At 74.0% G+C, this 46,407-nt stretch carries 42 protein-coding genes and 1 pseudogene (1 of these 43 cut by a window edge); 24 read left to right on the plus strand and 19 right to left on the minus strand.

All coding sequences use genetic code 11. The features are described from left to right. From ACFZCF_RS26330 to ACFZCF_RS26345, 4 genes are all read left to right on the plus strand, one after another. Positions 1 to 166: the end of a LytR/AlgR family response regulator transcription factor gene (locus ACFZCF_RS26330; RefSeq protein WP_388448469.1), read on the plus strand. 587 nt of this gene lie to the left of the window's left edge; the window shows 166 of its 753 coding nt (coding positions 588-753); the start codon falls outside the window, past its left edge; it ends in the stop codon at positions 164 to 166. Positions 167 to 242: 76 nt separating this feature from the next. Next, positions 243 to 626: a hypothetical protein gene (locus ACFZCF_RS26335; RefSeq protein ID WP_189951691.1), complete on the plus strand. Its 384-nt coding sequence runs from the start codon at positions 243 to 245 to the stop codon at positions 624 to 626. Between the two features lie 20 nt (positions 627 to 646). After that, the gene (locus ACFZCF_RS26340) at positions 647 to 2,380 is read left to right on the plus strand and encodes a cation acetate symporter (RefSeq protein WP_388448472.1); all 1,734 of its coding nucleotides are present in this window, start codon (positions 647 to 649) and stop codon (positions 2,378 to 2,380) included. Further along, positions 2,377 to 3,588 carry a histidine kinase gene (locus tag ACFZCF_RS26345; RefSeq protein ID WP_391289225.1) on the plus strand — a complete coding sequence of 404 codons (1,212 nt, stop codon included), beginning with the start codon at positions 2,377 to 2,379 and terminating at the stop codon, positions 3,586 to 3,588. The genes ACFZCF_RS26340 and ACFZCF_RS26345 overlap by 4 nt, the downstream gene beginning before the upstream one ends. A gap of 5 nt (positions 3,589 to 3,593) precedes the next feature. On the opposite strand, the gene ACFZCF_RS26350 is transcribed toward ACFZCF_RS26345, so the two are convergent. The 3 genes from ACFZCF_RS26350 to ACFZCF_RS26360 all read right to left on the minus strand — a co-directional run bounded on the left by ACFZCF_RS26350 (position 3,594) and on the right by ACFZCF_RS26360 (position 5,304). After that, complete coding sequence (locus tag ACFZCF_RS26350) at positions 3,594 to 4,067, minus strand: hypothetical protein (protein WP_391289226.1); 474 nt, start codon at positions 4,065 to 4,067, stop codon at positions 3,594 to 3,596. A 183-nt stretch (positions 4,068 to 4,250) separates the two neighbouring features. Further along, positions 4,251 to 4,700, minus strand: coding sequence for a PaaI family thioesterase (locus ACFZCF_RS26355; RefSeq protein ID WP_388448478.1), 450 nt, complete (start codon positions 4,698 to 4,700; stop codon positions 4,251 to 4,253). 4 nt (positions 4,701 to 4,704) lie between these two features. Next, the gene (locus ACFZCF_RS26360; protein ID WP_388448702.1) at positions 4,705 to 5,304 is read right to left on the minus strand and encodes a sigma-70 family RNA polymerase sigma factor; all 600 of its coding nucleotides are present in this window, start codon (positions 5,302 to 5,304) and stop codon (positions 4,705 to 4,707) included. 283 nt (positions 5,305 to 5,587) lie between these two features. Between ACFZCF_RS26360 and ACFZCF_RS26365 the strand changes: the two genes are divergently transcribed. Together ACFZCF_RS26365 and ACFZCF_RS26370 are read left to right on the plus strand one after the other, a co-directional pair. After that, positions 5,588 to 6,820 carry a CapA family protein gene (locus tag ACFZCF_RS26365; protein ID WP_391289229.1) on the plus strand — a complete coding sequence of 411 codons (1,233 nt, stop codon included), beginning with the start codon at positions 5,588 to 5,590 and terminating at the stop codon, positions 6,818 to 6,820. Positions 6,821 to 6,921: 101 nt separating this feature from the next. Beyond that, positions 6,922 to 7,785, plus strand: coding sequence for a polysaccharide deacetylase family protein (locus ACFZCF_RS26370; RefSeq protein WP_388448482.1), 864 nt, complete (start codon positions 6,922 to 6,924; stop codon positions 7,783 to 7,785). 61 nt (positions 7,786 to 7,846) lie between these two features. Here ACFZCF_RS26370 and ACFZCF_RS26375 read toward each other — a convergent pair whose 3' ends face one another. Next, a complete protein-coding gene (locus tag ACFZCF_RS26375) occupies positions 7,847 to 8,509 on the minus strand; it encodes a class F sortase (RefSeq protein ID WP_388448484.1) in 663 nt (220 codons plus the stop codon). A gap of 441 nt (positions 8,510 to 8,950) precedes the next feature. Here ACFZCF_RS26375 and ACFZCF_RS26380 point away from each other — a divergent pair, with 441 nt between their 5' ends. After that, a complete protein-coding gene (locus ACFZCF_RS26380) occupies positions 8,951 to 9,436 on the plus strand; it encodes a hypothetical protein (protein ID WP_362172571.1) in 486 nt (161 codons plus the stop codon). 146 nt (positions 9,437 to 9,582) lie between these two features. Here the strand turns inward: ACFZCF_RS26380 and ACFZCF_RS26385 are convergent, their stop codons facing one another. From ACFZCF_RS26385 to ACFZCF_RS26395, 3 genes are all read right to left on the minus strand, one after another. Further along, positions 9,583 to 10,143, minus strand: a complete 561-nt coding sequence (locus ACFZCF_RS26385; RefSeq protein WP_388448487.1) for a hypothetical protein — start codon at positions 10,141 to 10,143, stop codon at positions 9,583 to 9,585. 164 nt (positions 10,144 to 10,307) lie between these two features. Next, entirely contained in the window at positions 10,308 to 11,072 is a 765-nt protein-coding gene (locus tag ACFZCF_RS26390; RefSeq protein WP_391289232.1) for a hypothetical protein, read from the minus strand. 69 nt (positions 11,073 to 11,141) lie between these two features. After that, on the minus strand, positions 11,142 to 11,789 hold the full coding sequence (locus tag ACFZCF_RS26395) for a hypothetical protein (protein ID WP_391289234.1): 648 nt from the start codon (positions 11,787 to 11,789) through the stop codon (positions 11,142 to 11,144). A 556-nt stretch (positions 11,790 to 12,345) separates the two neighbouring features. On the opposite strand from ACFZCF_RS26395, the gene ACFZCF_RS26400 reads away from it, so the two are divergent. Together ACFZCF_RS26400 and ACFZCF_RS26405 are read left to right on the plus strand one after the other, a co-directional pair. Then, the gene (locus ACFZCF_RS26400; RefSeq protein WP_391289235.1) at positions 12,346 to 13,158 is read left to right on the plus strand and encodes an SAM-dependent methyltransferase; all 813 of its coding nucleotides are present in this window, start codon (positions 12,346 to 12,348) and stop codon (positions 13,156 to 13,158) included. Continuing rightward, the gene (locus tag ACFZCF_RS26405) at positions 13,155 to 15,332 is read left to right on the plus strand and encodes a putative bifunctional diguanylate cyclase/phosphodiesterase (RefSeq protein WP_388448495.1); all 2,178 of its coding nucleotides are present in this window, start codon (positions 13,155 to 13,157) and stop codon (positions 15,330 to 15,332) included. The genes ACFZCF_RS26400 and ACFZCF_RS26405 overlap by 4 nt, the downstream gene beginning before the upstream one ends. Positions 15,333 to 15,482: 150 nt before the next feature. On the opposite strand, the gene ACFZCF_RS26410 is transcribed toward ACFZCF_RS26405, so the two are convergent. From ACFZCF_RS26410 to ACFZCF_RS26420, 3 genes are all read right to left on the minus strand, one after another. Further along, positions 15,483 to 17,657, minus strand: a complete 2,175-nt coding sequence (locus tag ACFZCF_RS26410) for a hypothetical protein (RefSeq protein ID WP_391289238.1) — start codon at positions 17,655 to 17,657, stop codon at positions 15,483 to 15,485. Positions 17,658 to 17,828: 171 nt separating this feature from the next. Then, on the minus strand, positions 17,829 to 19,064 hold the full coding sequence (locus ACFZCF_RS26415; RefSeq protein WP_388448499.1) for a cation:proton antiporter: 1,236 nt from the start codon (positions 19,062 to 19,064) through the stop codon (positions 17,829 to 17,831). Between the two features lie 3 nt (positions 19,065 to 19,067). Beyond that, on the minus strand, positions 19,068 to 19,538 hold the full coding sequence (locus ACFZCF_RS26420; RefSeq protein ID WP_189951758.1) for a cation:proton antiporter regulatory subunit: 471 nt from the start codon (positions 19,536 to 19,538) through the stop codon (positions 19,068 to 19,070). Between the two features lie 285 nt (positions 19,539 to 19,823). Between ACFZCF_RS26420 and ACFZCF_RS26425 the strand changes: the two are divergent. After that, positions 19,824 to 20,753: pseudogene (locus ACFZCF_RS26425) on the plus strand (HAMP domain-containing sensor histidine kinase); the annotation flags it as partial. A 299-nt stretch (positions 20,754 to 21,052) separates the two neighbouring features. Next, positions 21,053 to 21,721, plus strand: a complete 669-nt coding sequence (locus ACFZCF_RS26430; protein ID WP_391289240.1) for a response regulator — start codon at positions 21,053 to 21,055, stop codon at positions 21,719 to 21,721. A gap of 4 nt (positions 21,722 to 21,725) precedes the next feature. Here the strand turns inward: ACFZCF_RS26430 and ACFZCF_RS26435 are convergent, their stop codons facing one another. Further along, positions 21,726 to 22,634 (minus strand): LysR substrate-binding domain-containing protein, encoded by a 909-nt coding sequence (locus ACFZCF_RS26435; protein WP_391289243.1) that lies wholly within the window; start codon positions 22,632 to 22,634, stop codon positions 21,726 to 21,728. A gap of 95 nt (positions 22,635 to 22,729) precedes the next feature. On the opposite strand from ACFZCF_RS26435, the gene ACFZCF_RS26440 reads away from it, so the two are divergent. The 4 genes from ACFZCF_RS26440 (at position 22,730) to ACFZCF_RS26455 (ending at position 26,950) form a co-directional block, all read left to right on the plus strand. Then, the gene (locus ACFZCF_RS26440; RefSeq protein WP_388448505.1) at positions 22,730 to 23,506 is read left to right on the plus strand and encodes a succinate dehydrogenase; all 777 of its coding nucleotides are present in this window, start codon (positions 22,730 to 22,732) and stop codon (positions 23,504 to 23,506) included. 2 nt (positions 23,507 to 23,508) lie between these two features. Then, the gene (locus tag ACFZCF_RS26445) at positions 23,509 to 25,449 is read left to right on the plus strand and encodes a fumarate reductase/succinate dehydrogenase flavoprotein subunit (protein ID WP_391289245.1); all 1,941 of its coding nucleotides are present in this window, start codon (positions 23,509 to 23,511) and stop codon (positions 25,447 to 25,449) included. Then, positions 25,446 to 26,189, plus strand: a complete 744-nt coding sequence (locus tag ACFZCF_RS26450) for a succinate dehydrogenase/fumarate reductase iron-sulfur subunit (RefSeq protein ID WP_388448509.1) — start codon at positions 25,446 to 25,448, stop codon at positions 26,187 to 26,189. The genes ACFZCF_RS26445 and ACFZCF_RS26450 overlap by 4 nt, the downstream gene beginning before the upstream one ends. A gap of 80 nt (positions 26,190 to 26,269) precedes the next feature. Next, entirely contained in the window at positions 26,270 to 26,950 is a 681-nt protein-coding gene (locus ACFZCF_RS26455) for a DUF5701 family protein (RefSeq protein WP_391289247.1), read from the plus strand. Positions 26,951 to 27,028: 78 nt separating this feature from the next. Here ACFZCF_RS26455 and ACFZCF_RS26460 read toward each other — a convergent pair whose 3' ends face one another. Next, a complete protein-coding gene (locus ACFZCF_RS26460) occupies positions 27,029 to 28,111 on the minus strand; it encodes an FUSC family protein (protein WP_391289249.1) in 1,083 nt (360 codons plus the stop codon). A 179-nt stretch (positions 28,112 to 28,290) separates the two neighbouring features. Between ACFZCF_RS26460 and ACFZCF_RS26465 the strand changes: the two genes are divergently transcribed. Genes ACFZCF_RS26465 through zwf form a run of 3 tightly spaced genes read left to right on the plus strand, consistent with a single transcriptional unit; the run spans position 28,291 to position 32,169 of the window. Beyond that, positions 28,291 to 29,202 carry an aldose 1-epimerase family protein gene (locus ACFZCF_RS26465; RefSeq protein WP_391289251.1) on the plus strand — a complete coding sequence of 304 codons (912 nt, stop codon included), beginning with the start codon at positions 28,291 to 28,293 and terminating at the stop codon, positions 29,200 to 29,202. 49 nt (positions 29,203 to 29,251) lie between these two features. Beyond that, entirely contained in the window at positions 29,252 to 30,688 is a 1,437-nt protein-coding gene (locus tag ACFZCF_RS26470; protein ID WP_388448517.1) for a sugar porter family MFS transporter, read from the plus strand. Between the two features lie 41 nt (positions 30,689 to 30,729). Then, entirely contained in the window at positions 30,730 to 32,169 is a 1,440-nt protein-coding gene (zwf, locus tag ACFZCF_RS26475) for a glucose-6-phosphate dehydrogenase (protein ID WP_391289253.1), read from the plus strand. A gap of 88 nt (positions 32,170 to 32,257) precedes the next feature. Here zwf and ACFZCF_RS26480 read toward each other — a convergent pair whose 3' ends face one another. Both ACFZCF_RS26480 and ACFZCF_RS26485 read right to left on the minus strand, forming a co-directional pair. Next, positions 32,258 to 34,678, minus strand: coding sequence for an ATP-binding cassette domain-containing protein (locus tag ACFZCF_RS26480; RefSeq protein WP_391289255.1), 2,421 nt, complete (start codon positions 34,676 to 34,678; stop codon positions 32,258 to 32,260). A gap of 9 nt (positions 34,679 to 34,687) precedes the next feature. Next, positions 34,688 to 35,743 (minus strand): MsnO8 family LLM class oxidoreductase, encoded by a 1,056-nt coding sequence (locus ACFZCF_RS26485; protein ID WP_391289257.1) that lies wholly within the window; start codon positions 35,741 to 35,743, stop codon positions 34,688 to 34,690. A gap of 89 nt (positions 35,744 to 35,832) precedes the next feature. Here ACFZCF_RS26485 and ACFZCF_RS26490 point away from each other — a divergent pair, with 89 nt between their 5' ends. Continuing rightward, on the plus strand, positions 35,833 to 36,321 hold the full coding sequence (locus ACFZCF_RS26490; RefSeq protein WP_391289259.1) for a hypothetical protein: 489 nt from the start codon (positions 35,833 to 35,835) through the stop codon (positions 36,319 to 36,321). Positions 36,322 to 36,414: 93 nt separating this feature from the next. Here the strand turns inward: ACFZCF_RS26490 and ACFZCF_RS26495 are convergent, their stop codons facing one another. Then, positions 36,415 to 36,630 carry a dodecin gene (locus ACFZCF_RS26495; protein ID WP_388448527.1) on the minus strand — a complete coding sequence of 72 codons (216 nt, stop codon included), beginning with the start codon at positions 36,628 to 36,630 and terminating at the stop codon, positions 36,415 to 36,417. 292 nt (positions 36,631 to 36,922) lie between these two features. Between ACFZCF_RS26495 and ACFZCF_RS26500 the strand changes: the two genes are divergently transcribed. The 3 genes from ACFZCF_RS26500 (at position 36,923) to ACFZCF_RS26510 (ending at position 40,375) form a co-directional block, all read left to right on the plus strand. After that, positions 36,923 to 38,173 carry an extracellular solute-binding protein gene (locus ACFZCF_RS26500; RefSeq protein ID WP_391289261.1) on the plus strand — a complete coding sequence of 417 codons (1,251 nt, stop codon included), beginning with the start codon at positions 36,923 to 36,925 and terminating at the stop codon, positions 38,171 to 38,173. Between the two features lie 421 nt (positions 38,174 to 38,594). Then, positions 38,595 to 39,446, plus strand: coding sequence for a GNAT family N-acyltransferase (locus ACFZCF_RS26505; protein WP_391289263.1), 852 nt, complete (start codon positions 38,595 to 38,597; stop codon positions 39,444 to 39,446). Then, a complete protein-coding gene (locus ACFZCF_RS26510; RefSeq protein ID WP_391289265.1) occupies positions 39,443 to 40,375 on the plus strand; it encodes a 1-acyl-sn-glycerol-3-phosphate acyltransferase in 933 nt (310 codons plus the stop codon). The genes ACFZCF_RS26505 and ACFZCF_RS26510 overlap by 4 nt, the downstream gene beginning before the upstream one ends. Here the strand turns inward: ACFZCF_RS26510 and egtD are convergent. From egtD to egtA, 4 genes are read right to left on the minus strand one after another with little or no spacing between them, the layout of a single operon-like run. Next, positions 40,270 to 41,235: an L-histidine N(alpha)-methyltransferase gene (egtD, locus tag ACFZCF_RS26515; RefSeq protein WP_388448535.1), complete on the minus strand. Its 966-nt coding sequence runs from the start codon at positions 41,233 to 41,235 to the stop codon at positions 40,270 to 40,272. The two genes, ACFZCF_RS26510 and egtD, sit on opposite strands and share 106 nt — an antisense overlap. Further along, the gene (egtC, locus tag ACFZCF_RS26520) at positions 41,232 to 41,984 is read right to left on the minus strand and encodes an ergothioneine biosynthesis protein EgtC (protein WP_391289267.1); all 753 of its coding nucleotides are present in this window, start codon (positions 41,982 to 41,984) and stop codon (positions 41,232 to 41,234) included. The genes egtD and egtC overlap by 4 nt, the downstream gene beginning before the upstream one ends. Beyond that, positions 41,984 to 43,375, minus strand: coding sequence for an ergothioneine biosynthesis protein EgtB (egtB, locus tag ACFZCF_RS26525; protein ID WP_391289269.1), 1,392 nt, complete (start codon positions 43,373 to 43,375; stop codon positions 41,984 to 41,986). Before egtB ends, egtC begins: the two co-directional genes overlap by 1 nt. Further along, positions 43,372 to 44,634, minus strand: coding sequence for an ergothioneine biosynthesis glutamate--cysteine ligase EgtA (gene egtA, locus ACFZCF_RS26530; protein ID WP_391289271.1), 1,263 nt, complete (start codon positions 44,632 to 44,634; stop codon positions 43,372 to 43,374). The genes egtB and egtA overlap by 4 nt, the downstream gene beginning before the upstream one ends. Positions 44,635 to 45,103: 469 nt before the next feature. Here egtA and ACFZCF_RS26535 point away from each other — a divergent pair, with 469 nt between their 5' ends. Together ACFZCF_RS26535 and ACFZCF_RS26540 are read left to right on the plus strand one after the other, a co-directional pair. Then, on the plus strand, positions 45,104 to 45,946 hold the full coding sequence (locus ACFZCF_RS26535; protein WP_391289273.1) for a TIGR02452 family protein: 843 nt from the start codon (positions 45,104 to 45,106) through the stop codon (positions 45,944 to 45,946). Positions 45,947 to 46,049: 103 nt separating this feature from the next. Next, complete coding sequence (locus ACFZCF_RS26540) at positions 46,050 to 46,220, plus strand: hypothetical protein (protein ID WP_388448545.1); 171 nt, start codon at positions 46,050 to 46,052, stop codon at positions 46,218 to 46,220. Positions 46,221 to 46,407 lie beyond the last annotated feature (187 nt).

The following is a 46,407-nucleotide window of genomic DNA, read 5'->3' on the forward strand; positions in this document are numbered from 1 at the left end:
CTTCGTCCGCATCCACCGCAGCCACCTCGTCGCCCTCGGCCGCGTCGACGAGCTCCGCCTCGACGGCGGCGCCACCTCCGTCCGGGTCGGCTCCACCGACCTCGCCGTCAGCCGCCGGCACGCCCGCCACCTCCGTGACCTGCTGATGCGCCGGGCCGGCGGCTGACCGGAAACCCCTACCGGCGCCCGGCTCCGTCTGCCTACACTCCACGGGCCCACCCGCCCGTCAGAGAGCGATGCCGATGCCGGAGCACTCCCCGCCGCGCCGGCCCCGGCGCGAGACCGTCACCCACGCCTCCGCCCTCGGCGACCGGCCCGCGCCCCGGCTGCGGCCCCGCGCGCCGCACCCGCCCGCCCGCTCCGAGATCGACGAGCAGACCACGCTCGGTCACACCTACGTGCGCTCCCTGATGCGCAGCCAGCTCCGCGCCGCGCTCACCGCGCTCGGCGCGCTCGCCCTCCTCGTCGGCACCCTCCCGCTGGTGCTCGCGCTGCCCGCCCCCGAGGCGCTGGTGTGGGCTGCGCTCGGTGTCGGCGTCTACCCGGTGGTGTGGGCGGTCGCCCACTGGTACGTCCGCAGGGCCGAGCGCAACGAGCGCGACTTCACCGGCCTCGTCGAGCGCTGAGGACCGGTGGACCGCCCCGCATGAACCAGACCTACGCGGTCGCCGCCGTCACCGCCGTCGTCCTCGCCACCGTCCTCATCGGCGCCCTCGGCCTGCGCGTCTCCCGCACCACCTCCGACTTCTACGTCGCCTCCCGGACCGCCGGGCCCCGGCTCAACGCCGCCGCCATCAGCGGCGAGTACCTCTCCGCCGCCTCCTTCCTCGGCATCGCCGGACTCGTCCTCGTGCAGGGCCCGGCGATGCTCTGGTACCCCGTCGGCTACACCGCGGGCTACCTGGTGCTCCTCGTCCTCGTCGCCGCCCCGCTGCGCCGTTCCGGGGCGTACACCCTCTCCGACTTCGCCGAGGCCCGCCTGGAGTCGCCGCAGGTCAGACGCCTTGCCAGCCTCTTCGTCGTGGGCATCGGCTGGCTGTACCTGCTGCCGCAGCTCCAGGGCGCCGGACTCACCCTGGAGATCCTCACCGGCGCCCCCGACTGGTTCGGCGGCCTGCTCGTCGCCCTCGTCGTCACCTGCACGGTCGCCGCCGGCGGCATGCGCAGCATCACCTTCGTCCAGGCCTTCCAGTACTGGCTGAAACTGACCGCCCTGCTCGTCCCGGCCTTCTTCCTGGCCGCCGCCTGGTTCGGGGACGGGGCGCCCCGGGCCCGCTTCGACGCGCCCGCCGTGCTCCGCGAGCACACCGTCGTCCGGGTCGCCGACACCGTACGCATCGGGCTCGACGCCCCGCTGACCCTCACCGTCACCGGCACGGTCGACGCCGTCCGGTACGAGGAGCGGGCCGTCACCCTCGCGCCCGGCACCCACCAGGTGGGCGGCGGCACGGTCCTGGCCCTCGTGCCCGGCAGCGGCCTCCCCGAACGCCGCGCCGAGGGCGCCGACCCCCTCGGCTGGTCCCAGCCGCTGGCCGGCGGCCGCGACGGGCACCAGCTGTACGCCACGTACGGACTGATCCTCGCCACCTTCCTCGGCACCATGGGCCTGCCGCACGTCGCCGTCCGCTTCTACACCAGCCCCAACGGGCGGGCCGCCCGACGCACCACCCTCGTCGTCCTCGTCCTCGTCGGCGGCTTCTACCTGCTGCCCGCGCTCTACGGGGCGCTCGGCCGCGTCTACGCCCCCGAGCTGGCGCTCACCGGCTCCGCCGACGCCGCCGTGCTCGTCCTGCCCGACCGCATCCTCGGCGGCGTGCTCGGCGACGTCCTCGGGGCCTTCCTCGCCGGCGGCGCCTTCGCCGCCTTCCTGTCCACCGCTTCGGGGCTCACCATGTCCGTCGCGGGAGTCCTCGCCCAGGACGTCCTGCCCTCCCGCGCGGTCCGGCACTTCCGGCTCGCGACGCCGCTGGCCACCGCCGTCCCGCTCGCCGTCGGCGTCGCCGCCTCCAAGGTGCCCGTCGCCGACGCCGTCGGGCTCGCCTTCGCCGTCTCCGCCTCCTCCTTCTGCCCGCTCCTCGTCCTCGGCATCTGGTGGCGGCGGCTCACCCCGCCCGGCGCCGCCGCGGGACTGCTCCTCGGCGGCGGCTCCGCGCTTGCCGCCGTGATGGCGACCCGCGCCGGACTCGCCCCGGACGGCTGGCCGCACACCCTGATGGCCTGGCCCGCCGTCTGGTCCGTCCCCCTCGGCTTCCTCACGATGGTGCTCGTCTCGCTCGCGACGCCCCGCAGCGTCCCGCCCGGCACCGCCGCCACCCTCGCCCGGCTCCATCTGCCGGAGCGCTTCACCGCCCCCGTACCCGCCCAGGAGGCACGCCGGTGAGCGGCATCGCGTGGGCCGCGGCGAGCGCCGCCGGAGCCGTCCTGCTCGCCGCCGGCGTCGTCCTCGGCCGGGTCACCGCCCGGCGCGGCGCCCGCGCCGCCGACCTCGACCTCGGCACCCCCGTCGAACGGGCCACCTTCCACACCCTGCACACCGCCTCGCTCGCCGCGCCGCCGCTGCGCGCCGGACTCACCGAGGAGACCGCGCACCGGGCGGCCCGCCCGCTGCGCTCGCTCCTCGGCACCGAGGCCCTCTGCCTCACCGACGGCACGGCCGTCCTCGCCTGGGACGGGCCCGGCGAGGAACACCACCACACGCTTGTGCCCGAGCTGGCCGCCGCGACCCTGGAGACCGGCCGCAGCCGCTCCGCGCCCACCGGGTGCGCCGAGCCCGGCTGCGAGCTGCGGTGGGCGGTGGCCGCCCCGCTCACCGGCGAGGAGGGCGTCCTCGGCGCGCTCGTCGCCTACGGCTCCCGGGAGTCGGCGGTGCTCGTCCGGGCCGCGACGGAGGTGGCCCGCTGGGTCTCGGTCCAGCTGGAGCTCGCCGAACTGGACCGCTCCCGGACCCGGATGGTGGAGGCGGAGATCCGCGCGCTGCGCGCCCAGATCTCCCCGCACTTCATCTTCAACTCCCTCGCCGCGATAGCGTCGTTCGTCCGCACCGACCCCGAGCGGGCCCGCGACCTCCTCCTGGAGTTCGCGGACTTCACCCGCTACTCCTTCCGCCGGCACGGCGACTTCGCCCAGCTCGCCGACGAACTGCGGGCGATCGAGCAGTACTTGGCGCTCGCCGGGGCGCGCTTCGGCGACCGGCTCAAGGTGACCCTCCAGATCGCCCCCGAGGTGCTGCCGGTGGCGCTGCCCTTCCTGTGCCTCCAGCCGCTGGTGGAGAACGCGGTGAAGCACGGGCTCACGGACCGGGAGCGGGGCTGCCGGGTCACCATCGCCGCGCGGGACGCCGGCGCGGAGGCGGTGGTGACCGTCGAGGACGACGGGGTCGGCATGGACCCCGAGCGGCTGCGGGCGGTGCTGCGCGGCGAGCACCCGAGCGGCTCCGGCATCGGCCTGTGCAACGTCGACGAGCGGCTGCGCCAGGTGTACGGGGCGGAGTACGGCCTCGTCATCGAGACCGGTGTCGGCGCCGGCATGAAGGTGACGGCCCGTTTCCCCAAGTACCGCCCCGGCGTGCACCCTTCACCGACGGGCTGACCGGATCAGGCGAGCCAGAGGGCGAGATGGGCCAGCGGAAGTCCCAACTGCCAGGCGGGCAGCCAGGTCCGGGCGGTCTCGTCGACCAGGAGTGCAGTGCCGGTACCGGGCGGGCTCTCCAGGTCGGCGGCGTGCACCCAGGTCTCCCGCAGCGCCGTCCAGGCGCCGCGGGCGAGAACCAGATCCGCGCCGTCGGGGTCCTCGGCCGCCTCGGCGGCGAGCCGTTCCGCCACCCATGCGGGCCAGTCGGCCTCGTGGGCGGTATGCCGCAGCCACGTGTCGGGCGCGGGTTCCCCGGACAGGTGGACGGTGAGGGCCAGGGCCCGCAGCGCGGCGCGGTGCTCCAGCGAGGCCGGCTCGGCGAGGCCGGCCGCGGTCAGGTACTGGTCGGCCAGGTACTCGGCGCACAGCCAGGCCATGGGAACGGCGAGGCCCCCGCCGTTCCTGCGGCCGGCGCCGTTCGTGCTCTCGGGCGGCAACGCTCCCACCTTCTCCCGGACGTCGGGACCCGCGGTTTCCGGGACCCCGACCAGAGCTTCCTCCGACCGGGGCGTCCGCGTGGACCGCTTTGCTCAACTCGCCGGTGTGGTTTCGGATACGTTCCCCGGCCGGATCGGTGCCCCCGGGGCCGGTGGTGCGGGAGGGGCGACGGGGGCGCGGTCTCAGCCGAGGAGGGCGTAGACCGCGGTCGCGTGGGCGGCGGGTTCGTCGGTGCCCTCGGCGGTCATCGTGATGTCCGCGAAGGCCATCCGCTTCCCCAGCTTGGTGAGGCGGGCGCGGACCAGGACGTCGGCGCCGACGACCGCCCGCTGGAAGCTGGTGGACTGCTGGACCGTCGTCATCGGGACGAAGCCGCCGCGCGCCGCGGAGACGGCGATCACGGTGGCCGTGTCGGCCGCCGCCATCAGGGCCTGGCCGGAGATCCCGCCGCCCTCGCGCGCCAGCCGGTCGGACCACGGGAGCCGCAGGACGGCCGCGTGGCCGTCCAGGGAATCGACCTTGAGCCCCAGGTCCAGGACCCAGGGGGCGAAGTTGTCGGCGAGGATCTTCTCGGCCCCGGCGGGCGTCAGCGGCGGGGTGCCGGGCAGCGTCACGGCGTCGGTGTGCGTCACGGCGTCATTGTGCGGCCGCGGCCCGCGGCCGGGCAACGGAGCCGTGCCGGGGCCGGTACCCGGGCAGGGAGCGCCCGAGCTGGCGCAGGGCGTAGTGCGAGCGGGACTTGACCGTGCCGGCCGGGATCCCGAGGGCGGCGGCGGCCTCGTTGACGGTGAGTCCGTCGAAGTAGAGCCGGACCAGCACCGCCCGGTGTTCCGGGCTCAGGCCCCGTACCGCCGCGCGGACGTCGAGCGCCGCGTCGGCGGACTCGGTGGCGTCCGCGGGGTCGGGGGTCACCGCGAGCACCCCGTCGCCGATCTCGGCGGGGCGAGCGAGCCGGGAGCGGCGGGCGTCGATGGCGAGGCGGCGGGCCACGGTGAAGAGCCAGGGCCGCATCGAGGTGTAGGCGCCGCTGAACGCCTCGGGGTGGAGCCAGGCCCGGACCAGGGTCTCCTGGACGAGGTCCTCGGCGCGCTGGCGGTCCCCGTAGGTGAGCCCCAGGAGGAAGGAGAGCAGGGCGGTCCCGTGCTCCCGCTGGAGTTCCTGGAGCGTGCCCTCGTCGGTCGTCGCCCCGGCCGTCGCGGCCTTCGCCGTTCGCGCCCGCGCGGCCGTCGTCGTCATCGTCGCCGTCGTCATCGGTGTCACCCTTCCCCGCCCGCTCAGCGGTTCGTCGTCCGCGCCGTATACGAACGCATCCGGGCGGACGTGGACAGGGAAAGGACAACGGTCTGCGGCGAACGGTCGGAACGAGCGGCGAATGGCACGGCGAGCGGTCGAGTGACGGTCGTACGTCCGATTCGGTGGGGTTCGCGTCGCGCCCCGGCCGCGTACCTTGACCGAGGGCCACCCGAAAGGTCAATTCGGCAGAACACATGTTCTTCCTATGATCGGGGTGGCAGTCGTCATGACCGCAGGTACCAGACCCGCAGGCGCCCGACCCGTACGCGCCCGACTCGTCCGGGCCGGCTCCACCGTCCTCGCCGGCTCCCTGCTCGCCGTCGTCGCCGCGTGCGGCCAGAACGGCACCGGCGGCGGTGCCCCGCCCCCGGGCGGCGCGCCCGGCGGCTCCACCGCCCCCCGCCCGGCCGCCCCGGCCCCGAAGCCGGCCGGCTTCACCCTGGTGGCCTCCGGCGACGTCCTCCCGCACGACTCGATCATCCGCCGGGCCGCCGCGGACGCGGGCGGCGACGGCTACGACTTCCGCCCCATGCTCGCCGGGGCGAAGCCCGTCGTCTCCGGCGCCGACCTGGCCATCTGCCACATGGAGACCGTCTACGGGAAGGACGGCGGGCCCTACACCGGCTACCCCGCCTTCAAGTCCCCGCCCGAGATCGCCGCCGCCCTCAAGGCCACCGGCTACGACTCCTGCTCGACGGCCTCCAACCACACCCTCGACGACGGCGCCGCCGGTCTCGGCCGCACCCTCGACGCCCTCGACGCGGCCGGAGTGAAGCACGCCGGCTCGGCCCGCACCGCCGCCGAGGCGGCCCGCCCCACCCTCCTCGAGGCCGGCGGCGCCACCGTCGCCCAACTCGCCTACACCTACGACACCAACGGCTACCCGCTCCCCGAGGGGAAGCCCTGGGCGGTGAACCTGCTCGACGAGTCCAAGGTGATCGCCGACGCGCGCGCGGCCCGCGCCGCCGGCGCCGACGTCGTCGTGGTCAGCGTCCACTGGGGCACCGAGTGGCAGACCGAGCCCGACCAGCGCCAGCTCTCCCTCGCCCGCGCACTCACCGCCTCCGCCACCGGCGGCCGCCCCGACGTGGATCTGGTGGTCGGCACACATGCCCACGTGCCTCAGGCCTACGAGAAGGTCAACGGCACCTGGGTGATCTACGGCATGGGCGACCAGATCGCCGGCGACATGATCAACCACCAGGGCGCCTTCGACCCGCGCGGGAACCAGAGCAGCATCGGCCGTTTCACCTTCGCCCCGCCGAAGCGGCCCGGTGCCCGCTGGGAGGTCACCAAGGCCGAGTTCCTGCCCCAGTGGTTCGACACCGGCCGCGGCCGGATCGTGAACCTCGGCGCCGCCGACGGCTCCGACCCCCGCCACCCCGGCATCCGGGAGACGATCCGCCAGGTCGTGCTCGGCCGGGGCGCCGCCGAGGACGGCCTGACCCTGGGCAGGTGACCCCGCCGGCCCCCTCGACGACATCGGCCCAACGGGTGCATTCGACGGGCCGCCCGGTGTCGGTGAGGGGGCCGGGGCCCTCCCCGTACGAACCATTGGTCATGAAAAACGATCAGCTGCCCACCGGTCGGAGGTCGGTGCTGCGCCTGGCCGCCGCCCTCGGCGTCACCGTCACCGCCGGGGCGCTCGCCGTCGACCGGCTCGGAGCCCCCGGCGACACCGCGGGCCCACCGCCGGGCGGGCCCCGCGCCGCCGGACCGCCCGCCGCCGGACCCCCGGCCGCCGCGCCCCGGCTGCGCCCCTCCGCCTACCGGCTCCAGCCCATGACCGCGTACGCCCCCGCCGTCCGGCCCCGCGCGCTGCCGCCGGTCCGGCGGCGGCCCTTCCTCTCGCTGAGCGACGTGGGCCGCTCGATGGTCCTCACCTTCGACGACGGCCCCGACCCCCGCTACACCCCGGCCGTCCTGGAGACCCTGCGCCGCCACGACTGCCGGGCGATGTTCTTCGTCTGCGGCGAGATGGCCGTGCGGAACCAGGACCTGCTGCGGGAGATGGCCGACGACGGGCACGTGGTCGGCAACCACTCCTGGTCGCACCCCCTGGTGCCCAAGCTCCGGCCCTCCCGCATCCGCGACGAACTCGGCTCCACCAGCGAGGTGGTGGAGCGCGCCGTCGGCACCGCGCCGGTCTGGTACCGGGCCCCCTACGGCGCCTGGAACCGGCACTCCTTCGAGATCGGCGCCGCCCTGGGGATGGAACCGCTCGCCTGGACCCTGGACACCCTCGACTGGAAGGAGCCCGGCGGCGACGCCATCGTCCGGCGGGTCGTGGACGGCGCGGGACCCGGCGTCATCGTCCTCTCGCACGACGCGGGCGGGGACCGCACGGGCACCGTCACGGCGCTGCGCCGCTATCTGCCCGCGCTCCTCGACGCCGGGTACACGATCACCGTGCCCCGCCGCTGAGCGGGCGTCACGCGCCGCGGGGCCCCGGGGAGAACCCCGGGGCCCCGCACGCACGCGTGCGTCAGCGGGAGCCGACCATCCGCGCGTAGACGACCACGTTCCCGTCGTAGCCGTGGGCACGGGTGTATCCGCCGCCGCAGGTGATCACCCGGAGCTCCGGGTGGCCGGTGTCGCCGTAGACCTGGGGCCCGGGGAAGTCCTGCTTGGAGTAGACCTCGACGCCGTAGATCTCGAAGACCGCCACCCGTCCGTCGTACCGCTCGACCTCGACGTGCTGGCCCTTCTCCAGGGAGCCGAGACCGTAGAAGACCGCGGGGCCGCTGTTGTTGTCGACGTGTCCGACGATCACCGCGGTGCCGCGCTGGCCGGGCGCGATGCCGTTCTGGTACCAGCCGGCGAGGTTGGCGTCCTGCGGGGGAGGGGCCGCCACCCAGCCCTCCGCGTCGAGCCCGACGTCCATCACCGGGGCCGCGACGTCGATCGCCGGGATGCGGACCCGCGAGGCGGGGGCGAAGGGCAGCGCCTGCACGCCGGCCGAGGCCTCGGCGGGCGGGGCTTCGACCGGACGCGCCACCGGACGGGCCGCGGCGGCCGGCTGCGGGGGGCCGCCGGCGACGTCCACGCCGTTGCGCATCATCGCGATCCCGGACAGCATGGCGAGGGCCAGGACGCCCCAGGGTTGTCGTCTCCTGCGCTCAGGGACGCGGAAGTCCTTCGGGGGCATGGTTCTCCCTTCGTGGCGACGTGTGAACGGTAAGGGCGACCGGCCACCTCCGCGCGCCGGGGCGGCCCGAACGGGTAGCCCCCGCCGCCGTACGGGTGGCGACGCGCCGGAGGAAGGCGCCCGCGTCGCCCGACGACACGTCGGACGAGTGGGCCGACGAGACGTCAGAAACCTTACGGAGGACGGCCCTCGGGCCCCGCTGGTCGGCCCGGGTGACAGTCCGCTGACCCATCCGAGTATTCGTCGGACAATCGTTTCGCGCGCCCCTGACCTGCGGTTGTGTCCTCCCGCGCAACTCGATCGGCGGCATCGGAGCTCACCGGACCGGCCCAGCGCCGAGGTGCAAGAAGGTGCCCGAGTTGTGATGGTTCGTCATGGAAGGCGTACTCGTCGAATCTCCCGGAGCACCGCTTCGGGGCGTCTTCCACTGGAGGTTCAACCATGCGTGCTGCACGCACTCTGGCGGTGACCGCCACCGCGTTCGCGGCGGTCGGCCTGGCCGCGCCCCTGGCCGCCGCCACCAACGGTCCCAGCAACGTCCAAGTCAGCCCCTACGACGTCCACGCGGGGTCGACGATCACGATCACCGCCAAGGGTTGCGGCCACGGTGGCACCGTCACGTCCAACGCCTTCCCGGAGACCAACCTCTCGGTCAACTCCAACGGCCTGTCCAGCGCCATCGCCCGCGTCTACAACAACGCGACGCCCGGCAACTACAACCTCGCCGTCAAGTGCAGCGACAACTCGCGCGTCGTCACGCACCCGTTCCGCGTCCTCGCGGGCCGCGGCGCGCAGGGCGGTCTCGGCGGTTCGCTGGCGCCCAGCTCCACCGAGATGGCCATCGGCGGCAGCCTGGTCGCCGCGGCCGCGCTCGGCGGCGGTGTCTTCGTCCTCCGCCGTCGCCGCATGACCGGCACGAGCGCCTGACCGGCCGAACCTCCCGGTCCGCCGACCGTGCCCGCCGCCCCCGTGTCCCGGAAGGGACCCGGGGGCGGCGGGCTGTGGCGCCGCAGCCCCCTCGTGGATCCGGTCGCCCTCCCGTGGAGCCGGGGCTCCGGGCCGGTGTCGGCGGGTCAGTGCCGGCGGTGGCTCGTACGGCGCCGGATCGCGTAGGCCGAACCGGCCGCCGCCGCCAGCACCAGGGCCGTACCGGCCGCGATCGTGCCGGGTCCGACGGAGCTCTGCGAGCCGCCGAGGCCGCCCTGCACCCCGCGCGGGGTGAGCAGCACCGTCGAGCGGGCGGTCGGCGACAGCGTGGCGAGGCCGCTGATGGTCAGGTCCACGCTGTCCTGCACGCCGCCCGAGCAGTTGAACGCCACCGTGTACACGGCGCCGCGCTTGGCGTCCGCGTCCACGGTGGCGGTGACCGAGGCGCCGGGGGCGATCTGAACGGTGTCGAAGACGCCGGCCGTCGCCGTCGCCGTGCTGGAGCAGCCGGGGGCGCTGAGCGTCACCCGCCCGCCGGGGGAGACGAGCGAGGGGGAGACGACGAAGTCGCCCGGGGCCTTGGCGCCCCGCACCCGCGGGTTCGGCGCGGGCGCACCGTCGGCCGCGAAGGCGACGGTGACGGGGGCGGCCAGGGCGAGGGCGGCCGCCCCCAGCAGGGCGGTGGACGCGGCACGTATCGCGCGCATGGTGATTCCTCCGGGTACCGAGGGCCGGCCGCGGCGGAATGGCCGCATGGAGCCTGCGTGCACCTCGTTGCCCGAAACGCTAGGAGCGCACTACCACAGCCGCGATCCCAGGCGCGCGAATGGGGCACGCGGGTCCCCCGGACGGTCCAGTACCGCCCCCTCGCTCAATCGGTGACCTGCGGGAACAGACCGGTGAACGGCGCGGCGGAATCGCCCAGACCGCGACCGTACGGCGCGTCGAAGTCCCAGATGAGGAAGAGCAGGAAGGCGATCAGGGCGCTGTAGAGGCCGGCGAGCAGCAGTTCGCGCCCGGTGCGCCGGATCTGGAGGGTGAAGATCAGCCCCACCGACACCAGGGCGCCGATGACGAGGCCGAACCAGACGACCCCGGGCATGGTCTCCCCGGCGCTCTGGCCGCGGGCGCTGCGGGCGTCGTCGACGACCATCACCTGGTCGACCAGCGGCTGGTAGGCCTGCCCCTCGAAGTCGTTCGCCGGTTCGTAGTCGGTGACGCTCCGGCGGACCTTCTGGAGGAGGGCGTCGCCCTCCGGCGTCGTGCCGCCCTGCTCGGCCCGCTGCGTGAACTCCTCGTTCACCACGTAGGTGACGTAGGCGTCGACGTCGGCGCGGATCCGGTCGCGGACGGGCGCCGGATAGACCTCGACGCGCTCGGAGATCTCGTGCAGGGCCTGGGCCTCCTGCCGCGCCACCTCCTGGGCGGCACCGCGGGCCTCCCACACGCCGGCGATGGCGAGGCCGAGGACGATCGCGTAGATCACGCCGATCATCATCGTCATGTACTCGATGACGTCGGGGGTCTCGCTGGGGTCGTCGTCCGCGGGGATCCGCCGGTGGTTGATGACGACGATGGCCAGGACGACGGCGCAGGCCGCTGCCATCGCCAGGGTCAGGACGAGCCATTCGGACATGGAGTCGGGTCTTCCTCACGGGAGTCGGGGTGGGGAGGTGCTGCGGGGCGGGCCGAGGCCCGGGCCGCGTCAGCGGGAGGAGCGCGGGCGCAGGATCGCGGTGGCGAGGACGGCGGGCGCGGTGATGAGGAGCATCGTGGTGACGGGTGACGCGGTGCTCTTGGGCTGGGGCCTGCTGGTCCGCTGGTAGTGCGGCAGCGCGGCGGGGGGCGCGGCGGCCGGGCGCGGCGCCGCCGTGCGGGCGGGCGGTGCCGGCGGCGCGGGGGCCGCCGGGGTGGCGGGCGCGGGGGAGGGCGACGGCGGGGCGGGGGTCGGCCGGGGTGCCGGGGTGGCGGCGGGCGGCCGCGCGGGGGAGGGAGCGGGCGGGAGCAGCGGTGCGGGCACCGGCTCGACGGACGGCGGCCTGGGCGCGGGCCGTACCGGGCTCAGGGGCGGCCTCGGGGGCACCGTCAGCCGGGGTGGCTCGGGCGGCTTCGGCTGGGGCGGCTCGGTCGCCTTCGGCGGCTTGGTCGGTTTGGGGGGTTTGGTCGGTTTGGGCGGCTTCGGCGGAGGCGAGCACGCGTCCGGGCCGACGACCGCCACCGAGGTGTGCGAGCCGTTCGGTCCGACGGTGGCGTAGGCGCAGGCGTCGGCGGCCGCCGGCACGGGTGCGGCGAGCAGCCACACCAGGCCGGCGGCCGCCAGCGACCGCGTGAGAGGTGATGCGTACAGAGACACGCCGATGAGCTTGAACACACGGATGGCGAACCGGAGGCCGAATCCCGCCTGATTCCCCGGAAGGTGGGGATCTTGGGATGCACGGGTTTGACGTTGTGCCGCGGACCGCCCGATCCGGAGCAAGGACGGGGCCGTCGGAGCAGGTGTGGAGGGGGCGTGCGCCGGGGCGCGGAATGGCCGACGGAAGCCGTCCCGGGCCCCTGGTGGAAGAACTGTCCGGTTGTCGCCCTGCTGTGAATCCGGCGCGGGCGGTACCGCGTTCGGGGACGGCCGGGTGTCGGCGGGCGGATCGCCGAGGTACGGCGGGGTGAGAGGGTGTGCAACGGGCGCCAGGCGGGGGCCCGGAGAGCCGGCGCACATCCATATGCACGTGAATATGCACGGTCTGAAGGCGTGAACTCTTCGCTCCGAACGTACGTGCCAAAGGCGTGTGACCAAGAACGGACCGCGAATTTCCGTTTCTACTCGCTCTCTCGGCGGGCGATCAGTAGCCTCACCTCGAACACGGCCGCGAACACCGGGCCGCATCCTCCGTGGCGACTTGTTGGAGACATCGATGGAGCGTCCCGCCTGGGCTCCGCCCGGTATCGACATCTCGGTACCGAGCGTGTCCCGTATGTACGACTTCTATCTGGGCGGCTCGCACAATTTCGAAGTGGACCGGGAAGCGGCCCGCAAGGCCATGGAGTTCCTGCCGGGCCTCCCGAAGATCATGCAGGCGAACCGGGCGTTCATGCGCCGCGCCGTCCGCTTCGCCGTCGACAACGACGTCACCCAGTTCCTCGACATCGGCTCCGGGATTCCGACCTTCGGCAACGTGCACGAGGTCGCGCAGGCCGCCGACCCCGCCGCCCGGATCGTCTACGTCGACCACGACCCCGTCGCCGTGGCGCACAGCCGGGCCGTCCTGGAGGGCGTCGACGGCGCCGTCGTCGTCCCCGCCGACCTCCGCAAGCCGGCCGACATCCTCCACAGCCCCGAGCTCACCGGACTGCTCGACCTCGACCGGCCGGTGGCCCTGCTCCTCGTCGCCGTCCTGCACTTCCTGGAGGACGAGGACCGCCCGCACGAGGCCGTCGCGGAACTCCTCGACGCGCTCGCCCCCGGCAGCCTCCTCGTCCTCACCCACGCCTCGTACGAGGGCATCCCCGTCGACCAGGAGCGGGCCAGCGGCACCGTCGACGTCTACCGCAGCACCCGCAGCCCGCTGGTGATGCGGTCCCGCGAGGAGATCACCCGCTTCTTCGACGGCACCGAGACCGTCGAACCCGGCGTGGTCTCCATGCCGCTGTGGCGGCCGGACGGCCCTCCCGAGGAGGAGGACCCGTACGCCTTCTCCGGCTTCGCAGGTGTGGGGCGCAAGGCGTGAAGGTGCCGTCGCAGCCGTCCGGATCCGCCGCGGAAGCCGACGGCCCGGAGGACAGACTCAGGCGGTTCGTCACCATCTGGAGCCGGGCCATCTTCCCGGTGACCGCCACCTCCCTCACCCGCGCCGAGTTCGAGGGCCATCTCCTCCCGCTCGCGCGCCTGCTGTGCGAGGCGCTGCTCGCCCGGCCCTTCGACACCGCCCCCGCCCAGCGGGCCGGCGCCGGCCTGGTCGACGCCCACTGCACCGACCCGGACGCCCTCGGCCGCAGCCTCGGCGTCGTCGACTCCTACCTCGTCCTCTACTGCGGTACGGACCCCGGGTTCGCCGCCGAGGAACTGCGCGCCCGCTGCGCCCGCCTCCAGCACGCCATGGCCACCGGCTACGCCCAGGCCCTGCGCGAGCGCACCCGCCTGGAGCAGGAGGCCATCGCCCGCTCCGCGCTCGCCGCCCGCAGCGCCGCCGAGATCGCCCTGCACGCCACCGAGAGCCGCTTCCGGGCGGTCTTCGACGGCGCCGCCATCGGCATCGGCATCGCCGACCTCGAAGGCCGCATCGTCGAGATCAACGACACCATGACCCGCATGTTCGGCGGCGTCGAGGCGCACGTCCGCAGCCGCAACGTCAGCGAGTGGGTGCATCCCGAGGACGGTCCGCACGTCTGGCGGCTCTACGAGGAGCTGGTGCGCGGCGAGCGCGAGCAGTACCGGGTGGAGAAGCCGTACTACCGCGGCGACGGCACGGTGCTGTGGACCAACCTCACCGTCTCCCTGCTGCGCGACGCCGAGGGCCGCCCCCAGTACCAGCTCGCCCTCATGGAGGACATCACCGAACGGCGCCTGCTCCACCTGCGCCTGCGGTACGAGGCCACCCACGACGCCCTCACCGGGCTCCCCAACCGGACGCTGTTCTTCGAGCGCCTGGAGAAGGCCGTCGCCCCCGCCACCGGCGGCGACGACGCCCGCTTCGCGCTCTGCTACCTCGACCTCGACGGCTTCAAGGCCATCAACGACAGCCTCGGCCACTCCGTCGGCGACCGGCTCCTCGTCGAGATCGCCGACCGGCTCCAGGCCTGCGCCACCGGTCCCGGCGAGATGGTCGCCCGGCTCGGCGGCGACGAGTTCGTCGCCCTCACCACCGGCACCGGCGGCGAGGGCGACGCGGTCGCCCTCGCCGACCGCATCCTCGCCGCCCTCTCCACCCCCGTCGGCGTCGACGGACGCGAACTGACCGTCCGCGGCAGCCTCGGCGTCGTCGAGGGGCCGGCCGGCGAGCGCACCGCCGCCGAGGTGCTGCGCAGCGCCGACATCACCATGTACCGGGCCAAGTCCGCGGGCGGCAACCGCTTCGAGCGCGCCGACCCCGAGGCCGACGCGCGCGCCATCACCCGGCACGGCCTCACCACCGCCCTGCCGACCGCCCTGGAACGCGGCGAGTTCTTCATCGAGTACCAGCCGCTCGTCCACCTCGACGACGGCAGCGTCCACGGCGCCGAGGCCCTCGTCCGCTGGAGCCACCCGCAGCACGGCGTCCTCGGCCCCGACCGCTTCATCCCGCTCGCCGAGGACACCGGCCTGATCGTCCCGCTCGGCCGCTGGGTCCTCCAGGAGGCCGTCCGCCAGGCACGCTCCTGGCAGCTCGACGACCCCACGGCCGGCAACCCGCTCCGCGTCAACGTCAACCTGTCGCCGACCCAGCTCCACCACCCCCGGCTGGTCGCCGACACCGTCGACGTCCTGGAGCGGGCCGGGCTCGCGCCGGGCGCGCTCTGCCTGGAGGTCACCGAGTCCGCCCTGATCGGCGCCGACGAGGACCTGCTGAAACCGCTGCGCCAGCTCGCCGAGATGGGCGTCGACATCGCCCTCGACGACTTCGGCACCGGCTACTCCAACCTCGCCAACCTGCGCCGCCTGCCGGTCAGCGTCCTCAAGCTCGACCGCTCCTTCACCCGCGGGATGCAGCAGCATCCGGTGGACCCCGTCGACCTCAAGATCGTCGAGGGCATCGTCTCCCTCGCCCACAGCCTCGAACTCGCCGTCACCGTCGAGGGGGTGGAGACCGCCGCCCAGGCGGAACGCCTCCGGGAGATCGGCTGTGACACCGCCCAGGGCTGGTACTACGCCCGCCCCGGCGCCCCGGACCGCATCCACTCCCTGGTGCTCGCCGACGCGGTGTGACCCCGGCACACGCGACGGGCCGCGGTCCCCGGAAGGACCGCGGCCCGCGCGGAACGGAAAAAGGGGGCGAGGAAAGCGGAAGGACTATCTTCAGTAGAGGTTCTGAGAAGGAAGCCCCTCCATGGCCTCGCCCCGCACCGACCGTAACACTCAGGCGGGGATCAGGTCGCGCAGATTTTCCGGCGTCACGACCACGGAGCCCTCGGCGAGCCCGTCGGGCCGCTCCAGGCCCAGGTACGTCACCGGCTCCTCCGGCACCTCGCCCCCCTCCCACACCGTCACGGCGGAGCCCGACTCCTCCATCAGCCTGACCAGGTGACCCACCGTCAGCGGTCGGTGCTCCATCAGACCGCGCAGCAGCACCGTCACCGACACCCGGTGGTCCTCCACCCGGTTTGCCACCGGAGCGCCCCGCAGGCAGACGTGCAGCCAGTGCGCGTGCCACCGTCCCTCCTCGTCCCGCCGGAACGCCAGCGGCAGCGCCACCCGGCCCGGCCCCCGAAGATCCGACTTCATCCGGACCGTGCGCGGCTCGAACGGGCGGCCCCGCTGCTCCCGGTCGCGCAGCATGAACCCGAAGAACGACTCCTCCGTCTCCTCGAATCCCTCACCCGCGAACACGTGCACCTGCGGCACGATGTACGCGCCGCGCACCGCGCCGAGCCGCAGATCGATGAACTCCGAAGCCCCGTCCGGAGCCTCGACCACATCACCGGAGTGCACGCCCTCGACGTCGGCCAGCGCCGTGTACGACAGCCAGGTGACCGGCCGGTACCGCTCGTCCAGGACCAGCGCCGACAGATCGAGGTCCGTGGTCAGCCGGGTCTGCTTCCAGTACATGAAGAAGCGCAGCAGCTCTCCGTCGACCGGCGACACCGAGCCGCGCGGCAGCACCCCGAAGCCCCCGGACGACGCCCGGCCGCTGAGCGGCAGCGCCACGTCCAGCGCCTCCGGGGTGACGAGGATCCGCTCCGGCACCGGCAGCCTGCGGCGCGTCTCCGCGTCCAGCAGCGCCACCAGCCGATCCCGTACGCCCGCCGGAAGCGCCGGGCGGGTGTCGGCCGCCACCCAGGCGCCGCCCGCCCGGTTCACGAACACCCGCCGTCCGGCGCCTCCTTCGGCTCCCCGGTTCTGCAGGTGCTCGCGCACCGACAGCACCACGCGACCCGCCACGCGCGACCCGGACCGCTCCACCGCGGCGAGCACCGCCTCCCGCCCGGCCTCGTCCGCCGTACGCAGCAGTCGGTCGAGCGCCCGGAAGAGCCGGCCCGGCGCCGCCGACGCCAGCAGGTCCGCCGCCCCCGGCACATCACCGCGGGCGAGCAGCGCCTCCACCCGGGAGTCCAGCGACGGCGCCCGCGATTCGCCCCGAGCCACCGCGAGGACCTCGGCGGCGTGCGGCCACGCCGGGTACTCGTGCGGGTGCAGCCGCTCCCCGAGCCGCTTCCACGCCTCCCGGTACGGCGCGACGTCGGCGAGCTTCTCCGGGGCCGCCGCCACCACCCCGTCCAGGCCCGCGAGCAGTGCCCGGCGCAGCGGCCGTGACAGGGAGCGGAAGCGGGTCGGCTCCCGCAGCGTCACGTCACCCTCCGACAGCGCGCACGCCAGCCGCAGCACGTCGGTCACGGTGTCGAGCAGCGGCGCGGCGCCGGCCCGCAGCCGGGCGGCGTTGACCACGGCCCGGTTCTCCCGGACCGGGATCGTCACCGGCTGCGGCCCTTCCGCGCAGTGCGCGGCGAGCACCGCCAGATCGGCCAGGTGCTCCTCGCCCAGCGGCGTCACGGATCCGGCCAACGACAGGTACAGGGCGCCGAGTTCCTCCTCGACGGGGCCGCCCGGGTGCAGCAGGGTCAGTCGGTCCCCGCTCGCCGGCGTCAACTCCGCGTGTGCCGCGAGAAGTTCCTCGTAGGTGTGCTGGTACCGGCCGTACGTGGGCAGCGTCAGCAGGTTCAGGACCCCCGCGCTCAGCTGCGCCTCGACGGCCTGCCGGGCCTCGGGGTCGTCGAGCGCCCTCAGGACGCACGACAGCCAGAACTCCTGGGTGTCGGGGACGTTGTGGGGGAAGTCGACGAAGTAGGCGTTGTGCCCGACGTGGTCGCCGACCCGCTCGCGGACCGCGTCCAGCGCCCGGCGGGCCAGCTCCACGACGGTCTCGCCGGGCCGCCCGGACAGCGCCCTCAGCAGGGAGTGCGACAGGGCGAAGCCCGCCGTCCGCAGCGCGGCGTCGAACCGCAGGGCGGCGGCGGAGCCGTCCCCGGCGGGACCGGTGGGCAGGGGCAGCCGCAGGGTGTGCCGGACGAGCAGACGTTCGAAGGAGTGGTCCATCCCGTGATGCTCGCAGCCCGCCCGACCGGCACGCACGCGGATTTCCTCCCGGTGAGGACCCGGTCCTCCGGGCTCCCGAGGGCGCCGGTGGCCCCGGTCGGTGGCCCCGGCCCACCAGGAGGGTCGCGTCGGTCCGCGCTCCCTCCCCGCGGCGGCCGCCCGCCCCTGCGGTCAGCGCTCGTGGCGGACCGGCTCCGGCAGCGGCAGCCGCTCCTCGGCGGGCCCCGGGTCCACCGGCGCCCGGCGGCGGCTCCGGCCCGTCACCCAGGTGGCGAACGGCTCGGTGTACCGGGCCGTCAGCGGGCCGATGACGACTAGCAGGAGGACGTACGCGGTGGCCAGCGGGCCCAGCGACGGCTCGATCCCGGCCGAGACCGCGAGCCCCGCGATGACGATGGAGAACTCGCCGCGCGCCACCAGCGTCCCGCCGGCCCGCCACGCGCCCTTCACGGAGATCCCGTTGCGGCGCGCCGCCCAGTACCCGGTGGCGATCTTCGTGCCCGCGGTGACGACGGCGAGGGCCAGCGCGGGCAGCAGCACCGGCGGAATGCTGGCCGGATCGGTGTGCAGCCCGAAGAAGACGAAGAACACGGCGGCGAACAGGTCCCGCAGCGGGCTCAGCAGATGGTGCGCGCCCTCCGCGACCTCACCCGACAGCGCGATGCCGACGAGGAACGCGCCGACGGCCGCCGAGACCTGGAGCTGCTGCGCGATCCCCGCGACCAGCAGCGTCAGCCCCAGCACCACCAGGAGCAGCTTCTCCGGGTCGTCGCTCGACACGAAGCGCGAGATCACCCGGCCGTACCGCACGGCCACGAACAGCACGAGCCCCGCGACGCCCAGCGCGATCGCGAGCGTCGCGCTCCCCGCCGCGAGCCCGACCCCGGCCAGCAGCGCGGTCACGATCGGCAGGTACACCGCCATCGCCAGGTCCTCCAGGACCAGGATGCTCAGCACCACCGGCGTCTCGCGGTTGCCGAGCCGCCCCAGGTCCCCGAGGACCTTGGCGATGACACCGGACGACGAGATCCACGTGACGCCCGCCAGCACCACCGCCGCCACCGGCCCCCACCCGAGCAGCAGCGCCATGCCGGCACCCGGCAGCGCGTTGAGCGCGCCGTCCACGAGCCCGGCCGGATACTGCGTCTTCAGGTTGGAGACCAGATCGGTCGCCGTGTACTCCAGACCGAGCATCAGGAGCAGCAGGATCACCCCGATCTCGGCGCCGATGGCGACGAACTCCTCGCTCGCCCCCAGCGGCAGCAGCCCACCCTTCCCGAACGCGAGCCCGGCCAGCAGGTACAGGGGTATGGGCGAGAACCGAAACCGCCCCGCCACCCGGCCCAGCAGGCCGAGGCCGAGGATGATCGCTCCGAACTCGATGAGGAAGACGGCGGACGAGTGCACCGATCACTCCCTTCCCAGGATGGTGGCGGCGGCGTCCACGCCCTCGTGGGTGCCGATGACGATGAGGGTGTCCCCGCCGGCGAGGCGGAAGCCGGGGCCGGGGGAGGGGACGGCGTCGGCCCGGCGCAGGACGGCGACGATGGACACGCCGGTCTCCGTGCGCATGCGGGTCTCGCCGAGGGTGCGGCCGTTCCAGTGGGAGGCCGAGGACAGCTCGATGCGCTCGGCGACCAGGCCCAGCTCCGTGGTGTGGAGCAGGTTCGGGCTGTGGTGGGCGGGCATCAGCGCGTCGACGAACGCGGCGGACTCCCCGGCGGTCAGGTGCAGCGACTGCAGGCAGGCGTCGGGGTCGTCGGACCGGTAGACGTTGACCGTGCGGGTGCCGTCGCGGTGGGCGATCACCGACAGGTGCCGGTGCTCCCGGGTGGTGAGGTCGTACTGGACGCCGATGCCGGGAAGTGGCGTCGAACTCATCCGTGAAGTGGGCACGGCCCGGACTCCTCGTGTCGTCGAATGGCGTGGGCGCGCGCGGCGAGGAGGCCGGTGCCCCTCCGCAGAGGCGGGAGTTCCGGGGCCGCGGCCGGAACATGCTGTCACACCGCAGGGCCTTCGCGCATGGGTGTCGGCACGGATGGACAGGGGGCCCGGACAGCGGTGACGATGGGGCGGGGACATAGGCTTCTCCGCAGGTCAGCGCGGTCCGGGGGATCGACCGCCCGGGGCCGGTCGGGGCCGGCGGAGTCAGGGAGAGAGCGGGACGTGTCACTGTACGGACGGATCTTCCTCCTCAACGCGGCCGTCCTCGTCCTCGCCGCGGGCCTCCTCCTCGGGCCCGTCACCGTCTCCACCCCCGTCCTCCTGGGCGAGGCGGTCGTCGTGGTCTGCGGACTCGTCCTCATGCTCGTCCTCAACGCGGTGCTGCTGCGCGTGGGCCTCGCCCCGCTCGGCCGGCTCGGCCGCGCCATGGCGACGGCCGACCTCCTCAAGCCGGGGACGAGGGCCGAGGTGTCCGGGCGCGGCGAGATCGCCGACCTGACCGCCGCCTTCAACGCCATGCTGGACCGGCTGGAGACCGAGCGGGCCACCAGCAGCGGCCGCGTCCTCACCGCGCAGGAGGCGGAGCGCCAGCGGATCGCCCGCGAGCTCCACGACGAGGTGGGCCAGACCCTCACCGCGGTCCTCCTCCAGCTCAGGCACACCGCCGACCACGCCCCGGCGGAACTCCGCGAGGACCTGCGGCAGGCGCAGGAGACCACCCGCGCGGGCCTGGAGGAGATCCGCCGGATCGCCCGCCGGCTGCGGCCCGGGGTGCTGGAGGAACTCGGCCTGCACAGCGCGCTCCGCTCCCTCGCCGGTGAACTCTCCACGCCGGGTCTCCGGGTGACCACCCATCTCACGGCCGCCCCGCGGGGCCTCGACCCGGCGACCGAGCTCGTCGTCTACCGGGTCGCCCAGGAGAGCCTCACCAACGCGGCCCGGCACGCCGGCGCCGCCCACGTCGACGTGCGGCTCGGCCCGGCCCCGGGTGGTGGCACCCGTCTCGTCGTCCGCGACGACGGCCGGGGCACGGCCGGCGCCGAGGAGGGCGCCGGGATCGGCGGCATGCGCGAACGCGCCCTGCTCGTCGGCGCCGGCCTGTGGGTCGGACCGGGGGAGGAGGGGGGTACGGAGGTACGCCTCGACCTGCCGGGCCCGGCACCGGCACCGACCCCCGCGCGTGCGCAAGGCCCGGCTCCCGGGACCGACCCCGCTCCCGCTTCCGGGACCGGGCCCGTTCCTCTTCCGGCAGACGCCCCCGCTCCCGACGCCGGACCCACTCCCGCAGTCGCCTCGGCTTCCGGCGCCGTGGCCGTTCCTCTTCCCGCGGACGCCCCCGCTTCCGCCGCCGGACCCGCTCCTCTTCCCGCGGACGGGCCCGCGCCGGTCGCGGAGCCCGTATCCGCCGCCCGGCCCGTCCCGCGGCCGGCCCCGACCCCTGGACACGAGCGATGACCTCCGCCGTACGACCGCCCGCCCGGATCCTCCTCGTCGACGACCACGCGCTGGTACGGCGCGGGGTGCGGCTCATCCTCGACGGGGAGCCGGACCTGGAGGTCGTCGCGGAGGCGGGGGATGGGGCCGAGGCGGTCGCCGCCGCGCGGGCGGACGACGGGCTCGACCTCGCCGTCCTGGACATCGCGATGCCCCGGATGACCGGGCTCCAGGCGGCGCGCGAACTCGCCCGGCTGCGGCCCGGACTGCGGATCCTGATGCTGACGATGTACGACAACGAGGAGTACTTCTTCGAGGCGCTGCGGGCCGGCGCCAACGGGTACGTGCCGAAGTCCGTCGCCGACCGGGACCTCGTCGAGGCCTGCCGGTCGGCGCTGCGCGACGAACCGTTCATCTACCCGGGCGCGGAGACCGCGCTGATCCGCAGCTACCTCGACCGCGTGCGCTCCGGCGCGGGGCTGCCCGAGAGGCCGGTGACCGAGCGCGAGGAGGAGATCCTGAAACTGGTCGCCGAGGGCCACACCTCGAAGGAGATCGGCGACCTGCTCTTCATCAGCCCGAAGACGGTGGAGCGGCACCGCGCCAACATCCTCCAGAAGCTCGGGCTGCGCGACCGCCTCGAACTGACCCGGTACGCCATCCGGGCCGGGCTCATCGAACCCTGACCCCCTACGGCGCGGCGTCCGGCCCCGCCTTGCCGCGCCGCGACGCCATGAGCAGCTTCTGGAGCTCGCGGGCGGCTCGCGGCGGGGCGACGTCGCTGCGGTGGGCCAGGGCGATCGTGCGGCGCAGACCGGGCCGGGCGAGCGCGGTGACGCGCAGGTCGCGGCCGGCCCGGGCGGCGACCATCGCGGGGACGACCGCGAGTCCGAGCCCGGCCCGTACGAAGCCGAGGACCGCGTCGAGTTCGCCGCCCTCGACGGTGAACGTGGGCTCGAAGCCGGCCGCCCGGCACGCCCCGACGGTCAGCTCCCGCAGGTCGTACCCGTGCCGGAACATGACGAGCGGCTGATCGCGCAGGTCGGTGATCCGCACCGGCCGGCGCGGCGGCGGCGCGGAGGCCGACGAGACCACCACCAGGTCCTCGCGCAGCAGCTCCACCGTCGTCAGCGCCGGCGACGGCGAGGGCAGGGGCAGCACGACGAGCGCCAGGTCGAGGGAGCCCCGGGCCAGCGCCCGCACCAGGTCGTGCGAGCCGCTCTCCTCGATGAGCAGCTCGATCCCCGGGTGCAGGTCGTGGAAGGCGCGCAGGACGTCGGGGAGCAGGCCGGTGCAGAGGCTGGGCGTGGCACCGAGGCGGACCCGGCCTCGCTTGAGCTGGGCGAGCTCCTGGACCTCGTGGCGGGCGGTCTCGGTGTCGGCGAGGATCCGGCGGGCCAGCGGGAGGAGGGCCTCGCCGGCGTCGGTCAGCGCGATGTTCCCCCGGGCCCGGCTGAAGAGCTCCGCGCCCAGCTCCTGCTCCAGCGCCTTGATCTGCTGGGACAGGGAGGGTTGGGAGACGTGGACGCGCTCGGCGGCCCGGGTGAAGTGGCGGGTCTCGGCGACGGCCACGAAGTAGAGGAGCTGCTGGAACTGCATGGCCCCAGCCTAGGGCACACGCATAGGTTCAGCCTATGGATATCAGCCGGACCATGTCTTGGACCTCTCGGGTCCTCCGGCCCTAGCGTCGAGCCATGGCTCTGGCACCCAGCAAGGACACGGCGGCCGCGCGGGGCACGGCCGCGAAGGGCTCGGCGTCCGCCCGCGACGCCGCCCCCGCCCGCCCGCCGTCCCGCACCCCCACCCGAGGCTTCTGGTCGTCGACCCTCGGCAAGAAGACCGTCATGGCCGCGAGCGGCCTGATCATGCTCGCCTACCTCGTCGCGCACGTCGCCGGAAACCTCAAGGTCTTCTTCGGCCCCGAGGAGTTCAACGGCTACGCGCACTGGCTGCGGGTGATGGGCGCCCCCGTCCTGCACCACGAGTGGGGTCTGTGGCTCGCCCGGATCGTGCTCCTCGCCGCCGTCGGCGCGCACGCCGTCTCCGCGTACCAGCTCAGCCGCCGCGACATCAAGGCCCGCCCCACCCGGTACGCCCGCCGACGCAAGGGCGCCTCTTACGCCACCCGCACCATGCGCTGGGGCGGGATCATCCTCGGCCTCTTCATCGTGTGGCACGTCCTCGACCTCACCACCGGGACCGTCCACCCCGGCGGCTTCGAGGAGGGCAGGCCCTACCAGAACGTCATCGACACCTTCTCCACCTGGTACGGCAACACGATCTACATCGTCGCCATGCTCGCCGTCGGCCTCCACGTCCGGCACGGCTTCTGGAGCGCCGCCCAGACCCTCGGCGTCGGCAACGCCCGGCGCGAACGCGCCCTGCGCCTCACGGCGAACCTCCTCGCGCTCGTCCTGACCGCGGGATTCATCGCCGTCCCCGTCGGCGTCATGACCGGAGTGGTGAACTGACCATGAGCTACCTCGACTTCCGCACCGGCGAGCCGATCGCCGACACCAAGGCCCCGGCCGGCCCCATCGCCGAACGGTGGGACACCCGCCGCTTCCAGGCGAAACTGGTCAACCCCGCCAACCGGCGCAAGCACCGGATCATCGTCGTCGGCACCGGCCTCGCCGGCGGATCCGCCGGCGCCACCCTCGCCGAACAGGGCTACCACGTCGTCCAGTTCTGCTTCCAGGACTCGCCCCGCCGCGCCCACTCCATCGCCGCCCAGGGCGGCATCAACGCCGCCAAGAACTACCGCAACGACGGCGACTCCGTCCACCGCCTCTTCTACGACACCGTCAAGGGCGGCGACTTCCGCGCCCGGGAGTCCAACGTCCACCGGCTGGCGCAGATCTCCGTCGAGATCATCGACCAGTGCGTCGCCCAGGGCGTCCCCTTCGCCCGCGAGTACGGCGGCCTCCTCGACACCCGCTCCTTCGGCGGCGTCCAGGTCTCCCGCACCTTCTACGCCCGCGGCCAGACCGGCCAGCAGCTCCTCCTCGGCGCCTACCAGGCGCTCTCCCGGCAGATCGACGCCGGCAACGTCGAGATGCACGCCCGCACCGAGATGCTCGACCTGATCGTCGTCGACGGCCGGGCCCGCGGCATCGTCGCCCGCGACCTGATCACCGGCGAGATCTCCACCCACTACGCGGACGCCGTCGTCCTCGCCACCGGCGGCTACGGCAACGTCTTCTACCTGTCGACGAACGCGATGAACTCCAACGCCACCGCCGTCTGGCGGGCCCACCGGCGCGGCGCGTACTTCGCCAACCCCTGCTTCACCCAGATCCACCCCACCTGCATCCCGCGCACCGGCGACCACCAGTCGAAGCTGACCCTGATGAGCGAGTCGCTCCGCAACGACGGCCGCATCTGGGTCCCGAAGGCCAAGGGCGACACCCGGCCCGCCGCCGAGATCCCCGAGGACGAGCGCGACTACTACCTGGAACGGATCTACCCCTCCTTCGGCAACCTCGTCCCCCGCGACATCGCCTCCCGCGCCGCGAAGAACGTCTGCGACGAGGGCAGGGGAGTGGGCCCCGGCGGCCAGGGCGTCTACCTGGACTTCGCCGACGCCATCGCCCGGATGGGACGCAAGGCCGTCGAGGCCAAGTACGGCAACCTCTTCGACATGTACGAGCGGATCACGGCGGAGAACCCGTACGAGGTCCCCATGCGGATCTACCCGGCCGTCCACTACACGATGGGCGGACTCTGGGTCGACTACGACCTCCAGACCACCGTCCCCGGCCTCTTCGCCATCGGCGAGGCCAACTTCTCCGACCACGGAGCCAACCGGCTCGGCGCCTCCGCCCTCATGCAGGGCCTCGCCGACGGCTACTTCGTCCTGCCGGCCACCATCAACGACTACCTCGCCCGCCACCCGCGGGCCGAGCCCGTCACCGACGAACACCCCGCCGTCCGCGAGGCACTGGCCGAGACCGAGGACCGGCTCGCCCTCCTCCTCTCCGTCGACGGCGACCGCACCCCCGACTCCTTCCACCGCGAACTCGGCGAGGTCATGTGGGAGTTCTGCGGCATGGCCCGAAGCGAAGAAGGGCTGCGCACCGCGCTGCGCCGGATCCCCGAGATCCGCGAGGAGTTCTGGCGCCGCATCAAGGTCCCCGGCACCGGCGCGGAGCTCAACCAGTCGCTGGAGAAGGCCAACCGGATCGTCGACTACCTCGAACTCGCCGAGCTGATGTGCCTCGACGCCCTCGACCGCGCCGAGTCCTGCGGCGGCCACTTCCGCGAGGAGTCCCAGACCCCGGACGGCGAAGCCGCCCGCCGCGACGAGGAGTTCGCGTACGCCGCCGCATGGGAGTTCACCGGCGGCGCCCCCGTCCTCCACAAGGAGGACCTCGCCTTCGAGTACGTCCACCCCACCCAGCGGAGCTACGCATGAAGCTCAACCTGCGCGTCTGGCGCCAGAAGAACCCCGGCGCCGAAGGCGCCATGGTCACCTACGAGGTGGACGGCGTCTCCCCCGACATGTCCTTCCTGGAGATGCTCGACACCCTCAACGAGGACCTCATCCTGCGCGGCGAGGACCCCGTCGCCTTCGACCACGACTGCCGCGAGGGCATCTGCGGCGCCTGCAGCCTCGTCATCGACGGCGCCGCCCACGGCCCCGAGCGCACCACCACCTGCCAGCTCCACATGCGCTCCTTCCGCGACGGCGACACCATCGACGTCGAACCCTGGCGGGCCTCCGCCTTCCCCGTCGTCAAGGACCTCGTCGTCGACCGCACCGCCTTCGACCGGATCATCCAGGCCGGCGGATACGTCACCGCGCCCACCGGCTCCGCGCCCGAGGCCCACGCCACCGCCGTCCCCAAGGCGGACGCCGACCTCGCCTTCGAGCACGCCGAGTGCATCGGCTGCGGCGCCTGCGTCGCCGCCTGCCCGAACGGCTCGGCGATGCTCTTCACCTCCGCCAAGGTCAACCACCTCAACGTGCTGCCGCAGGGCGCCCCGGAACGCGAGACCCGGGTCCTCGACATGGTCGCCCAGATGGACGCCGAGGGCTTCGGCGGCTGCACCCTCACCGGCGAATGCGCCACCGCCTGCCCCAAGGGCATCCCGCTGCCCTCGATCGCGGCCATGAACAGGGAGTGGCTGCGGGCCCGGCGCAAGGTGAGGTGAGAAAGTTCCTCGCCGCCGGGAACAAAGCGCCGGCCCGGGCCGTTCTTCCCGGGCCGACGCCATCCCGACCGAGGAGAACCTTGCCCGACGCGCAGCGCACCGCCCCGACCGCCGACGCCCCCACCAGCACCTTCCCGCTGCCCCCGCTCGCCGACCAGGCCGAGCGGCTCATCGAGCTCGGGGTCCCCGCGCTCACCGGCGTCGACGCCGGCGACCTGCGGGCGTACGCCGAGAAGGCCGCCGCCGACGCCCCGGCCGGCTCCCTGCTGGCCGTCCACCCGGACGCCGCGCCCGCCTCGGTCCTCGCCCCGCTGCTCAGGCTCGCGGACAAGCCCGGATTCGTCGTGGTCGACATGGAGGACGTCGACTCCTTCGCCCCGCAGGGCGTGGAGCTCCCCGGCGGCCCCTTCTACCTGGTCCACGACCTGGACCGCGGCGACCACATGGGCAACTGGTCGCCCGACGAGGCGCTTCCGGCCCTCACCGCCGCCGGACGCACCCCGCTGCTCCTCACCGAGGGCATCCACTGGCTGCTCCAGCGCCCCGAGGTACTGGAGCGCAACAAGTGCTTCATGACCATCGGTTCGCGCCTCCGCAAGCCCAACGGCTCCTTCGACGCCCGCACTCCGGCCATCTGGATCAGCAACGGCACCGGCCGCGACGGCAAGGAGCGCAAGGGCGCGCCCAAGGTCGGCTGGTGCTGGTGGAACAACCGCCACACCTGGCTCGGCTTCGGCTCCACCACCGGCCGCAACGGCTAGGGACCCACTCCCGGCCCCCGCCGACCGGACGAGGAGGACGCGGCCGGAGCCGCGCAGGACGGCCACCTCCCCGCAGGGTCACCCGTAGAGGGAACCGAGCGGAGCGTCCGGGGCGTGCTCCCGCACGGCCCGCTCCGCGTCCGTCATGGGCACGCCGGCGACGACGAGCAGGTCGCGCACCGCGAGCCCCACCGCGAGCCGCTCCGCCGCGTGGTGCGCCCCCGGCTCCGCCGGGAAGCGCGCCGCCACGGCGAGCGCGGACCGTACGCAGCGGCGGCGCGCGGGCGCGGCGGGCTCCGTCGCCGCGTACGCCTCCAGCACATCGGCCAGGGCGTCGATGGCGGCGTCGAGCGGCCCCTCGGTCTCGGGAGCGGACTCGGCGGCCAGCCGGACCAGGAGCAGGCAGCTGTTGCCCAGCATCCCGAGCCGGAGCGCGGCCCTGCTCATCGCCTGGACCGAGCTCCGGTGCACGCGCCAGCGAGGAGTACGCCGGGCGACGCCCACCATGTCGGTGCGGGCCTGGTCCACGTCGTGGAGGAGCTGGGACAGGGCGCGCGATTCGGCGGGCAGCAGCTCCTCGGGATCGTTGCCGTGGACCTGGCTTCCGAGCCGCAGCAGCCCGGCCAGTCTCCGGAGGGCGGCGGTCTCCGCCCCGCGCAGCAGCTTCAGCGGGTGGACGGGGAAGAGCATCTGGCTGAAGAGCAGCGCGACGGCGGCCCCCACCAGCACGTCCTGGACGCGCTCGGCTCCCGCAGGCCGCCCGGACGCGACGGCGATCACCGCGCTCACCCCGGCCTGCGCCATGGTCACCCGCTCCCCGTCGAGCGCGAGCGCGGCCAACAGGGCGACCAGTACCGCGCACCCCACGGCCACCGCCCCCGCCGCATGACCCAACGCCATGTACGCGGCCTGACCGATCAGCACTCCGCACACCACCCCGAGCACCACCCGCACGGCGTTGGTGCCGCGGCCCCCGAGCTGGGTGTTGAGCGCCACCAGGGTGGCGATCGGCGCGAAGAGGGGCACGTGGTGGTCGAAGAGGAGACGGGCGACCCACCAGGACAGACCGCACGCCACCGCCTGCTGCGCCACCGGCCACAACTGGCCGCGCGTCCGCTGCCACGTCCCGGCGAGGATCTTCTTCCCCGGCCCCTCTCCCACCGAACGCCTCACCTCCGTGACCCCGCTGTCCGTCGCGGACGGGCTCGGAACCGAAACCTTCCTCGTGCGCACCCCGGTGCGCACCGGGCCGGAGCCAGACGGAGCAAGACGATCACCCGACCCGCCGTCACCCGACTCCGACCGGTACGGCTCCCCTGGCGGGGGGTACCCCTCACGCCATGCTCACAGACACGACGGGGGAGCAGTTCCGGCTGACGGCGGGCGGCTACGAGGCGACCATCACGGAAGCGGGCGCGGGCCTGCGGGAGCTCAGCCACCTGGGGGAGCCGCTCGTGCTCTCGTACGGTCCCGACGAGCCGGCGCCGGCGGCGTTCGGCCAGCTGCTGATCCCCTGGCCCAACCGCGTCGACCACGGCCGTTACACCTTCGAGGGCACGGAGTACCAGCTCGACCTCTCGGAGCCCGAGCTGGACTGCGCGATCCACGGTCTGGTCCGGTGGGCGCCCTGGCGCCCCGTCGCGTACGAGCCGCAGAGCCTCACCCTCACCTACGGCCTGCACGGGTCGACGGGCTACCCGTTCCGCCTCGACCTCGGCGTCACCTACACCCTGGACGCCGACTCGGGCCTCACCGTCCGGGTCTCGGCCCGCAACGCCGGGACCCGCCCCGCCCCCTACGCCCACGGCGCGCACCCCTATCTGACGGTCGGCGAGCCCCTCGACGCGTGCGTGCTCACGCTTCCGGGCCGCCGCTACCAGCCGGTCGACGAGCGGATGATCCCCTCCGGTCCACCGGTCGGCGTCGCGGGCACGGCGTACGACTTCACCACCGCGCGCCGCCTGGGCGACCAGACCGTCGACGTGGCCTTCACCGACCTCGCCCGCGACGCGGACGGCCGCGCCTGGGCCCTCCTTCGGGGGTCGCGCCGCGGCGTCCGCTTCTGGCTGGACGAGGCCCAGCCGTGGCTGGAGGTCTACACCGCGGACCGGGTGCCGGCCGCGTCACGGCGCCGGGGGCTCGGCGTGGAGCCGATGACGGGACCCCCGAACGCGCTGGCCGGCGGCACCGACCTGATCCGACTGGCGCCACAGGACTCGTACACGGGCAGTTGGGGCATCGTCCACGGCTGACGCGGCTCGACCGACCTCTCCCAACGGCACGGAGCGTAAGGACAACGACATGGTGCAGGGCTTTTCCCGGGAGCCGGGAACGCACGGGCCGGTGGCGGCGGCGTCCCCCGCCGGCACCCGGAAGATCACCTGGTGGGCCACCGTGATCGCCGTGGGCGGCTTCCTGTTCGGCTTCGACACCGGCGTGGTCTCCGGGGCGCTGCTCTACATCCGGGACGACTTCGACCTGAACTCCTTCCAACAGGGCAGCGTGGTCAGCGTCCTCCTCATCGGCTCCGTCGTCGGCGCCATGGGCGCGGGCAAGCTGGCCGACCGCTGGGGACGGCGCCGCCTGCTCGGCGCGGCGGGCGCGGTCTTCCTCCTCGGGACGGCCGTGGCGGTGTTCGCCACCGGGTACGGGATGCTGCTCGCGGCCCGGATCGTGCTGGGCCTGGCCGTCGGCACCGCCTCCGCGCTGGTGCCGGTCTACCTGTCGGAGATCTCGCCGACGCAGATCCGCGGCCGGCTGCTGACGATGAACCAGCTGATGATCACCGTCGGCATCCTCGTCGCCTACCTGGTGAACCTCGCGTTCGCCTCCGGCGGCGACTGGCGCGCGATGTTCGCCTGCGGCGCGGTCCCCGCGCTGGTGCTGGTGGTGGCGGGACGGCTGCTGCCCGAGTCGCCCCAGTGGCTGATCGAGCACGGGCGGCCCGACGAGGCGCGGAGGGTGATCGCCTCGGTGTCCGACCAGGCGACGGCGGACCGGCTCGTCGAGCGGGTCCAGCGGCGCATCGCGGAGGAGGGCGCCAAGGCCTCCTCGTCCGCCGGCGGCCGGAACCTGTGGGCGCCCGACGTCCGCCCCGCTCTGGTCCTCGGCCTGACGCTGGCCGCGGTGCAGCAGTTCGGCGGCATCAACACGATCATCTACTACGCCCCGACGATCATCGAGCAGACCGGTCTGAGCGCCTCGAACTCGATCTTCTACTCGGTGGCGATCGGCGCCATCAACCTGGTCATGACGCTGGTCGCGATCAAGCTGGTGGACCGGATCGGCCGCAGGCCGATGGTGCTGGTCTCGCTGGCGGTGATGGCGGTCTCGGTCTTCCTGCTGGGCCTGGCGTTCGTCGCGGACCTCTCCTCGGGCCTCACGCTGCTGTTCATGGTCGTCTACATCGCGGCCTTCGCCGGCGGACTGGGTCCGGTCTTCTGGACGCTGATCGGGGAGATCTTCCCGCCGTCCGTGCGGGCCGAGGGCTCCAGCGCCTCCACGGCCGTCAACTGGGTCTCCAACTTCATCGTCAGCCTCGCCTTCCTGCCGCTGGCCAACGCGCTGGGACAGGGAGAGACCTTCTGGATCTTCGCCGGCATCTGCGCGCTGGCCTTCGTCTTCGTGACGCGCTTCCTGCCGGAGACCCGTGGCCGGGGCCCGGAGGAGATCGAGAGCGACCTGAACCGCCGCTTCGGCCGGGAACCGGACGCCCCGAAGACGACCCGCACCCACTGAACACCGCCCCAGGGCGGCCCGACACCGAGGAACGCGTACCCATGACCGAAACCGCCCTGCCCCCCACCCGGCTGGAACCCTCGGACGCCCTGGTGCTGTACGGCATCTCCGGCGACCTCGCCCGCAAGATGCTGCTGCCCGCGCTCTACCAGCTCACCGCCGCGGGCCGGCTGGACGTGCCGGTGATCGGGGTGGCCGCGGCGGACTGGGACGACGAGGCGCTGCGCGCCAAGGCCCGCGAGGCCGTCGCCGCCACCGGCACGGTCGTCGACGAACAGGTCTTCGCCCGCTTCGCCGCCGGCCTGTCCATCGTCACCGGCGACCTCGCCGACGACGCCACCTTCGAGAAGCTGCGGGACGCCGTCTCCGGCTTCGGGTTCGTCACCCACTACCTGGCGATCCCGCCGAGCCTGTTCACCACCGTCGCCGCCGCGCTCGCGCGGGCGGGCCTGAACCGGGACGCGCGCCTCGTCGTCGAGAAGCCCTTCGGCCACGACGCGGAGTCGGCCCGAGCCCTCCAGGCGGACCTCGGCCGGCACTTCGACGACGCCCACCTGCTGAGGGTCGACCACTTCCTCGGCAACGCGGCGGTGGAGTCCCTCATGGTGGCACGCTTCGCGAACACCCTCCTGGCGCCGATCTGGCACCGCTCCTACGTCGACAACGTGCAGATCAGCCTCGCCGAGGACTTCGACGTCGCCGACCGCGGCTCCTTCTACGACGCGGTCGGCTGCCTCCGCGACGTGGTGCAGAACCACATGCTCCAAGTGCTCGCCCTCCTGGCGATGGACCCGCCGAGCACGGCGAACCCGGCCGCGCAGGGCCTGGAGAAATGGCGGGTCCTGCACGCCGTGAGGTCGATGGACCCGGCGACGACCGTACGCGGCCAGTACCGCGGCTACCTCAACGTCGCCGGCGTCAAACCGGACTCCACCACCGAGACCTACTTCGCCACCACCCTCTACGTCGACAACTGGCGCTGGGCGGGCGTCCCCTTCCACCTGCGCAGCGGCAAGTCCCTGGCGGTGTCGGCCACCGAGGTGGTCGTCGAACTGCGCCGACCGCCCCTGGAGCTCTTCCGCGGCCACGACCACCAGGCACCCCCGAACCTGGTCCGGTTCCGCATCGACGGCGACACCGGAATCCGGGCGGACCTGCTGGTCCGCAAGGGCGAGGACGGAGCCGACCCCCTCCAGGTCCCGATCGGGGTGGAGTACGGACGGCTCTTCGGCCGCCTCGAACAGCCCTACGAGACCATCCTCGCCGGTGCCGTCGGCGGCGACGCGGAACCGTTCGCCTTCTATCCGGCCATCCTGGAGTGCTGGCGCATCGTGGAGCCCGTCCTCGACCCCGGGAACCGGCCGCTGCCGTACGAACCGGGCAGCTGGGGACCGGCCCCGGCGGACCACCTCCCCGGCCCCTCCGGCTGGCATCCCCTCGGGCCGACCCTCTTCCCCTCCCGGGACCCGACGAGCGCCTGACCGGACGACGGGGGCCGGGCCTCCTCGGGTGCCGAGCCCGGAACCACTCGCACGGGCCGGCGAACCGCCCGGGAATCCCCGAGCGGAGTCACCGGCCCGTGCGAGTGGTGATCCCCAGGGCCCGGGCCAGATAGGGCGCGGTGCGACTGTCCGCCGAGCGCGCCACCCGGGCCGGGGGACCCTCGGCGACGATCCGGCCGCCGGCCTCGCCGCCGCCCGGGCCGAGGTCGATCACCCAGTCCGCTCCGGCCGCCACGTCCATGTCGTGCTCGACGACGACCACCGTGTGCCCCCCGTCCACGAGACCGCGCAACTGCCGCACCAGCACCTCGACATCGGCCGGGTGCAGCCCCGTGGTCGGCTCGTCCAGGACGTACAGGGTGTGGGCGCGGCGCGGGCGCTGGAGCTCGGCGGCCAGCTTGATGCGCTGCGCCTCACCGCCGGAGAGCTCGGTGGCGGGCTGTCCGAGCCGCAGGTACCCGAGGCCGACGTCGAGGAGGGTGGTCAGGCTCCGGGCCGCCGCCGGGACGTCCGCGAAGAAGGCCGCCGCCGACTCCACGGTCAGGTCCAGGACTTCGGCGATCGTCAGGCCGCGCAGCCGCACCCGCAGGGTCTCCGGGTTGTAGCGGGCCCCGCGGCAGTCGGGGCAGGGCGCGTACGTGCTCGGCAGGAACAGCAGCTCCACCGAGACGAACCCCTCGCCCTGGCAGGTCTCGCAGCGGCCGCCCGGCACGTTGAAGGAGAAGCGCCCCACCTTGTAGCCGCGGACCCTCGCCTCCTCGGTCTCCGCGAACAGCTTGCGCACCACGTCGAAGAGACCGGTGTAGGTGGCCAGGTTCGAGCGCGGGGTGCGCCCGATCGGCCGCTGATCGACCGTCACCGTCCGTCCCCCCTCCGCGGTTTCCTCGGTGAGCGCCCCGACGAGGGTGGACTTCCCGGAGCCGGACACGCCGGTGACGGCGGTGAGGGCGCCCCGGGGGAAGGCGGCCTCCACCCCGCGCAGGTTGTGCCGGTCGACGGGGCCGGTGCGCAGCCACCGCTCGGGGGCGAGCGCGGGCCGTTCCGGCACCGGGGACCGGTCGAAGAGGAAACGGCGGGTGGCCGACTCCTCGACGTGTGCGAGGAGTTCGGGCGGTCCGCTGTGCAGCACCCGGCCGCCGTGCTCCCCGGCGCGCGGGCCGACGTCGACGAGCCAGTCGGCGTGCCGGACCACGTCCAGGTGGTGCTCGACCACGAAGACCGTGTTGCCGGCTGCCTTCAGCCGGTCGAGGACCACGAGGAGCGCCTCGGTGTCGGCGGGGTGCAGACCGGCGGACGGCTCGTCGAGCACGTACACGACGCCGAAGAGCCCGGCGCGGAGCTGGGTGGCGAGCCGCAGCCGCTGGAGCTCCCCGCTGGAGAGGGTGGGGGTGGTGCGGTCCAGGGAGAGGTAGCCGAGACCGAGTTCGGTGACGGTGGCGATCCGGGCGAGCAGGTCGCCGGCGAGGACGCGGGCGGTCTCCGGGCCGGCGGACGTGCCCGTGGGCGTGCCGTCGGGCGTGGTGACGTGGCCGTCCGCGGCGGCGGCCGGGGCCAGCACCTCCGCGAGGGCCGTCAACGGCAGCGCCGCCAGTTCGGCGATGGTCCGGCCCGCGAAGGTGACGGCCAGCGCCTCGGGGCGCAGCCGGCTCCCGCCGCACACCGGGCACGGCGCGCTGGTGAGGAAGCGTTCCGCCTTGGCCCGCAGCGCCGGGCTCTTCGACTCGGAGTAGGTCCGCAGGACGAGCCGGCGGGCGCCGGTGTACGTGCCCTGGTACGGCCGCTGGATCCGGCCCGCCTCACGGACCGGATGGACCGTGACGACCGGCTGCTCGTCGGTGAAGAGGATCCACTCCCGGTCCTTCGGGTCCAGCTCGCGCCACGGCCGGTCGACGTCGTACCCCAGGGCGGCGAGGACGTCGCGCAGATTCTTGCCCTGCCAGGCGCCCGGCCAGGACGCGACGGCGCCCTCCCGGATGGACAGGCCCGGGTCCGGGACCAGCAGTTCCTCGCTCGTCTCGTGGATCCGTCCGAGCCCGTGGCAGGACGGGCACGCGCCCGCGGCCGTGTTGGGGGAGAAGGCGTCGGAGTCGAGCCGGGGCGCCCCGGCCGGGTAGTCGCCGGCGCGGGAGTAGAGCATCCGCAGCGAGTTCGACAGGGTCGTGACCGTGCCGACGGAGGAGCGGGCGCTGGGCGCGCCGCGCCGCTGCTCCAGGGAGACCGCCGGGGGAAGCCCGGTGATCTCCCCGACCTTCGGGGCGCCCACCTGGTGGATGAGCCGGCGGGCGTACGGCGCGACGGACTCGAAGTAGCGGCGCTGGGCCTCCGCGTAGATCGTCCCGAAGGCGAGCGAGGACTTCCCGGAGCCGGAGACCCCGGTGAAGACGGTCAGGGAGTCGCGGGGGATGTCGACGTCCACGGCCCGGAGGTTGTGCTCGCGGGCGCCGCGGACACGGACGTAGGGGTCGGGGGCGGTGACGGGATCCAGCATTCGGAGATTTTATCCAATATTCGTTTCTCGGGAGGTATCGGGCCTCCGGTCCGTCCGCGGCGTCAGCCCCGCCGCCCGGGCCAGCCCGCGGTACGAGTGGAGCAGTGCCTCCCGGTCGTACGTGCTCGTCGTCACCAGGACCTCGTCCGCCCCCGTCTCCCGCACGGCCTCCGCGAGCCCCTCGGCCACCTGCTGCTCGGTGCCGTGCAGATGGCCGGCGAGCCCGTCCTCGTACAGCCCGCGCTGGCGCTCCGTCATCGGGAGCCGTTCGATCCGCTCCGGCGGCGCGAGCGGCGGGAAGTCGCCCCGGGTGCGGGAGTACGCCATGCCCCAGGCCTCGGGGACGAGCAGCCGGCGCGCCTCCGCCTCCGTCGGGGCGACGGCGATCGTGCCGGAGACGACGACGTACGGCTCCGAGGCCCACGCCGACGGCCGGAAGGCGGCCCGGTACGCGTCCACGGCGGACATCAGCCGGTCGCGGCGGCGCAGGTCCCCGACGACCAGCGGCAGCCCCGCCTCCGCCGCGATCCGGGCGCCCGCGCCGGTCGCCAGGACGAACGGCGGGACCCGCAGCCCCTCCGCCGGGCGGGCGTGGACACCGGGATGGGCCGACTGGGTGCCGGTGAACCACCCGAGCAGCTCCTCGATCCGCTCCGGGAAGGACTCCGCCTCCTCCTTGTCGTGCCCGAGGGCGCGCCGGACGCCGTCGGTGAAGCCCACAGAGCGGCCGAGGCCCATGTCGATCCGGTCCGGGAAGAGCGAGGCCAGCACGCCGAACTGTTCGGCCACCACCAGGGGCCGGTGGTTGGGCAGCATCACCCCTCCGGTGCCCACCCGGATGGCCGAGGTGGCGGCGGCGACGGCCGCGGCGAGCACGGTCGGCGCCGAGCCCGCGACACCGGGCACGCCGTGGTGCTCGGAGACCCAGAAGCGGTGGTAGCCGAGCGCCTCCACCTCGCGGGCGAGCCGCACCGTGTCGCGCAGGGCCTGCGAGGGGGCCTCGCCCTCACGCGTGCGGGAGCGGTCGAGGACCGAGAGGGGGAAGCCCGGGGGGAGAGTGCTCATGAGGATTCCAACGCGCGCGTGCCGCCGGTGTTCCCGTCGGCCGCCCGTCGCGCGCGGCGGTTGTCGGTCCCGGCTCCTACGCTGGGCCCGTGACAGGAGACTCCCGGCCGCTGGCCGTCTTCGACCTCGACAACACACTGGCGGACACCGCCCACCGGCAGCACTTCCTGGAGCGCAGGCCGCGGGACTGGGACGCGTTCTTCGCGGCGGCACCCGACGACCCGCCGCTGGTGGAGGGCGTGGTGCTGTGCCGGTCGACGGCCGAGGAGTGCGAGGTGGTGTACCTGACCGGGCGTCCGGAGCGCTGTCGGCGGGACACCCTGGAGTGGCTGGCCGCGCAGGGGCTGCCCGAGGGGCCGCTGCACATGCGGCGGCACCGCGACTTCCGGCCGGCGCGGGTCACCAAGGTGGAGATCCTGCGGCGGCTCTCCGCCGACCGGGAGGTGCGGATGCTCGTCGACGACGACGGGCTGGTCTGCGACGCCGCCGACGCGGCGGGCTTCCCGGTCGTCCGCGCCCACTGGGCGACCCCCTCGGAGGAGCTGAAGGAGGCCCAGGAGCGCGAGGGCAGAACCTGACCCCGCCTGCGGGCCCGTCCGCGGGCGCGCCCGTCGGTGCGGGCCGCGGCGGGAGCGGGCGGGAGTCGGTGGCTCGGCTCGGTGAGAGCGCCGTCAGGCGTCCTCGTCCAGTCGGAAGCCGACCTTGAGGCCGACCTGGTAGTGCTCGATCCGCCCGTCGACCAGGTGCCCGCGGACCTGCGTGACCTCGAACCAGTCGAGGCCCCGGAGCGTCTGCGAGGCGCGTTCGATGCCGTTGCGGATGGCCTGGTCGACGCCCTCGGTGGAGGTGCCGACGATCTCGGTGACGCGGTAGGTGTGGTTCGACATGGGGGCCGGATCCTCTCGGTGCCCGCGGTTGGGTCCACTCCACCGTGCCCCAGCGCGCGGAACCCCGCGACACGACGAGGGGGGCGGTCCTGCCCCCTTCGCCCGTACCCGGGGGTAACCGTTCCGTATGCCCGCCCGATCCGGGAACGAGGTGGTCAAGGACTTGACCACCTCGGTTGGTCCAGACCAGAATCCTGGCCACATACCCGCGCGAACATCCCGTTCGGTCCCCCCACACGTCGGGTCAGCCGCCCATGTCGCACCACCGTGTGCTGAACCGAAGGTGACCTCCGTGAAGAACCGCTTCCTCGCATGCCCGCTGGCTGCCGCCACCGCACTCGCCCTCGCGGGCTGCGGGCTGTTGCCGGGCTCCGGGGGCGAGACCCGGACGGTCGACATATGGCTCATGCGGGACAGCGTCAGCGAGGACTTCCTGAACCGCTTCACCCAGGCGTACGAGGACGAGCACGACGACGTCGAACTCAACGTCACCATCCAGGAATGGACCGGCATCGGCAAGAAGGTCACCGAGGCCATCGAGGGCGGCGGCGGACCCGACCTCATCGAGGTCGGCAACACGCAGGTCGCCCAGTACGCCGACACCGACCGGCTCTTCGACCTCACCCTGGAGTCCGTCCGCGACCTCGGCAGCGAGGACTGGCTGCCCGGCCTCGCCGAGCCCGGCAGCGTCGGCGGCTCCCAGTACGGCATCCCCTGGTACGCCGCCAACCGCATCGTCATCTACAACAAGGACCTCTTCGCGGAGGCCGGCGTCACCGAGCCGCCCGCCACGCGCGCGGAGTGGCTCGACGTCACCGAGAAGCTGAACCGCCAGGGCTCCCAGGGCATCTACCTGGCCGGCCAGGACTGGTACACGCTCGCCGGCTTCATCTGGGACGAGGGCGGCGAACTGGCCGTCGACGAGGGCGGCGTGTGGACCGGCACCCTCGACAGACCCGAGGCGCTGCGCGGCATGGCGTTCTACAAGGACCTCCAGTCCCTCGGCTCGGGTCCGAAGAACGCCGACGAGCAGAACCCGCCGCAGGCCGAGGTCTTCGCCCGCGGCGACGTCGCCCAGATCGTCGCCGTGCCCAGCGCCGTGTCCGCCATCCTCAAGGCCGACCCCGGCCTCAAGGACAAGCTCGGCTACTTCCCCGTCCCCGGCAAGAAGGCCGGCACCCCCGGCGCCGTCTTCACCGGCGGCTCCGACCTGATCATCCCGGAGAACGCCCCCGACCGCACCGCCGCCCTCGAAGTCGTCAAGGCGCTGGCGGGGGAGAAGTGGCAGACGGAACTCGCCCGCGCCATGGGCTACGTGCCCAACAAGAAGAGCCTCGCCTCCGTCGTCTCCGGGCAGGAGGCCACCGCCGCCATGGCCGCCGGCGCCGCCAACGGACGCGCCACCCCCAACTCCCCGCAGTGGGCCAGCGTCGAGGCCGACAACCCCATCAAGCCCTTCATGACGGCCGTCCTGGAGGGCGAGGACGCCAAGAAGGCGGCCCGGAAGGCCTCCGAGGCCATCACGGAGACGCTGTCGGAGTAGGGCACACCACGGCCCTGGCGGAGGGAGCCGGGGGAGAGCGGCGGGGGATTCGGGGGATTCCGGGAAGAGGGGCGGGGCGCGGGGGCGGGGCGTCGGGCCGACCGGGGAGAGCGTGGGGCGAGAAGGGCCTCCGACCGGGTGCCGGGTGCCGCCTGCCGCCTGCCGGATGCCGCGCGCGCCGGGGCCTGGCCGGGAGCGGTCGGGGCATCCGCCGGGCGGTCGACGGGGCTCGTCCCTGGCGGTGGTCGCTCCGGTCCGGCGTCGGGCGGGGCGCGCCGCGGAGCATTCAGCCTTCCCACACCCGCGATCCCCCGGCCGGTCATGTCGAATCCAGCCGGCGGCGGAAGAAACGAGGGGCCGGGCCGCACCGCTCGCGGACCGGCGACGCCCCTGTACCTTCCGTACGCCGGAGGAGACCGCCATGACCGCCCTCTCGCACCTGCTCGCCGACGCCACCGCCCCCGCCGTCCCCGTGCCGTCGGGCATCCAGCCCGTGGTGGCGCTGCCCGCCCAGCCCGCACGGACCGGCGGTCCCGAACCCGAACCCCGCTACCTGGTGGGGCTCGCCCGCGACCAGGACGACGTCCGCGCCGCCCAGCGCCTGCGCCACCAGGTCTTCGCGGGCGAGATGGGCGCCCGCCTCGACGGGCCCGAGCCGGGCCTCGACACCGACGCCTTCGACGCCTACTGCGACCACCTGCTCGTCCGCGAGGAGTCCACGGGCGAAGTGGTCGGCACCTACCGGATCCTGCCGCCCGAGCGGGCGGCCGTGGCCGGCCGGCTCTACTCCGAGAGCGAGTTCGACCTCGGCCGCCTCGCGCCCGTCCGGCACGACCTCGTCGAGGTGGGCCGCTCCTGCGTCCACCCCGCACACCGCAACGGCGCCGTCATCGCCCTCATCTGGGCCGGCCTCGCCCGCTACATGACCCGCACCGGCCACGAGTGGCTCGCCGGCTGCTGCTCGATCCCGCTCGCCGACGGGGGCGCGCTCGCCGCCGCCACCTGGGACACCGTCAAGGCGAAGCACCTCGCCCCCGAGGAGTACTGGGTCACGCCGCACAAGCTGTGGAACTCCGACGGCGTCCGCCGCCCCGAGGGCCGCACCGAACTGCCCCCGCTCCTGCGCGGGTACCTCCGGCTCGGCGCCTGGGTCTGCGGGGCTCCGGCGTACGACCCGGACTTCGGCGTCGCCGACCTGTACGTGCTGCTCTCGCTGCGCCGGACCAACCCGCGCTACCTGCGCCACTTCCTGTCGCTCGTCCCGGCCTCGTGAACCGCGCCGCTCCGGCCCCGTCGCCGTGGCTCCCGACGGCGCCCTGCACCCCGGGCCGCCACTGCGCGGCCCACCCGGATCCCGTGCCGAGCGCCCGGGCCGCCTTCCGGCCCGCTCCCGCCGTGCTCGCCTGCGCCCGCCTCGCGGCGGGCCTCGCGGCCGTCCTCCTCGGCGTGGTCCTCCTGCCGGTGGTGGGCCCGCTGCCCGCCGCCGCGCGGTACGCCCTCGTGCGGCTCTGGACACGGGCGGTCGTCCGCGCCTTCGGGGTCCGGCTGACCGTCACCGGCGTCCTCCCAGGCTCCGGGCGGCCCGCGCTCGTGGTCGCCAACCACGTCTCCTGGCTGGACGTCCCGGTCGTCGCCGCCGTCCTGCCAGGGCGGATGATCGCCAAGCGGGAGGTGCGCGGCTGGCCGGTGCTCGGCCCGCTCGCCGCCCTGGGCGGCACGCTCTTCATCGACCGCGACGGGCTGCGCCGGCTGCCCGGCACCGTGCGCGAGGTAGCAGGGGCGCTGGCCGGCGGCGGCCGGGTGATCGTCTTCCCGGAAGGTTCCACGTGGTGCGGCCGGGACGGCGGGCGGTTCCGTCCGGCGCTCTTCCAGGCCGCTGTGGATACGGGATCCGATATCCAGCCGGTCCGCATCGGCTATCGGCCCGAGGGGGCGGCGTACGTGGGGGAGGACCCGCTGGGCGCCTCGTTGTGGCGGGTCGTGCGGACCCCCGGACTCACCGTGGAGATCCGGATACTGGATCCGATATCCGCAATCCAGTATCCGGACCGTCGGCTTCTCGCCGCCGCCGCCCAGCAGGCCGTCCTGCCGGCTCCCTACCGGGCCGTCGCCAGCGACAGCGCGAAGCGGCCCTCCGTGTCGGTCCACCAGCGCGTGAGCTCGAACCCGGCCTCGGCCAACTCCGCCCGCACGCCCTCCTGACGGAACTTCGCCGACACCTCGGTCCGCAGCTCCTCGCCCTTCTCGAACTCCACCATCAGGTCGAGCTCGGGGATCTTCACGGTCAGCGCGTGCCGGGCGCGCAGCCGCATCTCGATCCACTCCCGCTCCCGGTCCCACCGGGCCACGTGGTCGAAGTCGTCCGGATCCGCGTCGGCGCCCAGCTCCCGGTCGAGCACGGCCAGCACGTTCTTGTTGAACTCCGCCGTCACCCCGGCCGCGTCGTCGTACGCGGCCACCAGGGTCGACTCGTCCTTCACCAGGTCCGTGCCGAGCAGGAAACCGTCACCCGGCGCCGTCATCTCCCGGACCGAGCGCAGGAACGTCCTCCGCTCCTCCGGCAGCAGATTGCCGATCGTCCCGCCGAGGAAGGCCACGAGCCGGGGCCCGGGCGTCTCCGGCAGCACGACGCTCCGGGTGAAGTCGGCGATCAGCGCGTGCACGCGCAGCTCGGGACGGTCGGCGAGCAGCGCCTCCGCCGCCCCGGTCAGCGCGGACTCGCTGACGTCCACCGGCACGTACGCGGCCAGCTCCGGCAGCAGCGCGTCGATCAGGAACCGGGTCTTCTCCGAGGAACCGGAGCCCAGCTCCACGAGCGTCCTGGCCCCCGTCACCGCCGCGATCTCCGGCGCCCGGGCGATCAGGATCTCGCGCTCCGCCCGCGTCGGGTAGTACTCGGGCAGCCGGGTGATCTCCTCGAACAGCTCACTGCCGCGCGCGTCGTAGAACCACTTCGGCGGCAACTCCTTGGGCGTGCGGGTCAGCCCGTGCAGCACGTCGGCGCGCAGATCCGCGGCGGCCGCGTCCGGGGCGAGGGTGCGGGTCAGCTGGAACGTGCTCACGCGGTCGACTCCTTGAGCGGAATGAGGGTGACGTCGGAAGGGCGGGCGGTGACGAGCGTGTGCTCGGGCACCTCCTGCCACAGCGGATCGTCGTCGTAGGGTTCGGAGGCCACGACCACCCGGCCGGGGCCCGACAGGTACCACAGGCTGTTGTTCCAGGCCGTGGCCGCGATCTGCTCGCCGTCGGTGAGCAGCAGGTTCAGACGCGCCTCCGGCACCGCCTCGGAGGCCGCCGCCACCGTCCCGGCCAGCGCGTCCCCGGGACTCTGCCCGGCCCGGAGCCGGTGCAGGACCAGCGCCCACAACAGCGCCGAGTCGGTGCGCGCCTCCAGATCGAGCAGCTCGGCCGCCGTCAGCGTCGACGCCAGCGGCGTCAGCGTCCCCGGCCAGCCCGGCACCGCGCCGTTGTGGCTGAACAGCCAGCGCCCCGAGGCGAGCGGCGCGGCCGCCGCCTCACCGTCCGCGCCGGGCAGCGTCGCCCCGCGGACCGCGCCGAGGAACGCCCCGCTGCGCACCACCCGGGCGAGGTCGGTGAAGGACAGGTCGCCCCAGATGGGCCCGGTGCGCCGGTACCGCGCCGGCACCGGATCCCCGTCCGCGTACCAGCCGACGCCGAAGCCGTCCGCGTTGACCACGCCGCTGCTCTGCGTCCGGGGCGCCCACGCCTGGCGCAGCAGCGCGTGGGGCGGCCGGAGGATGAGTTCGCCGAGCGCCACCGGCTCGCCCAGGTAGGCGAGGTGACGGCACATCAGTCCAGCTCCGCGGAGCGGGCGGTGCGGAAGCCGGCGAAGATCTGCCGACGCACCGGGTAGTCCCAGTTGCGGAAGGTGCCGCGGCAGGCCACCGCGTCCACGGCGAACGAACCACCGCGCAGCACCTTGTGGTCGGGCCCGAAGAACACCTCCGAGTACTCCTTGTACGGGAACGCCCGGAAGCCCGGGTACGGCAGGAAGTCGCTCGCCGTCCACTCCCACACGTCACCGATCAGCTGCCGCACCCCGAGCGGCGAGGCGCCCGCCGGGTAGCTCCCGGCCCGGGCCGGCCGCAGATGCCGCTGGCCCAGGTTGGCGTGGTCAGGGCCCGGGTCGGCGTCGCCCCACGGGTAGCGGTGCGAGCGGCCGGTCACCGGGTCGTGCCGGGCCGCCTTCTCCCACTCCGCCTCCGTCGGCAGCCGACGCCCGGCCCAGCGGGCGTACGCGTCCGCCTCGTACCAGCTCACGTGGACCACGGGCTCGTCCTCCGGCACCGGCTCCGTCACGCCGAACCGGCGGCGCAGCCACTGGCCGTTCTCCTGCCGCCAGAACAGCGGGGCCACGATGCCGTGTTCGCGGATCTGCGCCCAGCCCTCGGGATGCCACCACCGGCGCTCGGTGTAGCCGCCGTCCGCCATGAACGCCAGATAGGCGCCGTTGGTGACCGGGACCGTGTCGATGTGGAAGGCGGCCACGGTGCGGACGTGCGCCGGACGCTCGTTGTCGAGGGCCCACGGCTCGTCCGAGGTTCCCATCGTGAACGGGCCGCCGGGGATCAGGACCTCCGCCGGAAGCGGCGTCGGGGGATGCGCCGGAGGCGGCGGGGCGTCCAGCGCGGCCGGCCCCTTCCGCAGCTGATGGGTGATCAGCATCGTCTCGTCGTGCTGCTGCTCGTGCTGGGCGATCATCCCGAAGGCGAATCCCTCGTCCAGCAGCGGACGCCCGTCGGGGCGCACCTCCGTCAGGACGTCGAGGACCCGGGTCCGGACGTCGGCGGCGTAGGCCCGCGCCTCGGACGGCCCGAGGAGCGGCAGCGACGGCCGCTCGGACCGGGGGTGCGCGAAGGCGTCGTACAGCGGGTCGATCTCGGGCCGCAGGGCGTCCCGGCCCGCCACCTCACGCCAGAGCCACTGCTCCTCCTGGTTCCCGATGTGCGCCAGGTCCCAGACGAGGGGGGACATCAACGGCGAGTGCTGCGCGGTGAGTTCACCGTCGTCCACGCTGTCGGTGAGCAGCGCGGTGCGCTCCCGGGCCGTGGTCAGCGCCTCCAGCGCCCGCTCCCGCAGCGCCTCAGGGCCGAGCTTCGCGCCCGTCGCCGCGGCCTCTGCCGGGCCCGTCGTCGTATCCGGCGTCGTATCCGTCGTGTTCGTATCGGCCGTGCTGGTCATGACGTCACCACCTGGAGCTCGTCGGCGGGGCAGCGCCCGGCGTCCACATACCGTTCCCGGAAGGCGTCGACGGCCTTCCGTACCTGCTCGCTCGCGCCGATCCGGTGGAGGGCGGGGCGGACCGCGGCGAAGACCTCGACCGCCACCGCGTGCAGCAGCGGATCGGCGAGGCCGTCCCTGGCGGCCCGCAGCCAGAGCGGGTTGCGGGGCGCCGGTTCCTTCCCGGCCACCTCCGCCAGCGGCAGTACCGCCCGGTACACCGCCTCGGACGCCGTCGCGTCCTCGAAGGCCGCGGCCGTCACGGCCACCGGCACCATCCAGCCGTCCGGGCCGGGCTGTGCGTCGATCATCCGCAGCTCCAGGTGCCCGCGCGGCCGGACCGGCGGGAAGAGCGTCGTCAGGTGGTAGCGCAGGTCGTCGGCGTCGGCCTGCCGGGGATCGCCGGTCCGCAGCCACTGGCGGAAGGTCAGCCCCTCCGGCACCAGCCACGGGCCCTCGCCCGCCGCCCGCACGCAGAGCACCGGCGTGTCCAGGACGTGCGCGGTCCACGCCTCGCGCGGGTCGCCGTCCGCCGGCGGGGCCAGCGCCCGCGTCGGGTCCAGGTCCGTCCACAGCGCCTGCCGGCTGGAGCGCCAGCCGGTCCGGCGCCCGCCGTGCAGCGGGGAGTTGGCGAAGACGGCCACGAGGACCGCGCCCAAGAGGTGTGCCAGCTCCCAGCGGCGCAGATGGCCGAGCGGACCCGGGTCCTCGTACCCGGCGTCCAGGCAGACCTGCACCGAGGCCGACTCGCACATCATCGCCCGGCCCGAGGGCCCGGTCCGGCCCAGGGCGAGCTCCATCGCGTCGTACCGGGGTTCGCGCAGCACCCGCTCGCGCGGTGCGTGCCAGGGGTCGACCCCGTATCCGCTCAGCGTCAGACCGAGCGGTCCGAGCGCCGCGCGCACCGCCGTCAGGTCGGAGGCGAGGGAGTCCATGCATTCCATGAGGGAACCGGCAGGGAGCGAGCTGAGCTCCAGCTGCCCGCCAGGTTCGAACGTGAGCGACGACACCAGGGGCAAGGACCGTACGGTGTCGAGCGCGGCCGCCAGACGGTGCGCGGGCACCGGCTCGCGAGGGTCGCCCAGATCGTGGACGAGCCATTCCAGCTCCGCCCCCACGGTCCGGGGCGGGCCGGTCTTGAAACATATACAGCGCAGCAGGTCCTCTGCCGCCTCCTCGGTGAGGGGCGGACCGCTGCGCGGAGTGACGCCGGGCGCCATCCGTGCACCTCCAAGTGCTGGTCGCGGAGCCGTTCGGCTAGCCGCTGCCTTCCACCTAATGCCACGCTCGGGCGGCGTGCAAGAGCGCGTCGGCGCCCCCGAGCGCGCCCCTTGCGCCCTTTGAGGCGTGCTGTGGCGGAGAGTCGGCGGGGAGTCGGGAATGACTCGAGAGTGAGTCGAGAAAGACTCGAGTGAGACTCAAGCGAGATTCGAGTGAGAGTCGAGGATGGATCGAGAGCGGATCGAGCGGAGGTCGAGAGGTGATCGAGTCGGGTTCGAGCCGTGGTCGATTCAGGGTCGAGCTGTGGTGGAGTGAGAGTCGAAAGAGGCTTGAAGAAGGCTTGAGAACGACTCGGGGATGCTTCGAGAGTGACTCCACGGGGACCGGGAGCGCTTCGGGGGACGGGGAAGCGAGGGCGAGCGTGAAAATCGTTTGTCCCGAACGCGGCGAAACGATCATCCTCGGGGCATGAGTGCACGACTGCGCGAGATCGCGCGGCAGACCGAGGCGATCGTCGCCGCGGCTTCCTACACCGCCCCGGACGGGCGGACCGTCTCCCTCCGCGAGGACCTCGCCGCCGCCCTGGCCGGAACTCGGCTGTACGGCCCCGAGCCGGTCCCCGTCACCCCCGCCACCGGCCGCGCCGGCCGCATAGAGGTCACCGACGAGAGCAGCCTCGCCGCCGCCCGCCGGATGACCGCCGCAGACCCGGCCGGGCCGGTCGCCGTCCTGAACTTCGCCTCCGCCCGCAACCCCGGCGGCGGCTACCTCAACGGAGCCCAGGCCCAGGAGGAGGCCCTCTGCCGCTGCTCCGCTCTCTACGCCACGCTGCTCCGCGCCCCCGCCTACTACGAGCACCACCGGAGCGAGCGCGACGCGCTCTACACCGACCGGGTGATCCACTCGCCCCGGGTCCCGGTCTTCCGCGACGACCGCGGCGCCCTGCTCGCCACCCCCTTCACCGTCGGCTTCCTGACCTCCCCGGCCCCCAACGCCGGCGTCGTCCGCCGCCAGGACCCGGCCCGGGCCCACCTGCTGCCGGCCGCCCTCGCCTCCCGCGCCGAGCGGGTCCTGGAGACGGCGGTCGCCGAGGGGTACCGCCGGATCGTCCTGGGCGCGTGGGGCTGCGGAGTCTTCCGCAACGACCCGGCCGAGGTGGCGGGCGCCTTCAAGGCGCTGCTGACCGGTGACGGACGGTTCGCCGGCCACTTCGACGAGATCGTCTTCGCGATCCTGGACCGCGCCTCGGGCACCCCGACCCTCGCCGCCTTCCACCGGATCTTGGATCCAGTCGCCCGATCCGCGCCGTAATGCGTGGCCCGTGCCCCCGTGCGAGCCTGGAAGGAGGCGGATGCGCTGCCGCTGCGCGGCGCGGCCGAGAGCCGTCGCAGGTCTTCGTACGGGAGGCACCATCGTGGGCAAGAAGCAGACCCGGGTGAACAAGGGCGCCCGCACGGGTGGTCACGAGCACCGCGAGACCCCGTCCGCCAAGGAGAAGGGCGGAACTCCGGCCATGAGCGAGGGCCCGCGCTCCGTCATCGAGCAGCCCTCCCACCGCAGGGAGCGCAAGTTCGGCCACAACTGATCCGACTCCACGCACCGAAGCGCGAGTTGGAGCGGCTTCGACGGCTTCGACGGCTTCGGCGGGACACGGGCCGGGGGGGGCCCCCCCCCCGGGGGGGGGCCCCCGCCCCGGGGCCCCCCCCCCCCGCCCCGCCCGCCCCGCCCCCCCCCCCCCCGCCGGGGGGGGGGGGGGGGGGTGAGTTGTTGGC

The organism is Streptomyces sp. NPDC007945 (assembly GCF_042958885.1).
Taxonomy (GTDB): domain Bacteria; phylum Actinomycetota; class Actinomycetes; order Streptomycetales; family Streptomycetaceae; genus Streptomyces.

Excerpts from the sequence above, each read along its gene's own strand:
- ACFZCF_RS26335 (WP_189951691.1), top strand. The coding sequence starts at position 243 with ATGCCGGAGCACTCCCCGCCGCGCCGGCCCCGGCGCGAGACCGTCACC.
- ACFZCF_RS26340 (WP_388448472.1), top strand. The coding sequence starts at position 647 with ATGAACCAGACCTACGCGGTCGCCGCCGTCACCGCCGTCGTCCTCGCC.
- ACFZCF_RS26360 (WP_388448702.1), bottom strand. The coding sequence starts at position 5,304 with ATGACGACGACGGCCGCGCGGGCGCGAACGGCGAAGGCCGCGACGGCC.
- ACFZCF_RS26365 (WP_391289229.1), top strand. The coding sequence starts at position 5,588 with ATGACCGCAGGTACCAGACCCGCAGGCGCCCGACCCGTACGCGCCCGA.
- ACFZCF_RS26370 (WP_388448482.1), top strand. The coding sequence starts at position 6,922 with ATGAAAAACGATCAGCTGCCCACCGGTCGGAGGTCGGTGCTGCGCCTG.
- ACFZCF_RS26375 (WP_388448484.1), bottom strand. The coding sequence starts at position 8,509 with ATGCCCCCGAAGGACTTCCGCGTCCCTGAGCGCAGGAGACGACAACCC.
- ACFZCF_RS26380 (WP_362172571.1), top strand. The coding sequence starts at position 8,951 with ATGCGTGCTGCACGCACTCTGGCGGTGACCGCCACCGCGTTCGCGGCG.
- ACFZCF_RS26385 (WP_388448487.1), bottom strand. The coding sequence starts at position 10,143 with ATGCGCGCGATACGTGCCGCGTCCACCGCCCTGCTGGGGGCGGCCGCC.
- ACFZCF_RS26390 (WP_391289232.1), bottom strand. The coding sequence starts at position 11,072 with ATGTCCGAATGGCTCGTCCTGACCCTGGCGATGGCAGCGGCCTGCGCC.
- ACFZCF_RS26400 (WP_391289235.1), top strand. The coding sequence starts at position 12,346 with ATGGAGCGTCCCGCCTGGGCTCCGCCCGGTATCGACATCTCGGTACCG.
- ACFZCF_RS26410 (WP_391289238.1), bottom strand. The coding sequence starts at position 17,657 with ATGGACCACTCCTTCGAACGTCTGCTCGTCCGGCACACCCTGCGGCTG.
- ACFZCF_RS26420 (WP_189951758.1), bottom strand. The coding sequence starts at position 19,538 with ATGAGTTCGACGCCACTTCCCGGCATCGGCGTCCAGTACGACCTCACC.
- ACFZCF_RS26430 (WP_391289240.1), top strand. The coding sequence starts at position 21,053 with ATGACCTCCGCCGTACGACCGCCCGCCCGGATCCTCCTCGTCGACGAC.
- ACFZCF_RS26435 (WP_391289243.1), bottom strand. The coding sequence starts at position 22,634 with ATGCAGTTCCAGCAGCTCCTCTACTTCGTGGCCGTCGCCGAGACCCGC.
- ACFZCF_RS26440 (WP_388448505.1), top strand. The coding sequence starts at position 22,730 with ATGGCTCTGGCACCCAGCAAGGACACGGCGGCCGCGCGGGGCACGGCC.
- ACFZCF_RS26445 (WP_391289245.1), top strand. The coding sequence starts at position 23,509 with ATGAGCTACCTCGACTTCCGCACCGGCGAGCCGATCGCCGACACCAAG.
- ACFZCF_RS26450 (WP_388448509.1), top strand. The coding sequence starts at position 25,446 with ATGAAGCTCAACCTGCGCGTCTGGCGCCAGAAGAACCCCGGCGCCGAA.
- ACFZCF_RS26465 (WP_391289251.1), top strand. The coding sequence starts at position 28,291 with ATGCTCACAGACACGACGGGGGAGCAGTTCCGGCTGACGGCGGGCGGC.
- ACFZCF_RS26470 (WP_388448517.1), top strand. The coding sequence starts at position 29,252 with ATGGTGCAGGGCTTTTCCCGGGAGCCGGGAACGCACGGGCCGGTGGCG.
- zwf (WP_391289253.1), top strand. The coding sequence starts at position 30,730 with ATGACCGAAACCGCCCTGCCCCCCACCCGGCTGGAACCCTCGGACGCC.
- ACFZCF_RS26480 (WP_391289255.1), bottom strand. The coding sequence starts at position 34,678 with ATGCTGGATCCCGTCACCGCCCCCGACCCCTACGTCCGTGTCCGCGGC.
- ACFZCF_RS26485 (WP_391289257.1), bottom strand. The coding sequence starts at position 35,743 with ATGAGCACTCTCCCCCCGGGCTTCCCCCTCTCGGTCCTCGACCGCTCC.
- ACFZCF_RS26495 (WP_388448527.1), bottom strand. The coding sequence starts at position 36,630 with ATGTCGAACCACACCTACCGCGTCACCGAGATCGTCGGCACCTCCACC.
- ACFZCF_RS26505 (WP_391289263.1), top strand. The coding sequence starts at position 38,595 with ATGACCGCCCTCTCGCACCTGCTCGCCGACGCCACCGCCCCCGCCGTC.
- egtC (WP_391289267.1), bottom strand. The coding sequence starts at position 41,984 with ATGTGCCGTCACCTCGCCTACCTGGGCGAGCCGGTGGCGCTCGGCGAA.
- egtB (WP_391289269.1), bottom strand. The coding sequence starts at position 43,375 with ATGACCAGCACGGCCGATACGAACACGACGGATACGACGCCGGATACG.
- egtA (WP_391289271.1), bottom strand. The coding sequence starts at position 44,634 with ATGGCGCCCGGCGTCACTCCGCGCAGCGGTCCGCCCCTCACCGAGGAG.
- ACFZCF_RS26535 (WP_391289273.1), top strand. The coding sequence starts at position 45,104 with ATGAGTGCACGACTGCGCGAGATCGCGCGGCAGACCGAGGCGATCGTC.